52 protein-coding genes, 1 tRNA gene and 1 other RNA gene (1 of these 54 only partly in view) are annotated in these 56,238 nt (G+C 64.7%); 19 read left to right on the top strand and 35 right to left on the bottom strand.

Annotation, left to right across the window (positions count from 1 at the left end):
* From ACFMO3_RS07095 to ACFMO3_RS07085, 3 genes are all read left to right on the top strand, one after another.
* Window positions 1-128, top strand: the final stretch of a protein-coding gene (locus ACFMO3_RS07095) for a two-component system response regulator (protein WP_376789720.1). 292 nt of this gene lie to the left of the window's left edge; only the last 128 of its 420 coding nucleotides appear in the window; the start codon falls outside the window, past its left edge; it ends in the stop codon at window positions 126-128.
* Window positions 129-509: 381 nt separating this feature from the next.
* Window positions 510-1,946, top strand: coding sequence for a glycogen synthase (locus ACFMO3_RS07090; protein ID WP_376789719.1), 1,437 nt, complete (start codon window positions 510-512; stop codon window positions 1,944-1,946).
* A 113-nt stretch (window positions 1,947-2,059) separates the two neighbouring features.
* Window positions 2,060-3,322: a glucose-1-phosphate adenylyltransferase gene (locus tag ACFMO3_RS07085; protein ID WP_376789718.1), complete on the top strand. Its 1,263-nt coding sequence runs from the start codon at window positions 2,060-2,062 to the stop codon at window positions 3,320-3,322.
* A gap of 24 nt (window positions 3,323-3,346) precedes the next feature.
* On the opposite strand, the gene ACFMO3_RS07080 is transcribed toward ACFMO3_RS07085, so the two are convergent.
* Window positions 3,347-3,700 (bottom strand): phage holin family protein, encoded by a 354-nt coding sequence (locus ACFMO3_RS07080; RefSeq protein WP_376789717.1) that lies wholly within the window; start codon window positions 3,698-3,700, stop codon window positions 3,347-3,349.
* 254 nt (window positions 3,701-3,954) lie between these two features.
* Between ACFMO3_RS07080 and ACFMO3_RS07075 the strand changes: the two genes are divergently transcribed.
* Together ACFMO3_RS07075 and ACFMO3_RS07070 are read left to right on the top strand one after the other, a co-directional pair.
* Entirely contained in the window at window positions 3,955-4,815 is an 861-nt protein-coding gene (locus ACFMO3_RS07075) for a hypothetical protein (RefSeq protein WP_376789716.1), read from the top strand.
* 88 nt (window positions 4,816-4,903) lie between these two features.
* Window positions 4,904-5,815, top strand: a complete 912-nt coding sequence (locus ACFMO3_RS07070; RefSeq protein WP_376789715.1) for an ABC transporter ATP-binding protein — start codon at window positions 4,904-4,906, stop codon at window positions 5,813-5,815.
* A gap of 33 nt (window positions 5,816-5,848) precedes the next feature.
* Here ACFMO3_RS07070 and miaA read toward each other — a convergent pair whose 3' ends face one another.
* From miaA to ACFMO3_RS07040, 6 genes are all read right to left on the bottom strand, one after another.
* Window positions 5,849-6,781, bottom strand: a complete 933-nt coding sequence (gene miaA / locus ACFMO3_RS07065) for a tRNA (adenosine(37)-N6)-dimethylallyltransferase MiaA (protein WP_376789714.1) — start codon at window positions 6,779-6,781, stop codon at window positions 5,849-5,851.
* Window positions 6,782-6,792: 11 nt separating this feature from the next.
* Complete coding sequence (locus ACFMO3_RS07060; protein ID WP_376789713.1) at window positions 6,793-7,023, bottom strand: hypothetical protein; 231 nt, start codon at window positions 7,021-7,023, stop codon at window positions 6,793-6,795.
* Between the two features lie 67 nt (window positions 7,024-7,090).
* On the bottom strand, window positions 7,091-8,416 hold the full coding sequence (gene hflX, locus ACFMO3_RS07055; RefSeq protein ID WP_376789712.1) for a GTPase HflX: 1,326 nt from the start codon (window positions 8,414-8,416) through the stop codon (window positions 7,091-7,093).
* A 311-nt stretch (window positions 8,417-8,727) separates the two neighbouring features.
* Window positions 8,728-9,879 (bottom strand): aminotransferase class I/II-fold pyridoxal phosphate-dependent enzyme, encoded by a 1,152-nt coding sequence (locus ACFMO3_RS07050; RefSeq protein ID WP_376789711.1) that lies wholly within the window; start codon window positions 9,877-9,879, stop codon window positions 8,728-8,730.
* A gap of 110 nt (window positions 9,880-9,989) precedes the next feature.
* Window positions 9,990-10,928 carry a 2-dehydropantoate 2-reductase gene (locus tag ACFMO3_RS07045; protein ID WP_376789710.1) on the bottom strand — a complete coding sequence of 313 codons (939 nt, stop codon included), beginning with the start codon at window positions 10,926-10,928 and terminating at the stop codon, window positions 9,990-9,992.
* Between the two features lie 90 nt (window positions 10,929-11,018).
* Complete coding sequence (locus ACFMO3_RS07040) at window positions 11,019-12,371, bottom strand: aminotransferase class III-fold pyridoxal phosphate-dependent enzyme (protein WP_376789709.1); 1,353 nt, start codon at window positions 12,369-12,371, stop codon at window positions 11,019-11,021.
* Between the two features lie 82 nt (window positions 12,372-12,453).
* Here ACFMO3_RS07040 and rsfS point away from each other — a divergent pair, with 82 nt between their 5' ends.
* The 5 genes from rsfS to rocD all read left to right on the top strand — a co-directional run bounded on the left by rsfS (window position 12,454) and on the right by rocD (window position 16,599).
* Window positions 12,454-12,834 (top strand): ribosome silencing factor, encoded by a 381-nt coding sequence (rsfS, locus tag ACFMO3_RS07035; protein ID WP_376789708.1) that lies wholly within the window; start codon window positions 12,454-12,456, stop codon window positions 12,832-12,834.
* A gap of 315 nt (window positions 12,835-13,149) precedes the next feature.
* A complete protein-coding gene (gene pth, locus ACFMO3_RS07030; protein ID WP_376789792.1) occupies window positions 13,150-13,743 on the top strand; it encodes an aminoacyl-tRNA hydrolase in 594 nt (197 codons plus the stop codon).
* Window positions 13,734-13,806 (top strand) — tRNA-Val (locus ACFMO3_RS07025). The genes pth and ACFMO3_RS07025 overlap by 10 nt, the downstream gene beginning before the upstream one ends.
* A 333-nt stretch (window positions 13,807-14,139) precedes the next feature.
* Window positions 14,140-15,345, top strand: a complete 1,206-nt coding sequence (gene thiI / locus ACFMO3_RS07020; protein WP_376789707.1) for a tRNA uracil 4-sulfurtransferase ThiI — start codon at window positions 14,140-14,142, stop codon at window positions 15,343-15,345.
* Between the two features lie 36 nt (window positions 15,346-15,381).
* On the top strand, window positions 15,382-16,599 hold the full coding sequence (gene rocD / locus ACFMO3_RS07015; protein ID WP_376789706.1) for an ornithine--oxo-acid transaminase: 1,218 nt from the start codon (window positions 15,382-15,384) through the stop codon (window positions 16,597-16,599).
* A gap of 51 nt (window positions 16,600-16,650) precedes the next feature.
* On the opposite strand, the gene ACFMO3_RS07010 is transcribed toward rocD, so the two are convergent.
* From ACFMO3_RS07010 to ACFMO3_RS06970, 9 genes are all read right to left on the bottom strand, one after another.
* Window positions 16,651-16,959, bottom strand: a complete 309-nt coding sequence (locus ACFMO3_RS07010) for a hypothetical protein (protein ID WP_376789705.1) — start codon at window positions 16,957-16,959, stop codon at window positions 16,651-16,653.
* Between the two features lie 42 nt (window positions 16,960-17,001).
* On the bottom strand, window positions 17,002-17,400 hold the full coding sequence (locus ACFMO3_RS07005; protein ID WP_376789704.1) for a hypothetical protein: 399 nt from the start codon (window positions 17,398-17,400) through the stop codon (window positions 17,002-17,004).
* A complete protein-coding gene (locus tag ACFMO3_RS07000) occupies window positions 17,397-18,449 on the bottom strand; it encodes a zinc-binding dehydrogenase (protein WP_376789703.1) in 1,053 nt (350 codons plus the stop codon). Before ACFMO3_RS07000 ends, ACFMO3_RS07005 begins: the two co-directional genes overlap by 4 nt.
* A gap of 33 nt (window positions 18,450-18,482) precedes the next feature.
* Entirely contained in the window at window positions 18,483-19,649 is a 1,167-nt protein-coding gene (locus ACFMO3_RS06995; RefSeq protein WP_376789791.1) for an acyl-CoA dehydrogenase, read from the bottom strand.
* Window positions 19,650-19,729: 80 nt separating this feature from the next.
* Window positions 19,730-20,593, bottom strand: coding sequence for a 3-hydroxyacyl-CoA dehydrogenase family protein (locus tag ACFMO3_RS06990; RefSeq protein ID WP_376789702.1), 864 nt, complete (start codon window positions 20,591-20,593; stop codon window positions 19,730-19,732).
* Between the two features lie 33 nt (window positions 20,594-20,626).
* The gene (locus tag ACFMO3_RS06985; RefSeq protein WP_376789701.1) at window positions 20,627-21,832 is read right to left on the bottom strand and encodes an acetyl-CoA C-acetyltransferase; all 1,206 of its coding nucleotides are present in this window, start codon (window positions 21,830-21,832) and stop codon (window positions 20,627-20,629) included.
* 73 nt (window positions 21,833-21,905) lie between these two features.
* The gene (locus tag ACFMO3_RS06980; RefSeq protein WP_376789700.1) at window positions 21,906-22,430 is read right to left on the bottom strand and encodes an HIT domain-containing protein; all 525 of its coding nucleotides are present in this window, start codon (window positions 22,428-22,430) and stop codon (window positions 21,906-21,908) included.
* 129 nt (window positions 22,431-22,559) lie between these two features.
* Complete coding sequence (locus ACFMO3_RS06975; protein WP_376789699.1) at window positions 22,560-23,582, bottom strand: hypothetical protein; 1,023 nt, start codon at window positions 23,580-23,582, stop codon at window positions 22,560-22,562.
* On the bottom strand, window positions 23,582-24,136 hold the full coding sequence (locus tag ACFMO3_RS06970; protein ID WP_376789698.1) for an RNA polymerase sigma factor: 555 nt from the start codon (window positions 24,134-24,136) through the stop codon (window positions 23,582-23,584). The genes ACFMO3_RS06975 and ACFMO3_RS06970 overlap by 1 nt, the downstream gene beginning before the upstream one ends.
* A gap of 203 nt (window positions 24,137-24,339) precedes the next feature.
* Between ACFMO3_RS06970 and ACFMO3_RS06965 the strand changes: the two genes are divergently transcribed.
* Window positions 24,340-24,969 (top strand): hypothetical protein, encoded by a 630-nt coding sequence (locus ACFMO3_RS06965; protein ID WP_376789697.1) that lies wholly within the window; start codon window positions 24,340-24,342, stop codon window positions 24,967-24,969.
* 63 nt (window positions 24,970-25,032) lie between these two features.
* On the opposite strand, the gene mutL is transcribed toward ACFMO3_RS06965, so the two are convergent.
* The 13 genes from mutL to recG form a co-directional block, all read right to left on the bottom strand.
* The gene (mutL, locus tag ACFMO3_RS06960; RefSeq protein ID WP_376789696.1) at window positions 25,033-26,721 is read right to left on the bottom strand and encodes a DNA mismatch repair endonuclease MutL; all 1,689 of its coding nucleotides are present in this window, start codon (window positions 26,719-26,721) and stop codon (window positions 25,033-25,035) included.
* 106 nt (window positions 26,722-26,827) lie between these two features.
* Window positions 26,828-27,703, bottom strand: a complete 876-nt coding sequence (locus tag ACFMO3_RS06955) for a patatin-like phospholipase family protein (RefSeq protein ID WP_376789695.1) — start codon at window positions 27,701-27,703, stop codon at window positions 26,828-26,830.
* A gap of 36 nt (window positions 27,704-27,739) precedes the next feature.
* The gene (locus ACFMO3_RS06950) at window positions 27,740-28,687 is read right to left on the bottom strand and encodes a metal-dependent hydrolase (RefSeq protein WP_376789694.1); all 948 of its coding nucleotides are present in this window, start codon (window positions 28,685-28,687) and stop codon (window positions 27,740-27,742) included.
* Between the two features lie 114 nt (window positions 28,688-28,801).
* A complete protein-coding gene (locus ACFMO3_RS06945; protein ID WP_376789693.1) occupies window positions 28,802-30,043 on the bottom strand; it encodes a glycosyltransferase in 1,242 nt (413 codons plus the stop codon).
* 22 nt (window positions 30,044-30,065) lie between these two features.
* The gene (locus ACFMO3_RS06940; protein ID WP_376789692.1) at window positions 30,066-31,184 is read right to left on the bottom strand and encodes a glycosyltransferase family 4 protein; all 1,119 of its coding nucleotides are present in this window, start codon (window positions 31,182-31,184) and stop codon (window positions 30,066-30,068) included.
* 36 nt (window positions 31,185-31,220) lie between these two features.
* Entirely contained in the window at window positions 31,221-33,074 is a 1,854-nt protein-coding gene (locus ACFMO3_RS06935) for a hypothetical protein (RefSeq protein WP_376789691.1), read from the bottom strand.
* Between the two features lie 7 nt (window positions 33,075-33,081).
* The gene (locus tag ACFMO3_RS06930) at window positions 33,082-33,810 is read right to left on the bottom strand and encodes an alpha/beta hydrolase family protein (protein ID WP_376789690.1); all 729 of its coding nucleotides are present in this window, start codon (window positions 33,808-33,810) and stop codon (window positions 33,082-33,084) included.
* Window positions 33,811-33,921: 111 nt separating this feature from the next.
* Window positions 33,922-35,613, bottom strand: coding sequence for an aldehyde dehydrogenase family protein (locus ACFMO3_RS06925; RefSeq protein WP_376789689.1), 1,692 nt, complete (start codon window positions 35,611-35,613; stop codon window positions 33,922-33,924).
* A 76-nt stretch (window positions 35,614-35,689) separates the two neighbouring features.
* The gene (locus tag ACFMO3_RS06920) at window positions 35,690-36,001 is read right to left on the bottom strand and encodes a hypothetical protein (RefSeq protein ID WP_376789688.1); all 312 of its coding nucleotides are present in this window, start codon (window positions 35,999-36,001) and stop codon (window positions 35,690-35,692) included.
* Between the two features lie 420 nt (window positions 36,002-36,421).
* A complete protein-coding gene (gene rdgB / locus ACFMO3_RS06915) occupies window positions 36,422-37,075 on the bottom strand; it encodes an RdgB/HAM1 family non-canonical purine NTP pyrophosphatase (RefSeq protein ID WP_376789687.1) in 654 nt (217 codons plus the stop codon).
* On the bottom strand, window positions 37,035-37,511 hold the full coding sequence (locus tag ACFMO3_RS06910; protein WP_376789686.1) for an ATPase: 477 nt from the start codon (window positions 37,509-37,511) through the stop codon (window positions 37,035-37,037). The genes rdgB and ACFMO3_RS06910 overlap by 41 nt, the downstream gene beginning before the upstream one ends.
* A 125-nt stretch (window positions 37,512-37,636) precedes the next feature.
* The gene (coaD, locus tag ACFMO3_RS06905; protein WP_322801960.1) at window positions 37,637-38,155 is read right to left on the bottom strand and encodes a pantetheine-phosphate adenylyltransferase; all 519 of its coding nucleotides are present in this window, start codon (window positions 38,153-38,155) and stop codon (window positions 37,637-37,639) included.
* A gap of 98 nt (window positions 38,156-38,253) precedes the next feature.
* Window positions 38,254-40,806: an ATP-dependent DNA helicase RecG gene (recG, locus tag ACFMO3_RS06900; protein WP_376789685.1), complete on the bottom strand. Its 2,553-nt coding sequence runs from the start codon at window positions 40,804-40,806 to the stop codon at window positions 38,254-38,256.
* Between the two features lie 329 nt (window positions 40,807-41,135).
* Between recG and ACFMO3_RS06895 the strand changes: the two genes are divergently transcribed.
* Window positions 41,136-42,353 (top strand): alanyl-tRNA editing protein, encoded by a 1,218-nt coding sequence (locus ACFMO3_RS06895; protein WP_376789684.1) that lies wholly within the window; start codon window positions 41,136-41,138, stop codon window positions 42,351-42,353.
* Between the two features lie 34 nt (window positions 42,354-42,387).
* Here ACFMO3_RS06895 and ACFMO3_RS06890 read toward each other — a convergent pair whose 3' ends face one another.
* The 3 genes from ACFMO3_RS06890 to ffs form a co-directional block, all read right to left on the bottom strand.
* Complete coding sequence (locus ACFMO3_RS06890) at window positions 42,388-43,566, bottom strand: pyridoxal phosphate-dependent aminotransferase (RefSeq protein ID WP_376789683.1); 1,179 nt, start codon at window positions 43,564-43,566, stop codon at window positions 42,388-42,390.
* Between the two features lie 115 nt (window positions 43,567-43,681).
* Entirely contained in the window at window positions 43,682-45,205 is a 1,524-nt protein-coding gene (locus ACFMO3_RS06885; protein ID WP_376789682.1) for a ubiquitin-like domain-containing protein, read from the bottom strand.
* Between the two features lie 21 nt (window positions 45,206-45,226).
* Window positions 45,227-45,495, bottom strand: an RNA gene (ffs, locus tag ACFMO3_RS06880) — signal recognition particle sRNA large type.
* Window positions 45,496-45,878: 383 nt separating this feature from the next.
* On the opposite strand from ffs, the gene rlmB reads away from it, so the two are divergent.
* The 4 genes from rlmB (at window position 45,879) to ACFMO3_RS06860 (ending at window position 51,969) form a co-directional block, all read left to right on the top strand.
* Window positions 45,879-46,640, top strand: a complete 762-nt coding sequence (rlmB, locus tag ACFMO3_RS06875) for a 23S rRNA (guanosine(2251)-2'-O)-methyltransferase RlmB (protein WP_376789681.1) — start codon at window positions 45,879-45,881, stop codon at window positions 46,638-46,640.
* A 339-nt stretch (window positions 46,641-46,979) separates the two neighbouring features.
* Window positions 46,980-48,503: an adenosylmethionine decarboxylase gene (speD, locus tag ACFMO3_RS06870; RefSeq protein ID WP_376789680.1), complete on the top strand. Its 1,524-nt coding sequence runs from the start codon at window positions 46,980-46,982 to the stop codon at window positions 48,501-48,503.
* Between the two features lie 780 nt (window positions 48,504-49,283).
* Window positions 49,284-50,882: a murein biosynthesis integral membrane protein MurJ gene (murJ, locus tag ACFMO3_RS06865; protein ID WP_376789679.1), complete on the top strand. Its 1,599-nt coding sequence runs from the start codon at window positions 49,284-49,286 to the stop codon at window positions 50,880-50,882.
* A 310-nt stretch (window positions 50,883-51,192) separates the two neighbouring features.
* Entirely contained in the window at window positions 51,193-51,969 is a 777-nt protein-coding gene (locus ACFMO3_RS06860) for an SIMPL domain-containing protein (protein ID WP_376789678.1), read from the top strand.
* An 87-nt stretch (window positions 51,970-52,056) separates the two neighbouring features.
* On the opposite strand, the gene ACFMO3_RS06855 is transcribed toward ACFMO3_RS06860, so the two are convergent.
* A complete protein-coding gene (locus ACFMO3_RS06855) occupies window positions 52,057-52,512 on the bottom strand; it encodes a GatB/YqeY domain-containing protein (RefSeq protein WP_376789677.1) in 456 nt (151 codons plus the stop codon).
* Window positions 52,513-52,675: 163 nt separating this feature from the next.
* Here ACFMO3_RS06855 and ACFMO3_RS06850 point away from each other — a divergent pair, with 163 nt between their 5' ends.
* From ACFMO3_RS06850 to cas4, 3 genes are all read left to right on the top strand, one after another.
* Window positions 52,676-53,086, top strand: coding sequence for a DUF3054 domain-containing protein (locus ACFMO3_RS06850; protein ID WP_376789676.1), 411 nt, complete (start codon window positions 52,676-52,678; stop codon window positions 53,084-53,086).
* 98 nt (window positions 53,087-53,184) lie between these two features.
* Entirely contained in the window at window positions 53,185-53,445 is a 261-nt protein-coding gene (locus ACFMO3_RS06845) for a hypothetical protein (RefSeq protein ID WP_376789675.1), read from the top strand.
* 42 nt (window positions 53,446-53,487) lie between these two features.
* On the top strand, window positions 53,488-54,027 hold the full coding sequence (gene cas4, locus ACFMO3_RS06840) for a CRISPR-associated protein Cas4 (RefSeq protein WP_376789674.1): 540 nt from the start codon (window positions 53,488-53,490) through the stop codon (window positions 54,025-54,027).
* A 15-nt stretch (window positions 54,028-54,042) separates the two neighbouring features.
* Here the strand turns inward: cas4 and ACFMO3_RS06835 are convergent, their stop codons facing one another.
* Both ACFMO3_RS06835 and ACFMO3_RS06830 read right to left on the bottom strand, forming a co-directional pair.
* Window positions 54,043-54,819, bottom strand: a complete 777-nt coding sequence (locus tag ACFMO3_RS06835) for an enoyl-CoA hydratase/isomerase family protein (protein WP_376789673.1) — start codon at window positions 54,817-54,819, stop codon at window positions 54,043-54,045.
* Window positions 54,820-54,923: 104 nt separating this feature from the next.
* Entirely contained in the window at window positions 54,924-56,000 is a 1,077-nt protein-coding gene (locus ACFMO3_RS06830; protein ID WP_376789672.1) for an RNA polymerase sigma factor RpoD/SigA, read from the bottom strand.
* Between the last annotated feature and the right edge of the window lie 238 nt (window positions 56,001-56,238).

Raw genomic sequence — 56,238 nt, 5'->3', positions numbered from 1 at the left:
ATGCCTGCTGGCTGGCCCCGGTCCCGCCCCGGGAGATCCCCAAGCGGATGGAGGAACTGCGACAGCGCCGGCAGGCTCCCTCGACGGGCGAGAACAACGGCTCCCACAAGCCCCCGCCGGAGAGCTGAGGGATCGCTCCGTCCAGGGGGGACGGCTCCAGCTCGCTCCTCGAGGCCGGAGGGATCATCGGATCATGGCGTATAAGCACGAGAGGAGACACGGGCGCGGCAGACGCTCGTGCGGTGGGTTCTTTGGATCAGGAGCCCGGAGGCGGTTTGATGGTTCACCCCGGGCTCCTAAATTTTCATGGCCACCGTGCCTGGATCTCACATCCCCGCCCCGGATCCCCACGGAACTCCTCATTTCCGGCGATCCGGATTGGGTTAAGATAGGAAATGCGCAGCTGGCTTCCTGGTGGTGGGGGAGGCACCGTGTTCACAGGTCGCAAGCCACCAGAGGCCCGCTCGCATTCCCTGGAACCCGACGCAATCTGCGCGGAGGTCTTCCCAATGCGGATCCTCTATGCGGTAGCGGAAGCGGCGCCTTTCGTGAAAGTGGGCGGGCTGGCGGATGTGGCCTATGGGCTCCCCCGGGCATTGCGGGCCCTGGGCCACGATGTGCGGGTGATCCTCCCTCGTTATCGCAGGATCAACGGCTCCGCTTATAACCTGCGCCCCCTCCGCCCTCCTCTCCCGGTCCCCGTGGGCTTAACCGGCGAAGTCCGCTTTGTGGAGGTTGAAATCAGCGAGGCCACCGGCGTTCCCACCTATTTGATCTGGGAGGAACATTACTTTGGCCGCGATGAGGTCTACGGCTATCCCGATGACCCTCAGCGGTTCATTTTCTTCTGTCAGGCGGTCCTGGCCCTCATGCGCCACATGAACGAGCGGCCGGAGATCCTCCATGGCAATGACTGGCACACCGGATTCCTCTTCCTTTGGTTGGCCACCACTGGCCGGCGGGACCGTTTCTACCGGCCGATCGCCACGGTCTTCACCATCCACAACATGTCCTATCAGGGGATCACTGGCGACGCCCTGCTGGCCTTCGGAGGGATCCATGAGCATGTGGACCGGCTGGAGGTCGAGCCGCCCGGCCATATCAATTGGCTCGCCCGTGGGATCGCCCACGCCGATGTGGTGAACACGGTGAGCCCCCGCTACGCCCAGGAGATCCTAACCCCAGAGTTCGGCTTCGGCCTCGAGCCGCTGCTCCAGCGCCGGGCCGATCGGCTCTTCGGCGTCCTCAACGGCCTCGATCCCGAAGCCTGGGATCCCCGCTCGGATCCCGCCCTGGCCGCTCGCTTTGACGCTGAGAGCCTGGAACGGCGGGCAGAGAACAAGCGGGCCGCCCAGCAGGCCTTTGGCCTGCCCGTGCAAGAGGAGATCCCGCTCTTCGCCTTCATCGCCCGACTGATCGAGCAAAAAGGGGTAGAGCTGTTGCTGGAGACCGCGGACGCCCTGTTCGCCCGGGGCATCCAGCTCGCCCTTCTGGGGAACGGAATGCCGGAGTATGAGGCGGCCTTTGCCGAATGGCCTTCCCGTTTCCCGGGCCAGGCGGGGGTGCGGATCGCCTTCGATGAAAACCTCTCCCGGTTGCTTTACGGCGGGGCCGATGTGTTCCTCATGCCCTCGAAATTCGAGCCCTGTGGCCTGGGCCAGATGATCGCCATGCGCTATGGCGCCCTCCCTCTGGTCCACGCGGTCGGCGGGCTGGCGGATACCGTGCGGGATGTGAGCCAGGCGGATGGGACAGGTTTCGTGTTCGCCCCATTCGCTGGGGAAGCCTTCCTGGCCGCCGTCGATCGCGCCCTGACCCTCTACCGGGATCCTGCCGCTTGGCGGGCGGTCCAGCGCCGGGCCATGGCCCAGGATTTCTCATGGACCGCCTCTGCCCGGGCTTATGAGGATCTTTACCGGCGGGCACTCGCATGGCATAATCCATAGTGGAGGGCTATGCGGAACAGACTGGCACGCGGGTTGGGTTGCGGAGCGGGTCGTTTCGCCGCCTGTCCCGCAACTTCAGCCTCACAGAACTTTGACGGTGGACAAGCGATTTTATGCGCACAGTCGCGATGATCTTGGCGGGTGGCAAGGGCACTCGCCTGAGCATCCTCACCCAGAAGCGGGCCAAGCCTGCGGTCCCTTTCGCGGGGAAATACCGGATCATCGATTTCACCCTCTCCAACTGCGTCAACTCCGGGATCTACCTCGTCGGCGTATGCACCCAGTTCCGGCCCCGCTCCCTCCATGAGCATATCGGCAGCGGCGCTCCGTGGGATCTCAACGGCTTCCACCGGGGGGTCTGGATCCTCACCCCCTACCTAGGGCGGGCGGACTCCGATTGGTATCAGGGGACAGCGGACGCGATCTACCAGAACCTGGACTTCATCGAGCACCACCGGCCCACCCACGTGCTGATCCTGGCCGGCGACCACGTTTACAAGATGAACTACACCTCTATGATCCATCTGCACACCGAGAAAAACGCCGACCTGACCATCGCCGCCCTTCCGGTGGCTCCTGAGGAGGCCTCACGGTTCGGCATCTTAGAGACCGATGAGGAAGGCCGGGTGATCCGCTTCGAGGAGAAGCCAATCCGCCCCCGGGGGACCTTGGCCTCCATGGGGATCTATGTGTTCCGCCCCGAGGTGTTGCGCGAGGTCCTCATCGAAGACGCGCGGGATCCGAACAGCAGCCACGACTTCGGGAAAGATGTAATCCCCCGCATGATTGAGGCCTATCGGGTCTACGCTTACCGGTTCAGCGGCTACTGGGTCGATGTAGGGACAGTGCAGGCCTATTGGGAGGCCCACATGGATTTGCTGGCCGACAACCCGCCCCTGGATCTCCATGATCGGGAATGGATCATCCACACCCGCAGCGAGGAGAGGCCGCCGGTCAACATCCGCACCGGCGCCCACGTCGCCCACAGCCTGATCTCCGACGGCTGTATCATCGAAGGGACTGTGGAATACAGCGTGCTCTCGCCGGGCGTCCGAGTGAAGCGCGGCGCCGTGGTTCGCTACTCGGTGGTGATGACCGACTCCATCATTGAGCCAGGGGCAGTGGTGGATCGCTGCATCGTGGACAAAAACGTGGTCGTGGGGGCAGAGGCACATCTGGGCTACGGGATGGACTACAGCCCCAACCGGCTGGGGGATCTCTCATCGGGGCTGACCCTGGTGGGCAAGAACGCCATCATCCCCCCCCACGTCCGTGTGGGCCGCAACTGCATCATCGCCAGCGATGTGGCCCCCGAGGATTTCCCCGATCTTCACATCCCCAGCGGCAACACCATCGGAGCCATCGCGCCCATTTGAGAAGGAAGCCGAATGGCCGGACCCCTATCCGTTCTCCCGGACCAGCAGGCTCAACCCGAAGCTGACGATCGAAAGCAGCACCGCGCCGATCAGGGCGGCGAGGAACCCGTGTACCTCCAGAGGGGTGAGCGCAGCCACGAGATACAGGATGACCGCGTTCACAACGAAGGTGAAGAGCCCCAGGGTGAGCAGGTTGAAGGGCAGCGTGATGAATAGGAGGATAGGACGGATCAAGGCGTTGGCCAGCCCGAGTACCAGGCCGGCCAGCAGGAAATCCGTCAGCCCGGAACCGGCCCGGAAGGAAACCCCGGGATAGATCCGGGAGACCACCCATAGGGCAATGGTGTTCAGGATCCAGCGCATTAGGAAGTGCCGCATCCGCCTCTCTCCCGCAGTGAAGTGGGCACGCTCCGTCGTTCTCTAAATTCCCTTTGAATGGAACTCGCTGCGCCGGTGGGCCGCCGGGCGGTTATTCCCAATTATAGGCGAGGACCGGGCCGACGGATCCCTCCATTGTGAGATGGGAAAAGGACATGCGGCCGTCTGGTCGCCCTCGCGCGGACGCGGTAAGATCAGATCAGATGGACAGGGGACGGCAAAGCCCCACCCCACCCGCGAACGAGGAGGATATCATGCACCAGCGCATGAAGATGGCAGGGCTGCTCCTGTTGGGCATGGCGGCCCTGGCGTTCGCTTTCTCCCCTGTCCTGCGGGCAGCCGCCCACGATTTCCTCCAGGGCTTCCGCTTCCGCCGCCTCCTCGTCATCCCGTATACGTTCTCCATGCCCGCCACGACCAGGGAAACCCTCTCAGGGATCCTTGGCGGCGATCTGGCCTTCGAACCCGCGGAGCCTCGGACGGTCCAGCGCCTCGCTGAAGCCGAGGCGCTCCTGGGTTTCCCTGCACGCTCCCCAGCGGGCGTGCGGGAGTTCCTCGCCCTGCAGGTGATGCCAGCGGCCTCCGTTCGCTGGACCGTCGATGTGCACCACCTGCGGGAAGCCCTGCATGGGGCGGGGGCAGATGACGTGATTGTCCCCGAGACGCTTCACGGGACGGTCCTGACGATGACGGTGGGCCCGATTCTGCTGGCCACCTTTGAGGCGGAAGGCATCCCCTATGGCTGGGCCCAAGCCCCATTGCCCGCTTACACGATGAAGCCAGAAGGGGACATCCGGCCGCTGGCGGAGGCTGCCCTGCGGCTGATGGGGATGCCCGCAGAGGAGGCGCGGCGACTGGCCCGGACCGTGGACTGGCAGACGACGCTGCTGCTGCCCGTCCCCATGGCCCCTGGGATGACCATCGAGGTGGAATCCATCTCCATCGACGGGCGAGAGGCGACGCTGTTCACCTTCCCCCAGGCGGCCCATACACCGGACGGGGAGGCCCTGCCGATCCGCTTCCTGCTCTGGCACGACGAGGCCTTCCTTTACCTGATCGGCGGGCCGGGCGCGGAGACCGGCCGGCTGATCGCCTGGGCCCGCTCGATCCGATGAAAGACCGCGGCCACCGATCCCTACCCTGGGGAAGATCTTTGGGCGCAGGTGGGATCACTGCGAGCCATGGCCCCGTCAGGAGATAGGGATGAAGGACCCTTGGATCATTGAGACCGATGGCCTGCGGAAGGTATTCGGGGATCGGGTGGCGGTGGCGGACCTCACGCTGCGGGTCGCGGAGGGGGAAACCTTTGGCTTCCTCGGCCCCAACGGGGCCGGCAAGACCACCGCCCTCAAGATGCTCCTCGGCCTGATCCGCCCTACCGCCGGGACCGGATGGGTGCTGGGGCGACCCCTGGGCGACCGCCATGCCCGTCGGGCCATCGGCTTTCTGCCCGAGGGCTTTGCCTTCCCCGACTGGCTCACCGCGGAGGAGATCTTATGGTTCCATGGCCGCCTCGCCGGCGTGGACCCCCATCGCCTGCGGCGCCGGATCCCGGATTTGTTGGAACATGTCGGCCTGGCCACGGAAGCGCGACGCCCCTTTCGCACATTCTCCAAGGGCATGCGGCAGCGCCTGGGGCTGGCCCAGGCCTTCCTGCACGAGCCCCGCCTGGTCTTCCTGGATGAGCCGACCTCAGGCCTGGACCCCGCCGGGCGGATCCTGGTGCGGGATTTCCTCCAGGAGCAGAAAGCCCGGGGGGTCACCATCTTCCTGAACTCCCACTTGCTGAGCGAAGTGGAACGGGTTTGCGATCGCGTCGCGTTCATTAAGGCCGGGAGGGTGGTGGAGACGATGGATCTGCGGGGGGGAGAGGCCGACACGCTGGTCCTTCAGCTGAGCCAGATCCCCCCGGGCCTGGAGGCGGAGCTGCAAACCTGGGGGGACGTGCTGGCCCGGGTCGATAACCGCCTGACCCTGCGGCTGGCGCCCGGCCGTCGCCCGGCCGACCTGGCCCGTTGGATCGTGGGCCAGGGATGGGACCTGGAGGCAATGATCCCCCAGCGCCCCTCGCTGGAGGAAATGTTCCTTCAAATTGTGGGGATGGAGATGGGGTAAGCCCAGGGAGGGCGCGGCGGCGCAAGCCATGTTCTACCGGAGCTGCTCCTCCAGCCACGCGGCGATGGCTTCCACACCCTCCCGGCTCAGATCGAACCAGCGGATGCGCGGGTCGTTCAGGCGGAACCAATTATACTGGTGGTGCACGAAATCTCGGGTGGCGGATTGGATCTGCCGGATCGCCTCCTCCAGGGAGATCTCGCCGCGCAGATAGGCCCCGATCTGTCGATACCCTAACCCCGTCATCGCCGGGAGATCCCACGGATAGCGCTCCGCCAGCCGGCGCACCTCTTCCACCAGCCCCTGGGCGATCATCCGATCCACCCGTTCATCGATCCGCCGATAGAGCTCCGCCCGGGGACGGGTCAGGCCAATGAGGAGTGTCCGATAGGGGGGCGGGTTCTTCCGCCGCTGGGCGGAAAAGGGCCTCCCCGTCTGATAGCAGACCTCCAGGGCGCGGATCACCCGACGGACGTTGCGCGGATCGATGAAGGAGGCGGCCTCGGGATCCAGGCGCCGCAGCTCCTCATAAAGGGCCTGCGGCCCTTCCCGCCGCGCCCGCTCCTCCAGGGCACGGCGCAGCTCGGGGTCCGGCGCGGCGGGCGGGATCTGCCATCCTTCCACCACTGCCCATACGTAAAGGCCGGTTCCCCCAACTAGGAAGGGCAGCCGTCCCCGACGGTGGATCCCCTCGATGGCCTCATAAGCCATGCGCTGATATTCAGCCAGGGTCAGCGGGCGGTCTGGATCCGTCACATCGATGAGGTGATGGGGGACGCGGGCGCGTTCCTCCAGCGTCGGCTTCGCCGTCCCGATGTCCATCCCCCGGTAGATCTGGCGAGAGTCCGCGGAGACGATTTCCCCCTGGAAGCGCTCCGCGAGCTCCAGAGCCACCTCGCTCTTGCCGACAGCTGTCGGCCCCACGATGGCCACCAGGGGACGATGCGGGGAAGAACGCTCCGCCATTCACTCGCCGCTCAGAGGACTTCCGCGATGAGCCCACCCAGGAGGGCGGTGACCAAGCCCAGATAAAGAAAACAATGGAGCGTCGCCAGGGTGTCGAGGACGGGGAGGCCGGGGGCAAGCCGATGGAGGAGCAGCAAAAGGAAGTCGAGAAAGATCAGGCCCACCCCGATCACAACAGGCAGGCCCTTATAGCGAGCCAGGAATTCCGCCGTGTGCTCAATCCAACGATTCAGCGTCGACATCTCGAGAAGCCCACCGGGTAACCCATCGTGCGACCCGCAAGAGAGAAGAAGCCCTCAGGGCCCGCCCCTACCGGTTCCATGACATCGAGTAGCGGGGCGTTGCCTCCGCCTCCCCAGGTTCTAAGTAAGGCCGGAAGACGGCCAGTAACCGGCCGGGCAGTCGCCCGAAGAGGGTAACCTCGCTGTCCGTATGGGCCTCCCATTCCACCACGCCCTGCTCGTAGAGCAGGGCGATGAGATCCCCACGGCTCAGGGGCAACCGCACCCGCACCGGCGTGAGGCTCTGGTAGAGGATCGCCTCCACCTTCCGCAACAGGTCCTCCAGGCCGATGCCGTAAGCGGCCGAGATGGCCACGAAATCCGGATGCTCCGCCGCCAGCGCCCGCACCGCCTCTGGGTCCGGGAGCCGATCGATCTTGTTGAGAGCGGTGATCATCGGGATGTCCCGCACCCCGATCTCCCGCAAGGTCTGGATCACCACTCGGGCCTGCTGGAGGGCGTTGGGATGGGTGATATCCAGGACGTGGAGGATGAGATCGGCTTCGTTGATCTCCTCTAGGGTGGCCCGGAAGGCCGCCACCAGTGGGTGGGGGAGCTTCTGGATGAACCCCACTGTGTCCGTGAAGAGGGCGATCCCGCCCTCCGGGAGCTTCACCCGGCGGGTGGTGGGATCCAGGGTGGCAAACAGCTGGTCGGCTACCAGGACATCCGCCCCGGACACCGCGTTCAGCAGGGTGGATTTGCCGGCGTTGGTATAACCGACCAAGGCGACCACGGGGGCCTGGGCCCGGCGCCGGCGCTCCCGGTAGCGCTGGCGATGGGCCCGCACCTCCTCCAGTTCCTTCTTGAGATGGGCGATGCGATCCTTGATCCGCCGGCGGTCGATCTCCAGCTGCTTCTCACCGGGCCCTCGCAGGCCCACCCCGCTGATCCCGCCCCGGCCGAAGGAACCCCCTGCTTGCTGGGCAAGGTTCTGCCAGCGGCGGGTCAGTCGGGGGAGGCGATACTCATACTGGGCCAACTCTACCTGGAGGGCTCCCTCGCGGGTGTGGGCGTGCTGGGCAAAGATATCAAGGATCAGGGCTGTGCGGTCCAGCACGCGGACCTCGTCGCCGAAGGCGTTTTCCAGGTTGCGCTGCTGAGAAGGGGAAAGCTCGTCGTCGAAGATGACCATATTGGCGTGCATGGCCCGCACCAGGGCTTTGATCTCCTCGACCTTCCCGGGCCCGATGTAGGTGGCCGGATGGATACGGCGGAGCCGTTGCACCGCGCGGCCGACCACCTCCACCCCCGCGGTGCGGGCCAGCTGCGCGAGCTCATCCAGGGAATCCTCCACCGGCAGCAGCCCCGGCTTGCCGTAGATCTCAGTGCCCACCAGCACCGCTCGATCCACGGGAGCCACTGTTTCCTGCGTTCCGCGCCCGATCGCACACCTCCGTCCCGCGGTTTCCTGGAAATCGAATCTGCGCCCTCCAGCTCCCCATCCGGGAGGCCGAAAGGGGTTCTCTCCCCTTTCCCGACCCTCCCCGGGCTCCCGAGGCGCTTGCAGGAAAGCCAGCGGGCGGCAGAGCGGCCCGCCGACTATCCCCTTCCTTATCGCGATCGCGGGCGGCTTTCCTGATACGCCGTCCAGACGGCCCAGCCGAAGACCAGGGCCTCGAAGATCGCGGCGGCGATCAGATAGGGCACGTGGCTCATCGCGCCTCACCTCAGGGAAGCGTGGAAGGCCTGGATGCGATGCACCGCCTCCTCGAGGCGGGGGACGGGCTGGACGAGGGAGATCCGGATATAGCCTTCGCCAGCCTCGCCGAACATCGCCCCGGGGGCCACCGAGACCCCGGTCTCCTCCAGGAGGCGGGCAGCGTAATCGGCGCTGCGCCATCCCGATGGAAGGCGCGCCCATACATAAATCGTGGCACGGGGCCGCTCCGCCGTCAAGCCGGCGGCGTTCAGGCCGTCCACCACCACGTCCCGCCGCCGGGCGTATTCCGCATTGCGCTCGGCCATCCACTCGTCGTCATGGGTGAGCGCAATGGCTGCCGCCTCCTGAATGGGCCGGAAGTGGCCCGAGTCGATGTTGCTCTTGAGCTGGGCCACCGTGCCCACCACCTCCGCGTTTCCTACCAGCATTCCCACGCGCCAGCCGGCCATATTGTGGGATTTCGAAAGGGAATAGAACTCCACGGCCACCTCTTTCGCCCCCGGGATGCTGAGCACACTGGGAGCCCGGTAGCCATCGAAGGCGACGTCGGCGTACGGGTTGTCGTAGGCCAGGAGCAGATTGTGCCGGCGGGCGAAAGCCACCGCCTCCGTCAGGAACTCGAGGGTAGGACAGGCCGCGGTAGGGTTGTTGGGATAGTTCAGCCAGAGGACCTTCGCCCGGGCCAGGACCTCGGGGGGGATCTCTGAGAAATCCGGGAACCAGCCCCGCTCCTGCCGCAATGGCATGTAGAAGACATCGGCCCCAGCCGCCAGGGCGCCATCCGTGTAAGTGGGATACCCCGGGGAGGGAACCAGAGCGATGTCCCCCAGGCTCAGGTAGGCCAGGCTGAGGTTGAAGATCCCCTCTTTGGAGCCGATGAGGATCAGGACCTCGCGGTCGGGGTCGAGCTCGACCCCGAAGCGGCGGGCGTAGAAGCGGGCTACCGCCTGGCGCAACACCGGGATCCCTCGGTAGCCGGCGTAGCCGTGGGCGCGGGGGTCCCGCGCGCTTCTTTCGAGCGCGTCCAGGATGAAGGACGGGGGAGCCATATCCGGGCTGCCGATGTCCAGGCGGATGATATCACGGCCCTGGGTCTGCAGCTCCGCGATTCGCCGCTCTAAGGCGGCGAAGGGGTAAGGCTTCAGACGTCGCATGCGCTCCGAGGGGGCTGGCGGCATTTTCCCTTCACCTCCAGGATTTCTGGGCATTTTAACTCAGGCCGCACGGATTCCGGTAGCCGCCCGACCCGGCCCACGAGGGGTGACTACGTGACCCCGGCCCTCTGCAACGCCTGCAGGTGGACAGGCTTCAGGGCCGCATAAATGAAGGCGTGGGCCGGCGTGGGAACCCCGCGGCGCTGGCCGAGGCGGACGACCGCTCCGCTCATGGCCTCGATCTCCAGCGGGCGGCCCGCTTCCACATCCCGCTGCATTGAGGCGGTCGCGCCAGGGGCCAGGTTATCGATGAAGGCCATTGTCTGGGGCACCACATCCGGGTCCAGGATCACGCCCTCCGCCCGGGCCACCGCCTCGATCTCGCGCATGGCCTGCTCCAGCAACGCCCGGGTTTCCGGAACCGCCCGCCAGGCCCCCACCGGGAGGCGCACGACGCTCCCCACCCCACCAATGGAAGCGATGAACAGAAACTTGGTCCACAGCACCTTCCGGATCTCCGCCGTCGCTTCCCCTTCAGCGCCGGCCTCCGCGAAGGCGCGGGCGATGGCCTGGGCCCGCGGGGTGAGCCGGCCGTTGAGCTCCCCGACCACGATCCGACGAAAGGCGCTCTCCTGCCGGATCACACCCGGGGCCTCGATCTGGGAGACCACCCAGACGGCCCCAGCCAGCGTCCGTTCTGCCCCCACCACGGCGGCCACCTGATCGGGTGCCTCGATGCCGTTCTGGGTGGTCAGCACCACCCCTTCCGGCCCCAGCAGTCGCGGGAGGGCCGCCACCGTCTCTGGGATGTGGTAGGTCTTCACCGCGTATAGGACCAGATCCGCCGGCGGCGCTTCCTCCAGCCGATCCGTAGCTCGCACCGGGTGGAGATGGAAATCCCCATGGATGCTGTTCACTTGGAGCCCCCGAGTGCGCATGGCCTCCAGATGGGAACCCCGGGCGATGAAGGTGACCGCGTGGCCCGCGCGGGCCAGCAGCGCCCCAAAATAGCCACCCACCCCTCCACTTCCGAACACCGTCACGCGCATGGTCTCGCCCCTCCGAGGTTCACCGGATAACCGCCTGAGGTTGTCCACCCTGCCAGCACATGGCGCCTCCTGGCGGGCTCTGCCGCCTCCTCAATCCACCACCGCATCATCCGTGATCTCCAGCCCCCGATCGATGATCTCGAGGCCCTCCATGAGCTCCTCTTCCGTAATGCACAGCGGAGGATTGGTGAAGAACGTATTCCAGCGGATGAACGTGTAAAGGCCGTTCTCGAGGAAGAACTCCCGCAGGCGGTTCATGATCCCCATCTCCGAAGGCCGAGCGTTAAAGGGGACCAGAGGCTCGCGGGTCTCGCGGTTCCGAACCAGCTCGATCACCCCGAAGAGGCCGATGCTCCGCACATCCCCCACGCTGGGATGGCGCTCCTTCAGGCGGGCCAGCTCCCGCGCCAAGATCTCCCCCATCCGCCGCGCGTTCTCGATCAGGCGATCCTCCTGATAGACCTGGAGGGTGGCAATGGCCGCGGCCAGACAAAGGGGATGCGAGTTATACGTCAGGCCTCCCGGGAAGGGGCGCTCGCGGAAGAACTCCGCGATCCGCTCCGAGATCAGGACGGCGCCCAGGGGGAGATATCCGGAGGTCAGCCCCTTGGCCACCGTCATCAGATCGGGGACCACGTTCCAGTGGTTCACGGCAAACCATTCCCCGGTGCGGCCGAACCCGCTCATCACCTCATCGCAGATGAGCAGGATGCCGTAGCGATCGCAAATCTCCCGCAGGCCCTCCAGATAGCCCTCCGGCGGGATGATGATCCCGTTGGTCCCGGTGACGGTCTCAATGAACACCGCGGCGACCGTATGGGGGCCTTCCAGTTGGATCACATCCTCGATATGGTTCAGGCAGTCCAGCGTGCATCGTTCCTCCCGCATGCACCAGCGGCAGCGGTAACGATAGGGATCGAACACATGGATGACCCCCGGGATGCCCGGCTCCGCCGGCCAGCGTCGGGGATCCCCGGTGAGGGTGATGGCGCCGGCCGTGGCGCCGTGGTAGGACCGGTAGCGGGCGATGATCTTGTGGCGGCCGGTGTAGAGGCGCGCGATCTTGATCGCGTTCTCATTGGCGTCCGCCCCACCCAGCGTGAAGAAGACCTTTTTAAGATCCCCCGGGGCGATCTCCGCCAACATTTGGCCTAGGCGGGCGCGGGGCTCAGTGGCCATGAACGGGTTCACGTAAGGCAGGCGGGCGGCCTGCTCCTGGATCGCCCGGATCACCCGTTCGTCGCCGTGGCCGATATTGACATTCATTAGCTGAGAGTTGAAATCCAGATAGCGACGGCCCCGGGCGTCCCAGAAATAAACCCCCTTCGCCCGGACCACCGGGATAGGATCGACGGCATCCTGGGCCGACCATTCGTAGATCGTATATCGCCGGCAAAGGGCGACGATTTCCTCAGCCCTCATCGGGGAAACGGTTTCGACCATGGCGACCTCCCGGCCAAGCGGTAACCGTTTGGGTTGCGTGATAGAATGATAGTGAAGCCTGCCGATCCCGCCAACCGGCGCCATGCCGGCGAATCTCCAACCAGGAGGTGGATCCCTGAACACCCTGGATCTGGCGCATCGGATCGTAGACGCCATCCTCGACAAAAAGGGGATGGATGTGGTGTTGATGGATATCCGGGCCCGTGCCACGTTCGCCGATTACTTCATCATCTGCACGGGAGCCTCGGAACGACAACTAAAGGCGATTGTGGAGGGCATCGCGGAGGCCACCGCCCAGGGCGACCGGGTCGATCCGGCCCGGGTAGAGGGGGATCCGGCCTCGGGGTGGGTGTTGATGGACTATGGGGACATCATCGTTCATATCTTCGCGCCCCCCCAGCGCCGCTACTACGACCTGGAGTCCCTGTGGCGCGGAGCCCCCATCTTGGTGCGCGCCCAGTGAGAAACAGGCAATCGGGAGGATGGGGAATAGGCCCCTCACCGGACTCTGGGGCCCATGAATGAGGGGTGGGGCCGCCTTCGGCGGCTCCCCCCGCTCGATGGGCAGCGTCCCCGCTCCGGGCCCGCCGGAAATCGACAAGTCCCAATCGAATGGGAAGGATTCCATCCCCTGCAACCTATCCGGTGAAAGGGAGAGGTCTCCGTGACTTTGCACTATGAAGAGACGCTGGAGCGCTTGGATCGCATCCTGAAGGCGCTTCGGCCGGAGCCCGCATCCCGGGAAGACGAGAGAGAAGAGGTCCCAGAGGGATTCCCGGTGTTGATCGTAGGGTTGGGGAACCCGGGTCCCGAGTATGCCCGCAACCGCCATAATGTGGGCTTCCGGGTCGTGGATGTGTTCGCCCAGGCCCATCAAATGGCTTTCCGGCGGATCCTGCACCAAGCTCTCATCGCCGAGGGGCGTCTGGCCGGACAACGGGTGATCCTGGCCAAACCCCAGACATTCATGAACCTGAGCGGGCGCTCCGTGCGCCCCCTGGTTTCGTATTACCGGGTGCCTTTGAACCGGTTGCTGGTCGTGTATGATGATATGGATCTCCCCCTCGGGGCAATCCGGCTGCGGCCCCGGGGCAGCCCGGGCGGCCACAACGGGATGAAATCCATCGTCCAGGCGCTGGGGACCATGGATTTCCCCCGCCTGCGCATCGGCATCGGGCGCCCTCCGGGCCATATGAACCCGGCCGATTATGTCCTGCAGGATTTCCGGCCGGATGAGGAGGAGATCCTGGAGGGAGTGCTCCATCGGGCCGCGCAGGCCATCCGCACGTTTATTGAGGAGGGGCTGGAAGCAGCAATGAATCGCTTCAACGTCCAGCCGGCGATGCGGCCAGTGGAGAAGACGGGCGAGTAGCTCAGGGGTGAGAGCATCCGCCTTACAAGCGGAGGGTCGCAGGTTCGAGTCCTGCCTCGCCCATCTCGCCTATGCAGGAGAAGGGGCGCGGATGGCGCCCCTTCTTTTACGGGGATGCTCGGGAGGGCAGCCCGCCGCGGGGGGAAGTGGGCCTTCGGCCAATGGTCGGCCTGCGCCAGCTAAAAGTCTTTCCCGTCGGCGGAGGCCGAGGCGGGGGCGCGCAGCACCCAGAAAGGCCGATTTCCAATCGGCATGAGAGGCCAGGGGACGGCCTGCGCCGGCCGTTGCGTCGGACTTCGCCCACGTTTCGCGCGAAGCGCCCTATGAGGGCGATTGGAACCCGCGCAATGGATGGGGGCGAGCACCCGAGGACCCGGAATCGCTGAGGAAGGCGCCATGGACAGCCGGTATGCGGTGGTGCATTACGCAGAGATCGGACTGAAAGGTCATAACCGGGGCTTCTTCGAGCGGATGCTGGCCCGGCGGATCAAGGAGCGCCTGCAGGATATCGGGCCCGCTTCGGTGGAGCGTCTGCCCGGACGACTCCTCGTTCGGCTCCCGCGCCCGGTCCCGGAGGCGATCTGGGTCGAGCGCCTGCGCACCGTGTTCGGGATTGCCTATTTCGCCCCGGCGATCCCTGCCGCGAAAGACCTCCACGTCATTACGGAGATCGTCCTTCGCCACCTCCCCTCCGAGCCTGTGCCCTCTTTCTGTGTTCGAGCCTCCCGCGCGGATAAATCGTTCCCCATGACCTCCCAGGAGATCGAGCGACACATCGGCGCGGCGGTCCAGCGCCAGACGGGCTGGCGGGTGGATCTCGAGGAGCCAGCCTGGGTGGCCTACATCGAAATCGCCACCAACACTGCCCTCATTTACTTCGCCCGCCATCGAGGCCCCGGGGGATTGCCGGTGGGGGTGAGCGGGCGGGTGGGCCTGCTGCTCTCCGGCGGCATCGACTCCCCCGTGGCGGGTCACTTCATGCTGAAACGGGGTTGCGAGGTGATCCCCATCCATTTCCACAGCGGGCCCTTCGGGGATTGGGCGGCCTCGGAGGCGAAGGCGATGGCCATCGTCCGTCAGATGCGCCCTTATGGAATGCCATCCTGGCTGTATGTGGTGCCCATCGGAGAGCCTCAGCGGGCCATTGTCCTGGCCGCCCCCGCGCCCTATCGCCTGATCCTTTACCGGCGGCTAATGGTGCGGGTGGCGGAAGCCCTCACCCGACAGGAAGGCGGGCTGGCCCTGGTCACCGGGGATTCCCTGGGACAGGTGGCCTCCCAAACGTTAGAAAGCCTGACGGCGATCGAGGACGCCGCCACCATGCCGATCCTACGGCCCCTCATCGGGCTGGATAAGGTGGAGATCATCGATCGGGCGCGGGCCATCGGAACCTATGAGCTCTCGATCCTGCCTGGGGAAGATTGCTGTCAGTTCTTGATGCCCCCCCGGGTCATCACCCGCCCCTCCCTGGGGACCGTTCGAGAGATCGAAGGCCGGGTGAGGATGGAGGAGCTGGTGCAGCAGGCGCTGAGCCAGGCCATGCGGGTCCCGGTGAGCGATCTGGCGCCCATGCCTTCGGTTCACCGCTGGACCACACCGTAGTGCGCAGCAGGATTTCCACTTCACCAGGAGGCCATCATGTCGACGCCGACCCTGCTTCGATCCGCGGATTACATGGAGATGGAGGACACCTACAGCGCCCCCAATTATCAACCCATCGACGTGGTCATCGCGTGGGCGGAAGGGGTATGGGTATATGACGTGGAAGGGCGCCGCTATCTGGACGGCCTGAGCGGCTATTCGGCCCTGAACCATGGCCACCGGCATCCCCGCATCATCCGAGCCCTGATCGAGCAGGCCGGGCGGGTGACCCTCACCTCCCGGGCCTTCCGCAACGACCAGCTCGGCCCCTTCCTGAAGGAGCTGTGTGAGCTGCTGGGATATGAGAAGGCCTTGCCGATGAACACCGGGGCCGAGGCTGTAGAGACCGCCATCAAGACGGCCCGCAAATGGGGCTACCGGGTAAAGGGCGTCCCGCGAGATCGTGCGGAGATCATCGTGTGCGAGGGGAATTTCCACGGCCGGACCACCACCATCATCAGCTTCTCCACGGTGCCCCAGTATCGGGAAGACTTCGGCCCTTACACCCCCGGCTTCGTGATTATCCCGTATGGGGATGCGGAAGCCCTGGAGCGGGCGATCAACCCGAACACCGTCGCCTTCCTGGTGGAGCCGATCCAGGGCGAGGGGGGCGTGCAAGTGCCGCCGTCCGGATATCTGGCCCGAGCCGCCGAGATCTGCCGCCGGCACAACGTGCTCTTCATCGCCGATGAGATCCAGACCGGCCTGGGGCGAACCGGCAGACTGCTGGCCTCGTGGTGGGAGGACGTGCAGCCCGATGTGGTGATCCTGGGCAAGGCCCTCGGCGGGGGCGTGCTGCCGATCTCCGCGGTGGTCTCCCGACGGGAGATCCTCGGTGTGTTCCGGCCGGGCGATCATGGGAGCACCTTCGGGGGCAACCCGCTGGCCGCCGCGGTGGCCCGGGAGGCGTTACGGGTGATCGTGGAGGAAGGCCTGCCGGAGCGGGCAGCGGCCCTGGGCGAGCAAGCGATGAAGCGCCTGCGGGCCATCCGCAGCCCCTACATCAAAGAAGTGCGCGGCCGGGGTTTGCTCATCGGCATCGAGCTCCATCCTGAGGCCGGCGGGGCGCGGCGTTTCGCTGAGGCCCTGAAGGAACGGGGCATACTGGTGAAAGACACCCACGAACACATCCTCCGCTTTGCCCCGCCCCTGGTCATCTCCCGCGAAGACCTGGACTGGGCGCTGGATCAGATCCAGGAGGTGCTGGAAGGCTGAAGAGACCAACAGGAAGCTTCTCCCGTCGATCCGTCGACGAGGCCAGATCGGTTACTCCCGAGGGGATGGGGCCAGCAGCCCGGCCAGGGCGCCGATTGCGGCAGATCCCAGGGCCGTCACTACATCGGGGATTTGATCTCCCCTTCCCACTGCCGTCAGGATAAGCGCGCCTAGGATCGCCGCCAGGCCAATCGCGCCCAGGGCTCCCACCACCATGCGATAAATCCACAAATCCGACTGGAGCGGCTCGGGCACAGCCAGATTTCGAAGCGCCCCCGCCGGGTCTTCCTGGATCTTACGGGCCAGCTCTGGATCCCGCTCCACCGCTTCGGCCAGCTCCGCGATGGATCGCATTTGCACCTCTTCACCTCCTGTGTAGAACGGTAGGAGCACCGAAAACCTTCACGCTCTGCGGCGGGGCAACGGGATTCCTCCCAGCGCCCCGATAGTGAGAAGGAGCGTGAGCAGACTGATCAGCAAGGCGAAGCCATGGCTTCCAGCGATGAAGGGGCTTCGCATCAGAAAGAGGCGATGGGCCCAGATATGGACCTGATAGAGAAGCATCCCTCCCAGGATCCAGCGAGCGGCCGGTGATCCGCTTCGCCACCAGAGGCCGGCCGCCGCCCCGAAGGCCAGCGCCCAGACCAGCGCAGCCACCCCCAGGTAAATCCAGGGCCCATGGACCCCCTCCTCCGCCCATACCGGAGGGATCATCCCCAGATAGTAGACGGCCCGCATCCCATTGCGCAGGGCGAAATACAACAGCCACAGGGCTCCCAAGAGGCGTCGCCATCGGGTCATTGGATCGCGTCGACCGCAAAGACGATCTTCCCGAAGACCGCCCCGGACTCCAGCAGGCGGTGGCCCTCCCGCGCTCCCTCCTGGGTCAGCGGCAGCACCCGGTCGATCACCGGCCGCAGCCGCCCAGCGAAGATCAACCCCATCACCGTCCGGAAATCATGCTGAGTCCCCATGGTGGAGCCCAGGATGCTGATCTGTCGAGAGAACACATACCGGATGTCGAAATCCTCCGGGTTCGGGCCGGAGGTCGCCCCCACCACCAGCAGGCGCCCGCCCGGCCGCAGGCACCGGATGCTCTTCATCCAGGTGGCCTGCCCCACGTTATCCACCACCACATCCACGCCCCGCTTCTCCGTCCATTGCCAGACCGCACGGGACCAGTCCGGCTCCTGGGAGCGATCGATGACGTGATCCGCCCCCAAGGCGCGGGCCCGCTCCACCTTGGCGGGGCTTGAGGCCACCATTACCACTCGCGCGCCCGCCAGCTTCGCGATCTGAAGAGCCGCCGTGTTCACACCCCCGCCCGCCCCCACGATGAGCACGTCCTCCCCGGGCCGGAGGCCACCCCGGGTGATCAGCATGTGCCATGCGGTGAGGAAGACTAGGGAGGCCGCCGCCGCCTCCTCAAAGGGGAAGCCCTCCGGCAGTTTCAAAACATTGCGGGCCGGCACCACCACGTATTCGGCATAGCCCCCTCGCACGTGCTCGCCCAGGATGCCCCCCCGACGGCAGCGGTTGTCTTCCCCCCGCAGGCAGAACTCGCACTGCCCGCAGCTCAGGGTCGCGTTCACCACCACCCGATCCCCCACCTGGATCCCGGAAACCTCGGGACCAACTTCGGTCACCACCCCAGCCACATCCGAGCCCGGGATGTGCGGCATCTCCAGCCGCAGGGATGGGATCCCCCGCCGCACCCACAGATCCAGGTGGTTCATCGCACAGGCATGGACGCGGACCTGCACCTCGCCCGGCCCCGGGTGAGGAGTGGGCAGGTCCGCCGCCTGCAATACCTCTGGACCTCCGTGCTGGTAGAAAACGATGGCCTTCATGGCAGATCTTCCGTTCCTCGAAGGATATGGGCCTCACACACTGCTTTTGAACCCCAGGATCTGGCGGGCGATCACCAGGCGCTGGATCTCGCTGGTGCCCTCGTAAATCGTGGTGATGCGGGCGTCCCGGAAATAGCGCTCTACGGGCATCTCCCGACTGTAGCCCATGCCACCGTGGATCTGGATCGCTTCATAAGTGATCCACTGGGCGGCCTCGCTGGCGAACAGCTTGGCCATGGCCGCCTCCAAGGTGTAGCGCTCCCCGGTGCGCTTGCCCCGCTCCCGTTTCCAGGCCGCCTGGAGGGTGAGCAGCCGGGCCGCCTCCAGCTTCACCCGCATGTCGGCCAGCTTCCACTGGATGGCCTGGAACTCCCCGATCTTGCGGCCGAAAGCCTCCCGCTGCTTCGCCCAGGCCAGGGCGGCCTCATAAGCTGCCTCCGCAATCCCCACCGCCTGGGCTGCAATCCCCACCCGTCCGGCGTCCAGGGTGGCCATGGCGATCCGGAAGCCCTCGCCCTCCTCCCCCAGCCGGTTCTCCACCGGGCATTCGTAGTTGTCCAAAACGATCTCGCAGGTCGCGCTGGCCCGGATCCCCAGCTTCTCCTCCTTCTTGCCTCGGAGGAAGCCCGGGCGGTTCGTCTCGATGATAAAGGCGCTGATGCCATGATGCTTCTTCTCCGGCTCCGTCATCGCGAAGACGACGATGTAATCCGCCACCGGCCCATTGGTGATCCAGGACTTGCGCCCGTTGAGGATGTAGACATCCCCCTTGCGCACCGCACGGGTGCGCATGCCGGCGGCGTCGGAGCCCGACTGGGGTTCGGTGAGGGCGTAGGCGCCGATGGCCCGGCCGGTGGCCACCGGCGTCACGTACTTGCGCTTTTGCGCCTCGGTCCCAAAGGTCAGGATGGGGAAGCAGAAAAGGGTGTTGTTGACAGACATGATCGCGCTGTGGGCGGCATCGGCTTTGGCGATCTCGATCATGGCCAGGGCCGAGGCGATGGCGTCCAGCCCCTGGCCACCGTATTCCTCAGGGACCTCAAGGCCCATCAGCCCCATGGCCGCCATCTTGCGCACCGTTTCCCAGGGGAATTCCCCCGTCTCGTCATAGTGCGCGGCCACCGGGGCGATCTCCTTCTGGGCGAACTCCCGCACCACTTGCTGGAACATGCGATGCTCTTCGGAGAGCTCGAAGTTCAGCCCCGTCTGGGCAAGAAGCTGCATCTCCATCACGAACCTCCTCGGATCATCGGGTTGCCCCATCCTCGCAGATGGAGCCCTCACGCTGGATACGTGTAAAACCCTCGCCCGCTCTTGCGGCCCAGCCAGCCGGCGGCCACCATGCGGCGGAGCAATGGCGGGGCTGCATAGCGAGGATCCTTGAGTTCCTCGAACATCGCGTCGGCGATGAACAGCAGTGTATCCAATCCCACGAAATCCATCAGGGTGAAGGGGCCCATCGGATGGTTCAGCCCCAGCCGGATCGCCGTGTCGATGTCCTCCATGGTCGCCACGCCTTCCTCCAGGAGCCGGATGGCGTCCAGCAGGTAAGGGATCAGCAGGCGATTGACGATGAACCCCGGACGATCTTTGGAGATCACCACGGTCTTGTTCAGGCGCTCCGCCAGAGCCCGGCCCAAGGCCACTGTTTCCTCCGAGGTCTTCAGCCCCACCACGATCTCCAGCAAGGGCATCACGGGAACCGGGTTGAAGAAATGGAAACCGATCACCTGCTCCGGGCGCCGGGTGACACTCCCCAGCTCCGTGATCGAGAGAGAGGAAGTGTTGCTGGCCAGGACGGCATGGGGAGGGCAGATGCGATCGAGATCGGCGAAGACCTCCTTCTTGGTGTTCATGTCCTCAACCACCGCTTCGATCACCAGGTCGCAGGCCCCGAAGTCCGTCATATCCAGCGTGCCCCGGATGCGGCCCCAGGCTGCCTCCATATCAGGCGCCCTCAACTTCCCCCGCTCCACCGCTTTCGCCATGGAAGCCCGGATGCGGTCCAGGCCTTTCCGGAGGAGCTCCGGGTTCACCTCGCGGACGATCACCTGGAAGCCGGCGCGGGCGCACACCTCCGCGATCCCGGAGCCCATCAGACCACAACCGACCACCCCAATGGTTCGCACATCCTGGATGTTCATGATGGCCTCCTCCGGTGGGTTCCGCGCAAGTCCTCACTCGATCTCCACCGCCATGGCCACGGCCTCGCCACCCCCCAGGCACAGGGTGGCGATGCCGCGGCGCAGGCCGCGATCCCGCAGGGCGTAGATCAGGGTGACCAGGATGCGGGCGCCGCTGGCGCCGACGGGATGGCCCAGGGCGATCGCCCCGCCGTTCACATTCACTCGGCTCCAGTCCCACCGGTATCCCTGCTGCTCCATGGCTTTGGCGTCGGCCAGGACCTGAGCGGCAAAGGCCTCATTGATTTCGATGAGATCCACCTCCTCCCAGCGCCAGCCGACCCGCTCCAGCAAACGGGGGATCGCCTTCGCCGGAGCATAGAACAGCCATTGGGGGTCGACCGCCGCCTGCGTGTAGCCTACAATCCGGGCCAGCGGCGGGATCCCCATGGCCTCCGCCTTCGCCCGGCTCATCACCACCACGGCGGCCGCGCCATCGTTCAAACCCGGGGAATTGCCGGCTGTGACGCGACCGTTGGGCCGGAAAGCCGGCCGGAGCCGGGCCAGGGCCTCCATGGAGGTGTCTCGTCGAGGCCCCTCATCGGTGTCCACCATCCGTGTCCCTCCCTTGCCATCGGGCACTTCCACCGGCACGATCTCCGCCCGGAACCGGCCCGCATCGATGGCCGCAACCGCCTTGCGGTGGCTCTCCAGGGCGAAGGCATCCATCTCCTCTCGGGTGACCTCGAACTGATCGGCGATGAACTCCGCCAGCTCCCCCATCAGCACTTGATGGAACGGGCAGCGCAGCCCATCCGCGATCAGGCCATCCTCTGCCTGGAGATGGCCATACCGCATCCCGGCGCGCAGGCGGATCAGATGGGGGGCATTGCTCATGCTCTCCATCCCGCCGGCCACCACGAGATCGGCATCACCCGCCCGGATGGCCTGCGCCGCCAGCATCACCGCCTTCAACCCCGAGCCGCAGACCTTGTTCACCGTGACCGCACCGACCTCCACTGGGATCCCCGCGAAGACCGCCGCCTGGCGGGCCGGGGCCATGCCGCTGCCGGCCTGGACCACCTCGCCCATGATGACCTCATCGATCTGGCGGGGATCGATGCCCGCCCGGCGGATGGCCTCACGGACCGCAATGGCGCCCAGCTGAGGAGCGGACAGCGGGGATAGCCCGCCGAGCAGTTTCCCGATGGGCGTGCGCGCCGCCCCTACGATCACCGGATCCCGACCGTTCTGCTCCATGGTTGCCCTCACCTCCGTCCTTCGGCATCATGCCCAGCAACGATCGCTCTGTCGGGACAGCCCCCGCTCGTGTTCAGGATGGGGAGGATTCGGGGGATCCGTAGAGGAGAGGGGTCAGCTCTTCGAACAGAGGCCGGAGACGGCGATAGGTATCATCCAGCCATTCGGGAAGCACCCGGGTGTTCCCAATCACCGGCATGAAATTCGTATCTCCGGTCCAGCGGGGGACAATATGGATATGGACGTGGTCTACCACCCCAGCGCCGGCCGGCCGACCGATGTTGACCCCGATGTTGAATCCCTCCGGCCGATACGCCTCGCGCAGGGCCCTCAAAGAGAGGGCGATCAGCTGCATGATCTCCAACATCGTGGGAGGATCCAGATCCTCCAAGCTGGGCACGTGGGCGTAAGGGATGACCATCAGGTGGCCGTTATTGTAAGGATAACGATTCAGGGTGATATATGCCGTGCGTCCACGCAGGAGGATATGTTCCGCCTCATCGGAGTTGTCAACCTTCCGGCAAAAGACACAACCCTGCGCTGCCTCGCCCTCTCCTTTCAGATACGCCATGCGCCACGGGGTCCACAGCCGTTCCATCGCCGCTCCGCTCGGGATAGGTTCGCCCTCATTTTATCGGATTCGTCTGGGATGGACAACGAAACCCGGGGCTTCCGGTCGGGCTTGGGGAGCAGTGCGGAGAACGGCATCCGACCGCTGGAGAAAGCGTCACCGTCGCCCTTTCGAGGAACCCTTCGAACCCTGATCGCCAGAGGAAGGAGCATCGGAATCCCGGGGAGGACGAGGCGTGTTCTGTTTTTCCTGCCCAGGCGGCGTGCGCTCGGCAGAAGGGGTGCCCTTCTTCTGCTGCCCAGGCGGCGTGCGCTCCGGGCGCGGTGTTTCCTTCTTCTCCAGACTCGGTGGCGTATGCAGGGCAGGCGGCGTGGCCTGCTTTTCCAAGCCGGGCGGCGTGCGCTCCCGCAGGATCTCCGCAGTGGGCTCGGACGGGAGCGGCGTCTCGACGACGCCGGAGGGCGTAGGGATCCCTTCCCCAGGATAACCAAGAGGCATGGCCAGATCCGCCCAGCGCTGGCGCGCCCGGGCCAAGCGAGCTCGGACATCCGGGGGAGCGTCCTGCGCCGCTTGCTCCAGAAGGACACCTTGACGCTCATATAGGGCGCGCAGCCGCGTTTCTCCTCCGACCGGACGCCCTGCTCCGGCACGGAGGGCTTTCTCCAGATAACCCAGGCTCTCCTCCGCGAGGTCCGGGAGCCAGCGGCCCCGCGAGGCAGCCACCTCGAACTCTGACCAGCGGCGCTCGGCCAGGTAGAGGGCCTTCCCCGCGGGGGACATCCCTATGGTCACCAGACCTTCCACCGCCCGCTTGACCGGGTAGAGGGGCTCGCCGGGCAAGCTGGCCTCCGCTGCCCCTCCGATACGCAGGAGCCCCAGGAGCAACGCGAGGACGACGGCCATGGCCCATGCCCATCGGAAGGCCCGCCCGGAAGCCTGGGGGTGGGCCGCCCGTCGGGCCGCATAGGATTGTCCTTGTCGGATCATCCGCTGGCGGGCAGCTGTAGGTAGGGAGGCAGCCTGCCCCCGCTGGAGCCAGAGAGCAGCTTCCAGAAGCGGGCGCAAGGGAAGGGCTTCCGGAACCTCCTCCAGGCATGCCTCCAGATCCGTCCCCTGCTCCAGACAGCGCAGGCAACGCTCCAGGATCTCGGCCTCGCGGCTGTTCTCATGGAAAGTCATCACCGCATCTTCTCCAGATAACGGGCTAACGCGGCGAGCGCGCGATGCTGCAGGGCCTTCACCGCCCCCACGGATTTCCCCATCGCCCGCGCCACCTCCTCCAGGCTCATCCCGACCAGGAACCGCAGGACCACCACCTCCCGCTGCTCTTCAGTGAGCACCCGCAAAGCGCGCTCGATCATCTCCGACGTGGCGATCTCATCCTCCGGGATATCCTGGATCAGCTGCGGCCCGGTCTCTGTGTTATCCAAGGCCACCGTCGGACGCCGACGCTGACGCCGCCAATGGTCGATGAGGCGCGCTCGGGCGATCCGGAACAGCCAGGCGCCGAAAGGAAGGCCCCGCTCCTCATACCGCGGCAGGTCCTCGATCATCTTCAGGAAGACATCCGCGGTGAGATCCTCCGCCAGCTCCGCATCGCCGACGCGATATAGAAGATAGCGGTAGATCCCATCGGCGTAATGCTGGTAAAGGGCCGCCACCGCCTCTGGGTCTCCCTTCCGCGCCCGGGCAATCCAGCGTTTCTCCTCGGGATGAGGGGTGAGTAAACCCATCCCTCATCCTCCTATGAAACCGTATCAAAAATGACAAACGTCACACGCATCTTCTCGAAGCGTCCTAACGGTTTATCGGATGCGTCCCATCGTTGAATCGATCCGATCCCTTGCCCACAGGCTGGGGATCCGGCACGACCTGCCCAACCCACGGCCAAAATCCCCGAGCCTGAATCGAATCCCTTGAACAGGAGGTGTACCCCATGCGCCGTATTTTCGCTGCCGTGGTTGGCATTTCGTTGGGAATCGGGCTGGCCCTGGGATGGGTGTGGGCGATCCCACGGGGAGTGGGAGCAGCGTCCCTGGAGGAGGTGCTCCCCCCCACGCCGATCGGGACGTCGACGCCCGCCCTGACTCCCCCGCTCACGCCCACGCTTCCGGCCACCCGGGTTCATCCCGTGGCCCTGGCCCTGGCGCAATGGATCAGCCAAACATTCCCCACGGCAGGGATCACCGTGACGATCTCCGCCGCCGATCTGATGGCGCTTCACGCCCAAGGCTTCGGTTACGGCGAGATCGCCCGGGCGCTGCAGCTGGTCCTGGCCTCTCGAAGGGATCGAGATCCCACCAACGATCTGACCTTGGCACAGGCGCTAATGCTGGGCCGTCAGATCGGATGGGGCCAGGCCTATCGTCTCTACAACCTGCATCCGGGCGGTCGGGGCCTAGGCGCCATCATGCGATCGGCCAAACACGGGCCCTTCGCCCTACCATCCCCTTCCCCAACGCCCCCTTTATCCACCCAGAGCGCTCCCGAGTTCCCGCCGGGTCTTCGCAAACAGAAGGATACGGACAACAAGCCGCCCGGTGGGATCCGCCGAGGGCGAAGGTAAGCCTACCTTGAAGCAAAACACAGGGGCACTGGACGTGGAAAGGGGTCCGGTGCCCCCACCTAGCTACGCCTCCCGGCCGAACTGCCGGGCCAGCTGTCCGATCGGGAATCGCAGGAGCGTCGGCCGTCCGTGAGGGCAAGTCCAGGGCATTGTGCACTGCTCCAGCGCCCGAACCAGATGCTGCATCTGTTCCATGCTCAGGACCTGACCGGCTTTCACGGCCGCGCGCTTACAAATGCTTCGGATCAGCCGGGCCTCCAGAGCCCCCTCCAGGGGACGACGGGACTCCTGAAGATCCAGCAGGAGTTCCTGGAAGACAGAGAGGATGGCTTCGGTGGCAAGGACCGCGGGCACGGCCTGCACGCGGACGCGGCGCGGGCCGAAGGGCTCGATATGAAACCCCAGCCCCTCCAGGAGGCCCCGGTTCTCCTCGAGGAGGCTCATTTCCTCCGGCAACACGTCGATCAGCACCGGCTCCAGCAGGGGCTGGGCCGGGAGGGGTCCTTCCTGTCGCTGGGCCTGAAGGGCTTCGTAGAGCACCCGCTCATGGGCGGCATGCTGATCCAGGAGATAGAGCCCATCTGGCCCTTCAGCGATGATGTAGCTGGCCTGGATCTGCCCGATGACCCGGAGCGGGGGAAGCCCCGAGGAGGCGCTTTCTTCCACCGGGGTTCCCGCGAGATCCCTTGGGCCCATAGAGATCGGCTGCGCGGGAAACGCGGGAGCTCCCTTGAAGGTTTCCACCCTCTGGAAAACAGGCACGGGCGTAGACTCCCGCAGGGTACGATGCACGGCCCGCTGAACGATGCGGAACACCCCATCCGAATCCCGGAAGCGGACCTCAATCTTAGCAGGATGCACATTCACATCCACCTGGTCCGGAGACAGCTCCACCCATAGGAAAGCCCAGGGATAGCGGCCGCCTGGGAGCAGGGTATGATAGGCCTGCAAGACCGCCGCCGGCAGCATGCGATCCTGCACCCAGCGTCCGTTCACGAAGAACACCAGCTCCTGGCGATCCGGCCGATCCACACCGGGCGGGCTGATCCAGCCATACACCCGGATCCCATCGGCCTCCTCCGCCACCTCTAGCAGGGCATCTCCCAGTTCCACCCCGTAGAGCGCCGTCAGGCGATGGCGGGGTTCCCGAACGGCCGGCAGCGAGAAGATCTCTCGACCACTGTGGCGCAAGATGAAGTGAACGTGGGGATACGCCAGGGCGTAGCGCGTAATCCAGAGATCGATCTGCCGCCGCTCCGTCCCTTCCCCTTTCAGGAATTTCAGCCGCGCCGGGGTGTTGAAGAACAGATCCTCCACCACCATCTCTGTCCCTGGAGGGCGGGCGATGGGGCGCTGCTCCAGGATCTTCCCTCCTTCGATACGGAGCTCCGTGCCCAGCGCCTCCTCGGAAGAACGCGTTCGACAGGTCACGCGAGCGACCGCAGCGATCGCCGCGAGGGCCTCTCCACGAAAACCCAGGGTGGTCACCCGGAATAGATCCTCTGGGGAGGAGAGCTTGCTGGTGGCATGCCGCGCGAAAGCCAGGGGGACCTCCGCCATGGGGATCCCGCAACCGTTATCGGCCACCCGGATCCGTCGACGCCCCCCACCTTCGGTTTCCACCTCGATCCAGGAGGCACCGGCGTCCAGGGCGTTCTCTACCAGCTCTTTCACCACCGAGGCCGGGCGCTCGATCACCTCTCCCGCCGCGATCTGCGCCACCAGCCCGGGATCCAGGATCCGAATGGGCATCCGCGCGCCCCCGAAACCGTCCTGACCCACGAAAGAGGCCAGTTGTGTGATTCCTATTTTGCATCCCCTTGAATGGAAGGACAACGCGGCGTAGAAAACGCGAGGCTCACAAACCCAGCGCTTCGAGGATCCGCTGGGCATCCGCTTCCCCCTGAGCGATCAGAGCCTGGGTTCCCGGCTGATCGTAACGGAGAATGCGGGAGAGAGGAAGGGGGACTGTTGGCGCGATCACGTGACAGTGGATCTCCCGATGGCCCGGCTTGAGGGGACGGCCCTGTCGCACGGCCCGGTTGATGGCTTCCAGCTGCCGGTAATCGTTTTCAAACGTCGCCAGGAGCGCCAGATCCAGCACCAGGGCCAGGGCTTGAAGGGGATGGCGGGGAAGGGGCCAGCCGCCCGCTTTCCCGGGCATCGGCGCCAGCAGAACGGCCACGATCTCATCCGCCCCGGCTTCGATCGCGGCGTTCAACGGCGTGTTGGCCATCACCGCCCCATCCCAGAACAGGCTGCCCTCCACCGAGGTCGCCGGGTAAATATAGGGGATGCTGCAGCTGGCCAGCAGGTGTTCGGGCCCAATGCGAACGCGCCTGGCCTTAGGAACCGGCCGGTTCGAGAAGACCACGGGGCATCCCTGGCAGAGATCCGTGGCCAGCACCAGCAACACCCGCGGGTTGTCGGGATCATTCAGGCGGTCGAAGTCCAGATGGCGGAGGAGCGTCGCCCGCAGGGGAGCGGTGGTGAACAGGCTCCGCCAGATTTGCCCGTGAAACCGATGAACGTGAGAGGTTCGCAGGCGCATCCAGAAATCCACCAGCCGCTCGGCGGTCCAGCCTGCCGCGAGGGCCGCTGCGTTCACCGCGCCGATGGACGTGCCCACAAAGATCTCTGGGATCCACCCGGCCCGATAGAGCGCCCGGATCGCCCCTACCTCATAAGCGCCCCGCCCACCGCCTCCCGACAGAACCAGCGCGCGTTTTCCCATTGGTCCACCTCCATGGATGCCATGCTCTGCCTTCTCCTAATCGGGATCCTCTTCATCCCACCCTTCCGGCCCTATCGGATGACGAGCGGCCAACCAGAGGAAGAGCGGCACCGGGAGGGCCAGAAGGGGAAACCACGCAGGCAGAAGCGGAGACGTGGAGAGGCGATCCAGGTTCCACAGGATGAGAATCAGCGAGAGCCACACAACGGCGAAATTCGGCCAGGGGTCCACACTCCGCATCCATCTCAGGCCGGGGGTGCGGCGGCGGGTGAAGGGCCAAAGGAGGTTGCTCCCCATCCATCCCAGTTGATCCTCCAGGATATGCAGCGCATACCCGAGCCCCATAACCCACCCGATCCCTGCGCCCCCCACCAGCCCGGCCGCGATCCCCAGGAGGGCCGCCAGGACCAGTGAGTGGCTCCACGCGCGATGCCAGGGCAGGAACAGGATCCGCACCGCGTTCCCCTCCGGTACAAAGGCCAGCGAGGGGCCGGAGAAGACATCCACCACGATTTCTGGATCGTAATCGTAACGAAGGGGGATATGCAGCGGGAGACGCAGAGGAGAAGCGGAGGATCCCTCCGAGGTGATCCGGCGACCTCCTGTACTCACCATGGGGCCAATGGTGACCTCGACCGCTGACCTCTCGAGATCGAAGCGCAACCGGTAACGCCGCCAGGCGTCCGGCCCCAGGCGTAGGGTGTGCAATATGAGGCGAACCGGGCGTCTCTCTTCCCAGGCCTGCTCCACCGCCTCTTTCACCATCCGCGCGATCTCATCGGGATCAGGGGGATCCGAGTCGGGGTCCACTGCGCGATCCGGCTGCTCCAACCAGCGGGCGAAGCGGAAATCCAGCGTATCCGGCAGTATCGCGGCGATCCCTGCCAGCACCGGACCGATCGCGCCATGCGCTGCATCCCGCACCACTTCTGGAAAGAACGTCGCCAGCGCGACGCCCGAGATAAAGTGTGCGAAGCCTTTCATGGCGATATCCGGAAGTCATCGGCATGCCGGGATTCCAGGAGGGCTTCCGCCCCCATCAACCTTCATATCCCCATTATGATGATAGCCGAAGGGGCAATCCCCGATCCGGATGAATCATTCCCTCCGGGAGGCATGCCGCAGAATCTCCGTCCGGTAGAGGGTCTCCAGAGGAGCGAGGGTTTGTTCCCAATCATAACGAGCCACGGCGAGGCGACGCGCGGCTTCCCCCAGTGCCCTCCGTTGGGATGGATCGCGGGCCAGGGCGATCATGGCCGCGGCGAACGCTTCCCCATCGGCCAGCCACACATGCTCCCCATCGACGACGGCCAGCCCATCACAGCCCATCGGCGTGCTGACGATCGCTTTCCCCATAGCCATCGCCTCAAGGATTTTCAAACGCGTTCCACCTCCCGCCCGCAAGGGCGCCACATAGACGGTCGCCCCGGCCAGATAAGGGCGCACATCGGGGACCTCGCCCACCACATGAACGCCGGGAATCGCCTGGAGCTGGCGCACCGCTCGAGAAGGTCGGCGACCCACCAGGTAAAGCCGGGCCTCCGGAAGGGCGGAGCGCACGGCCGGCCAGATCGCCTGAGCCAGCCAGCGAGCAGCATCGATGTTCGGGCGATAATCCATCGATCCGGTGAAGACGAAAGCCGGCTCCCCGAGGGGGAACGGCGCTACGGCCTCCGGATGGAAGAACGCGGTGTCGACCCCATTCGGCGCCACCACCGGCGGACGGGCGGTTCCCAAGGCCTTCAGATCCCGAGCATCCGGTTCTGAGACCGCGACCACCCAATCCACCCGGCGCACGATGCCGGCTTCGTAACGCCGCAACCGGCGCGCCTGCAGCCCGGAGTAGAGCGCGCCAAGCCAGCGCCGGGGATCCCCCCGATCCGCCTGGAACAACCGTTCCTGCAGACGATACTCTGCGTTCAATTCGTCCAGGACCAGGGCCGGCCGGGCGCCCCGGGGACGGCCCAGGAGGTCCTCCACCGCCCAGGCCATCTCCAGGCCCTCGATATGAATCGCGCAAACCGAACGCTGCGAAAGCAGGCGCTGTAATGTCCCTGCCAGAGCAGGAACCCGGTACCGAAAGGCGAGGTCCGGGCGGGAGGAAAGGAGGAGCTGGCGAAGGCGGGCCCAGAGGGATCGCGGGCGCCATGGGAAGAGGAGCACCTCATGGGCCAGGGATCGCCAGATCGCCGGGGGCTCGCTGGCCTGCTCGGCGAGCGCCAGAACCCCTACCGGCACCAGCCGGGCCAGGCGCCGCAGCACGTGGAAAGCCCGGATGGATCCCCCTTTGTTCGGGGGGTCAGGGAGCTCAGGGATCAGAAAGAGGACGATCGGCGGCATTCCACGCGCCTAAGGAAGGATTTCATCGGCCCAAGACCCGTCGGTAGACCGCCCAGGTTTCCACCGCCGCGCGCTCCCATGAGAAAGCCGCCGCCCGCTCCAGGCCCTTCCGCCGCATCCGCTCGCGGGCCGCGGGATCCTCCAGGAGCGCCTCCATCGTCCCCGCCCAGCGGGATTCGTCCTCAGCGGGGAGAATCATCCCGGCGTCGCCAACCACTTCCGGCAGGGCGCCCCGATCGCTGACGATCACCGGCGTCCCACAAGCCATCGCCTCCACGGCCGGAAGACCGAAGCCCTCGTAGAGGGAGGGGAAAACCAGGAAGATCGCCCCGTTATAAAGGGCCGCCAGCGTCGGATCATCCGGCCCCTCGATCCAGCGCAACCGATCCGCGATATGAAGGCGATGGGGCCACTCCAGGATCTCCTGGTAGAGCCAGCCCCGACGCCCGGCCAGGACCAGCGGCGGGGCCCCTGGACGGCGATCCAGCAACCGGGCGTAGGCCCGCAGCAACATCGGGAGATTCTTCCGCGGCTCCCAGGTCCCTACAAACAGGATGTATCCTGGCTCCAGGCCCAGGCGATCCAGCCTCTCCCGCACGGCCTCTGGAGGAAGAGGCTGGTAGACCGCGCTGGCCGCTTCATAGACCACCGAGACGCGATCGGAGGGCAATCCAAAGTAGGCCAAGAGATCCGCCCGGGTCGTTTGGGAGACGGTAATGATGTGATCCGCCACGCGAACCGCCTGCTCGATCTGCCCGGCATAGTAACGCCGGCTCTCCATAGTCATGAAATCCGGATATTTCAGGAAGTGCAGATCGTGGATAGTGATTACCCTTCGAAAAGAGCCGGTGAAAGGGGGAATGAAATCGGGGCTATGGAGGAGGGCCACGCGCCGGAGGGCGATCTCCAGCGGCCACAGCCGCTGCTCCCAGCGATGATGCGGAGGTGTCCAGACATAAGCGGTCCGCACCTGCGGGCCGACGATGCGGGTGTTGAAATCCTTGCGGCTCTGAAAGATCACTAGGCGGACCTCTGGATCATCGATGACATGGGGAAGGCGAGTGGCCAGCTCCAGGATGTATCGGGCGATGCCCTCCCGCCGATACGCCAGCAACCGGGCATCCAGTCCAATCCGTATCATCGGATGCTCTACCCTCCTCAATCGCGGAGGTTCACCCTAAGAAGAACGGACCTCCTCCTGAGCGCGCATGGCCCGCCGCTCCATCTCAGCGAGGACCATGGCCACCGCCTCAATCGCGGCCCGCTGCTTGCGGTAAAGGTCCGATTCGCTGAGGGCCAGGCGCTGGGCGATCTCCCGGACCTTGCGGCCCTGGATGAAGCGCATCTCCAGCAGATTGTAAAGCAGCCACTCCGGCGCGGTCAGTTTTCGCTCCCCATCCGGCCGCAGCTGCTCGATCGCCTCCATCAGCACCGCCCGCAGCGCGCGGATCGGATTGCCATCATAGGTTTCCATCGCCTGCTGGACGATCTGAAGTTGCAACAGGGGACTCTGGAGCAGCCGCGGCCCGCCCCAGTAATGCGCCAGCGCCTCTTTCACCCAGTGGGTGAATTCCGGATGCTCCACCAGGGCCATGGTGGAAGGCGCCTGCTCCGGCTGGCGCAGGCGGCGGACTTCCTCTGTAACCTGTTCCAGCGCGCTCAACGCCCGCTCCTGGAGGATCCGATCCTCCAAGGCCGCGGCCGCGCGGGCCACCCATCCACGGAGGGTGTCCTGGAGAAACTCCAGCGTCACCTCCCCGGTCGGCTGAGCGACGGCGATGGCGCCCAGGAGGATGGGTTCGCCCCGGCCCCGCAACGGCCAGATCCAGAAGCCATCGGCCACAATGGGGCCATCGGCGGATCCCCCGACGACCGAGAGCGTTTCCTCTATGGAGGCCTGTTCGATCGACCCGAAAGCAGCGACAGGCTCGATCCCATTCGGTGTGATCCGCACCACAAACCCGGTGGGGGAACGGAGGGCTTCGCACATCAGGGCCAGGATCCCCTCCAGGAACTGCCGGAGATCCCGAGCGGTGATCATCGCATCGCTCAGGCGGCGCATGCGGATGAGTTCCGAGACATCCCGCCGAAGGAAGAGCCACTCAAAGAGGGGTCGGATCGCGTCGCTGAGGATCTCATAACTCACGATGGCCCATGCGGCAGCCAGGGGCAGCAGGAGAGGAAGCGGCAGGCCCAGGACATGGCTCAGCCGGCTTAGCCCGAACATCACCAGCACCACGAAGATCGCCAGGACCGGCCCTCGGAGGAGATAAGTGATCCACCGCTGCTTGATCACCCGATCCGGGACCAGCACGTCCAGATAGGCGACCGCATACACCATGCCGAACAGCATGGTCCCGATGATCAGGTTGCTGAGGCCAACCAGCCCCCAGAAGACAATGGGGAACGAGGGGAGCGTGCGCCCCACCAGAAGCAGGTAAGGGAAGACCCCAACGGCGGGAGCGATCATGGTCACCGCCAGATATGTCATCCGCCGCCGGTGGGTGGAGATTAGAGTCCGCCAGCGCGCCCGCCAGACATTGAGGATCCCCCACATCACCCCACCAATGAAGTAAACCAGGAACAGGGGGAAAAGCGGGCCCGCCCACAGGTGGAAGGCGCGGCCATCCGCAGTCCCGTCATGGACCAGCAGATCGGTCCAGAGGGCCAGCAGGAACCAAGCGATCCCAAGGCCGTAAGCGCCACGCACCGCCCATCGGCGCCATGGGGAAAACGAGCCGGTTCGCTCCAGCAGGGCATCGGTCAGATGGGCATAAGCGGCTGGGGCGATGGCGATCCCCAGCCACTGCAGCCGCAGCCAACGCTCCGCGGAATGGGGGTCTCCGATGAAGAAGAGAACCAGATCGCCCAGGTAGACAGCGCTCACGGAAGCCAGCAGCCAGGCCGCTCCCCGTGCGCTCCGGCTTCGGAAGTAGTAGGCCAGCAGATAGATCAGGAGGGAGAACGACGCGATCAGCAGGGCCGCGATGATGACAAAGTTGATTTGAAGCAATAGCTCCAGCGAATCCATCGGCTCCTTATGATCGACAGATGGTCTCCAGCCAGCGCTGGATGCGCTGGATCATCACCCGGCGCCGCCCGGTGTAGCGGTGGTCTCCCCCATCGATGAGGGCGAGATCGGTGTTCAACCCCGCCCGGTGGTGAAGCGTTAGGCTCTGGCGATGATGCACCACCGGATCCGCTGTCCCATGCATAATGAGCAAGGGCCGGGGGGACAGCTGATCCACCACATCTACAGGTTGCGGCCTTTCGGCCTGAGCCCTCAGCTCCTCCCGCAGGATCTCGACCGTCATCCCGTTCATGAAGCGAACCCAGTCGACGAGCATCCCATCCTCCGGGGCCCAGGTCCGCAGGTCGCTGACCGTGGAAAGGGTGATCAGGGCGTAAACCCGGGGTTCCTGAGCAGCGGTCAGCACAGCGGCCCATCCCCCCATGCTATAGCCCAGCAAAACCAAACGATGGGGGTCGACCGTGGGCTGCGCCAGCGCCCACCCGATCGCGGCGCGCAAATCCTCCACCAGGGTGGCGATCCGATACGGGCCTTCACTGCCCCAACAGCCCCGGTAGTGGAAACTCAGCACATTCCACCCTGCATCCCGCAGGGCATCCGCCAGGTCCAGGTTGAGCTCGACGCCGGCGATCCCATGGGCCATCACCAGGGTCGGATGGGGCCCCGGCCCATCCGCCTGATAGAAACGGCCCAGCAACCGATAGCCATCGCTTTCGAAAGTCACGCCGATCAGCATGGGGCCGCCCGCTTGAGGATCGGGTCATCTCCCACCCGCGGATGAGATCGGGAAGGGTGGGATGAGCGACGTCGCCGCCTGCTCCCCCACCCCGCCTATCCCGCCCACGGGTTAATCGATCACGGTCTGGCTCTGCTCCCGCATATACTGAATCAGATAATAGGGCCCGCCGGAACCCCGGCCGGTGGAGCCGCTGGCCTTCCAACCGCCGAAGGGCTGATAGCCCGGCCATGCGCCGGTGGTTGCTCCCGCCGCCCGGTTCACATAAGTCACGCCGGCCTCCATGTGATCGAAGAACCACTCGATCTCCTCCGGATCGTTGCTATAAAAGCCAGCAGTCAGGCCGTAATCCACGGCGTTGGCATAGCGCATGGCCTCCTCCAGGGAGTCCACGGTCACAACGCAGGTGATCGGCAGGAACATCTCCTCCTTAAGAAGAGGATGATCCGGCGGGAGGCCATCGACCACCGTGGGCTCCACAAAGTATCCCTTGGCGAACTCGCCATCCGTCAGGACGTTGCCCCCGAACAGCACCACCCCATCGCGGCGGAGGATCTCCATATATCGCTGGAATTTCTCATAGGCGGTACGGTTGATCACCGGACCCAGGAAGACATCCCGTTTCGTCGGATCGCCAATCCGGATCTTGCTGGTGAGATCCAGGAATTTCTCCAGGAACGCATCCCGCACCGGGCGTTCCACATAGATCCGCGAGGCAGCCGAGCACTTCTGGCCCTGGAGGCCGAAGGCGGAGCGCATGCATCCCAGCGCCGCCCGATCCAGATCCGCATGGCGGCTGATGATCACCGGGTTCTTGCCGCCCATCTCCAGGATGATGGGCCTGGGATACTTCGTGGAGGCCGCCACCTTCCGATAAATGGACATCCCCACCTCATAGCTGCCAGTGAAAGTGATGCCCGCTACATCCGGATGGAGAACCAGGGGGTCGCCGACCTCGCTTCCCCCACCCGTGATGTAATTGAAAACGCCGTCCGGAACCCCCGCATCCCGGAAGATCTCATAAAGTTTATAGCCCACATAGGGGGTGTCCGAAGCTGGCTTGAAGACGACGGTGTTTCCCGCCAGCAGCGCTGCCCCCGAGGGGCCGCCCGCCAGAGCCAGCGGGAAGTTGAAGGGGGAAATCACCGCCCACACCCCATAGGGCTTAAGCACGCTGCGGTTGTGATGCTTGGGGGATTCCTGCTTCATGGGCCGGATATAGCCGTCGTTGGCCTCCATCTGGTCGCAGTAGTAACGGATCAGATCGGCGGTTTCTTCCACATCCCCCAGGGCTTCCAGGCGGTTCTTCCCCACCTCCAGGCTCATCAGGGCGGCGATCTCAAAGGCCCGTTCGCTGATGAGATCGGCCGCCCGGCGCAGGATCTTCACCCGCTCCCTCCAGGGAAGACGGCTCCACGTGGGGAAGGCCGCTTTCGCCGCCGCCACCGCATCGTTCACATCCCCAGGTGTCCCTCGCTGGAAAACCCCGAGGAGCCAGTCCGTGTTGATCGGGGAGCGATCCTCAAAGGTGCGCTCCGCATAGCGAGGCTGACCGCCGATCACCATCGGGAACGTCCCCCCTAGGCTCTCCCAGACCTTCCCGAGGGCGACCTCATAGCGGATATGGAGCTCCTCACTGGGAACGGCGAGGGTGGCGTAGGTGATCTTGAAGGGTTGGGCGGGCGTTTCCGCCGTGGGAGTGGTTTTCCGACGTGGGGTTGCTCGAGCGGGCGCTTTGCGGGCCACCTTCTTCGGGGCCGCTTTTTTCGCCGCTTGTTTCACCGTTTTCTTTTTCGCTGGCATGCCGAACCTCCTCACAGTTCTCGCGAGCGACCGATGGGCTCCCGTATCTCCTGATCGATGCGAACGACCCGTTGCCTCACTGAAAATAGGGAATCCGCAAGCCCCCGGTCAGAGTTTCCCGCTTCAAAGGAAGCGTCCGGCCGTGCAGGGCTTCTTCGGGAACTTTCACCCGCTTCCCTTCCAAGGCGCGCAGTCGTTCTTCCGTCAGCAACGGATCGTCCAGACCCTCCGGGATCTGCACCTCCTGCAGCGTCACCAGACGGCAGAAGAACCGACGCATAACCGGGTCCTCCCCCTCAACCACCGCCTGAAAGCGCGCGGTCACATACAACCCGTGGACCGAACGCCAAGCGAATCGAAGCTCAACGATCGGTTTGGAGGTCTCCATGGGGTCAGAGCCCCTTCTGTCGCTTTATTTCGGACTTACGCCGCTCAGCTCTGCCTGGGAAGGCGGGATACTCCCTCCTCATCTTGGGCCGCCTGCCCAGCTCCTGAAGCCCCTCCGGGGAGAGCCCGCTGGGACGCTCCTACTGAATTATAACCCGGACCGGCGGGGTTTCGGGCGCGGAGGACAGCGAAGCCGTTTGCCCTGCCCCCCCACCCTTGAGCGGTGTGGCGCCCCCCTTCCCTCAATGAACGAGCCATTGGGGCGATGCCCGACGACCCAAAGGGGTTCTCCTTCCGCTGCGCACCACAGGGCGATCCGAACTGGCAGCCCCCAGATCAAGCTGGCGTCTCAGATAACGATCCCTCCTTCCTCAAAGAGGATGAATCCTTGGCCCGGTGAAGGTCTTCGCCTCTGCTCTCTTTACTTTTCGGCCGCCTCCCCGGCCAGCCATTGTTTCAAGATCTCCCGGGCTTTCCGGGCCGCGCGAGCCCGGTGGCTGACCTGGTTCTTCATGGCCGGAGGAAGCTCCGCCATCGTTTTCCCGAGCTCCGGGATGTAGAAAATCGGATCGTAACCGAACCCATAGGTCCCCCGGGGCTCCCAAGCGATGTAGCCCTCCAGGCATCCCTCCACCAACACCGGTGGTTCCCCGGGCCGGGCCATGGCGATCACGCAGCGAAACCGCGCTGTCCGCTGGGGCCAGGGGACGCCCGTCATGAGCTCGAGGACCTTCTGAATGCGAGCCCAGTCATCCGCCTCGGGCCCAGCGAACCGGGCGGAGTGAACGCCAGGCGCACCCCCTAGGGCATCGATCTCCAGCCCCGAGTCATCCACCAGGGTCCACAGCCCGCTGCGTTCCGCATAGAACATCGCCTTCCAACGGGCGTTATCCTCCAGGCGCTCATAGGGTTCCACGGCCGCTTCGACAATCCCAACCTCGCGTAGATCCACCAGTTTCACCGGGAGATCAGAGAGGAGAGCGGTCAGCTCCCGGCGCTTCCCGGGATTGTGGGTCGCAATCAGGAGCAACCGTTCAGGATTCCGGGGATTGAGAGGGGTCATCCGGATGCTCATTCTGGAGCTTCTCGATTCCGTTGCGGACGATCTGAAGCAACTGAGAGAGGGTTTCCTCCAATTCGAGAAGCCGGGTCAGGGCGTAGTCATCCGCATCCGCCTTCAGGCGTTCCGCCTCGCGCTGCGCCCGCTCGATGATCACAGCGGCCCGTTGCTCGGCCGCCTGAACGACCTGGTGCTGAGCGATGAGCTCGCTGGCCTGCTCCTGGGCCAGCCCGACGATGCGCTCGGCCTCCTCCTTCGCCTGGGCGATGATCCGCTCCCGCTCCTGAGCAATCCGTCGGGCCTGCTTGATCTCCTGTGGAATCGCGACCCGCATCTGATCGATCAGGTCCAGAAGCCGCCGCTCTTCGATCACCACCCATCTCAGGAAGGGGAGAGGACGACTGCGGAGAACCAGCTGCTCCAACTGATCGATCAGATGCAGGATATCCATACCCAACCCCTCCGGGCTTTGATCCGGTTGAGAGACGCTTGCGAGAGCCCCCCAACCCCCTCTTTCATCTGCCTTTCCTGGAGCCCGGGTCAGCCCGCGCCCTCACTCCCAGCCGGGCCCAATTGCTACTCTCGAATGGAGATGATGGGCACCATCTCTCCGGCGCGTTCGGCCGCCTTCGCCGCCAGGGCGCGGGCAACGTGGGGCGGGACCATGGCCGAAACATCCCCGCCCAGCAGGGCGATCTCGCGGACGATGCTGGAGCTGATGAAGGCGTAGTCCCGGCTGGTCATCAGACACACCACCTCGATCTCCGGGGCCAACTGCTTGTTGGTCAAAGCCATCTGGAGCTCCAGCTCGAAATCCGAGATCACTCGAAGCCCCCGCACAATCACCCGCGCGCCGATCCGCCGGGCGAAATCAACCGTCAGGCCACTGTAAGCGGTGACCGTAACATTGGGGAGATGCTGCAGGGCCTCCCTCACCAGGGCCAGACGCTCCTCCAAGGAGAAGAGCAGGCTCTTGCTGGGACGATCGTAGACGCCCACCACCAGCTCATCGAAGATCGCCGCCGCCCGGGTGGCGATATCGATGTGCCCATAATGGATCGGGTCGAAAGACGCTGGATACAGTGCTCGGGTCATCACCGGCTCCCGTGGGCGGGCCCGGCATGGTTTCGCACCGGAACCGGCCCAAAGATTTTCTAGGGATCCAGGATCTAACCACAACCCCAGGGATCGTGTTAACTGGGCTCCACCGGACCATGCCAGAAGCGCGAGACCGCTTCCGCCAGGCGACGGTGCTCTGGAGCCTGAAGGTCAGGATCCCGCTCGGCCAGGCGCTCCGCCGCTTCGCGGGCGATCTCCAGCAGGCGCAGATCCGTCAGATCGGCCAGGCGCATCTCGGGGAACCCGCTCTGACGCGTGCCCAGGAAATCCCCAGGTCCGCGCATCTCCAGGTCTTTCTGGGCGAGCTGGAAGCCATCGTAAATCGTCTCGATGGCCCGCAGGCGTTCCACGGCGCTCTCGGAGGGAGATTCCGCTAGCAACAGACAATACGATTGATGGCTGCTCCGCCCGACCCGGCCCCGGAATTGATGGAGCTGAGCCAGCCCGAACCGATCCGCCCCTTCGATCAGGATCACCGTGGCGTTGGGCACATCCATGCCCACCTCCACCACGGGCGTCGCCACGAGGATCTGGATCTCCCCACGGGCGAAGGCATTCATGATCGCCTCTTTCTCCTCGGATTTCATCCGCCCGTGGATCAGGCCCAGCCGGAAGTCGGGGAAGATTTCCCGCTGCAATCGCTCATACTCTTCCACAGCGGCCTTCGCCTCGATTTTATCGGAGCCTTCCACCAGGGGACAAATAATATACGCCTGGCGGCCCTGTTCGACCTGACGGCGGATGAAGGCATAAGCCCGTTCCCGCTCCTCCGGCATCAACCAGCGGGTCAGCACCGGCCGTCGGCCCGGCGGCATTTCGTCCAGGACCGAGAGGTCCAGGTCGCCGTAGAGGGTGAGGGCCAGGGTGCGGGGGATGGGCGTGGCCGTCATCACCAGCACATGGGGGTTGTAACCCTTGCTCCGCAAGGCCGCCCGCTGCATCACCCCAAAGCGTTGCTGCTCATCGATGACCACAAACGCCAGATCCCGGAACGTCACCTCCTCCTGGATCAGGGCGTGGGTTCCCACCACCAGATGACACGTCCCTTCCGCCAGCTCGCTGTAAATCTGAGCCCGCTCCGCTCCGCTCACCCCGGAGGTGAGCCGATGAATGGTGGGGGTGGGAAGCCCGGCGCCCGCCCAGCGCTCCGCCAGGGTGATCAGTGTCCGATAATGCTGTTCCGCCAGAATCTCCGTGGGGGCCATGATCGCGCTCTGAGCGCCCGATAGGAACACCGCGTAGGCGGCCAGAGCGGCCACCACCGTCTTCCCGGAACCCACCTCGCCCTGAAGCAGACGGTTCATCGGCACTCCGGACCGTATGTCGGTCAGGATCTGATCCAAGGCCCGACGCTGGGCGCCGGTGAGGGCGAAGGGCAGGGCTTCCACCGCCCGTTCGAGAGCCGCCTCATCGAATTCCAGCGCCCGTCCAGGGATGCTGCGCCATCGCCGGCGGACTTCCAGGAGGCCGATTTGCAGATAGAACACTTCATCGAAAGCCAGCCTCCGGCGCGCCTTCTCCAGCGGCTCCCAGTCCTCTGGGAAGTGAACCTGCTTCAATGCGGTGGGGAGATCCGGGAAACCATAAGCCTCCCGGATCCAAGCCGGGATCGGATCCTCCACCCGGTCCGCCCAGTAATCCACCACCCGCTTGAGGATCGACCGCATCATGCGCTGGGTCAGGCCTTCTGTGAGTGGATAGATGGGAACGATGCGAGCCGTGTGCAGTAGCTCCCGGTCGGCGGGCTCCCACTCCGGGGAACGGAACACCGGGCGGCCGAGGAATTCATCCACCCGCCCGCTCACCACGATGAACTGACCCGGCTGGATGCGATCCAGTAGATAGGGCTGGTTGAACCAGGTGCACTCGATGACGCCGGAGCCATCGGTGAGCAGCGCCTTGATGACCGTGAGGCCGTTCCCGGTCTGCTTGCTCCCGATATCCATCACCTCGCCGATCACAGTCACCTCTTCCCCAATCCGAAGGCGATGGATGGGCTTCAGAGCTCGGAAATCTACATACCGGCGGGGAAGCAAATAGAGCAGATCCCGGATGGTCTGCACCCCCAGGCGTGCCAGGCGCTGCGCCCGCTCCCGGCCCACCCCATGGATCAGGTGAACCGGCGCGTCCAACCTCAGGGCCTCCACCTTCGCCGCCAGCTTCGGGGGAACCGGAGGAGCTCCCCGCGGACGCGCGCGGGCGGGCGCGGTTCGCTCCATCCGTGAAGGCGGCGTGGGCCTCGCCGGCTCCTCCTGGGGTTTCTCCACCGGGGGAGCCAACAGGGGTTCTGGAGACGGAGGCGCAGCCGGTTCGCCTTTCGCAGCCAGCGCCGGCGGGGAGGCTCGCAGCTCCCGCTCGCGCCGCAGAGCCTCCTGAATCCGGGCCTCGATCCCCTCGATTAAAAGCCGGCGTTCTTCGATGCTCGCCGCCTCATACCGGCGGAGATCCGCATAGATCGCTTCCAGAAGGAGGAGAAGGTCCGGATCGTGTTCCTTCAGGGAAGCGCGAGCCTGGCGATACCAGTGATCCGCGAACCGGCCAATTCCTCCAATCACAATCCGGTTCCGGCAGCCATCCTGGCTTTCATGTTTCAGGATCTTTTGAAGCTGTGTGAAGGGCGAAGCCATCGCGCTTCCTCTTCCCGCGTAGAGTGAAACGGGCTCCCAGCTTTCCATGGAGCTTGCGCAGCCGGGCCCGGATGCCAGAAGGCGGCATATCCCCTTCCCGCGGCGCAAAGGGCCATCAGGGGGAGGATCTCCTCTGAATTCAGGCCGGCCCGGAAAGCCCCCCGAGAAACCCCTCCGCCTGTCCGGGAGGAGCGGGCCATGCGAGCCCTTCACGACCTGCGGGATCCAGTATAATGCAAACCTGGGCTGCGCTTTCGACCCACTCCCGGATAGCCCGGCCAGCGACATGATTCCCACCGGAGCATTCTGATTCCTATGGAGGCCACTGCATGACCGAACGGCTCTACTGGCTGGATCCCTACATGCAACAGTTCACCGCCACGGTGATCGCATGCACAGCGCATAACGGTCAGCCAGCCGTCATCCTGGATCGGACGGCATTTTACCCGACCGGTGGAGGGCAGCCCTGTGATCGGGGGACCCTGAACGGGATCCCGGTGCTGGAGGCGGTGGAGCGGGAGAGCGATGGGGCCATCCTGCACATCCTGGCCTATCCGCTGGAGGCGCGGGAGGTGGAAGGTCGTATCGACTGGGAGCGCCGCTTCGATCATATGCAGCAGCACACCGGCCAGCATATCCTCTCCCAGGCGTTCCTGCGGATCACCGGGGCGCAAACGGTATCCTTCCACATGGGAGAGGAGCGGGTCACCATCGATCTGGACCGGATCGGATTCCCGCCAGCGGCCATCGAAGCGGTGGAAGAGCTGGCGAACCAGGTGGTCATGGAGAATCGAGAGGTGCGGACATGGTTCGCGGAGACAGAGGAGACGAAAGAACTGAGCATGCGCCGTCCTCCGAAAAGGGGAGGCCGAATTCGGATCGTCGAAATCGCCGATTTCGATCGGAACGCATGCGGGGGGACCCATGTGCGGCACACGGGGGAAGTAGGGCCCATCAAGATCGTGAAGCTGGAACGGCAGGGGGATGTAACCCGGGTGAGCTTCCTCTGCGGCTGGCGGGCGCTGCGAGATTACGCGAGGAAACATCATCTCCTGCGGGAATCCGCAGGATCCCTTAGCGTGGGCGAGGCGATGCTGCCGGAAGCCATTCGAACACTGCAGGCGGAACTCAAAGAAACCCGCAAGGCACTGGGAACACTTCAGGAGCTCTATCTGGAGCTCGCTCTCCCCAGCCTGGAGCAGAGGGTTCAGCCGGCCCCTTTCGGAGAGATCCTCGTGCATCTGTGGCCTCAATTGCCTTCCGGCCTCCTCCCCCTTCTGGCCCGACGGCTGAAGGAAGGACATCCCCGCCTGGTCATCCTGGCCTCTGGGGGCGCGGATGGCCTTCTGATCGTCGCCTGCGGCCCGGGAGTTCCCATGGACGCCCGGGAAGTCCTCCAGCGCCTCCTCCGCCGGCTGGGCCGGGAAGGAGGGGGCGGCCGCCCGGATTACGCCCAGGCTCCCCTTCCCCAGGCGGACCTGTCAGCCCTCCATCGGGCGCTGAGCGAAGCCTTCAGAAGCTGGAGCGCTTCGGACGGAATAAGCTAACGGTGAGAGAGATAGGGCCTGCCGGGCCACCGGATCACGGACCCGGTGGCCGAATAGATGCCCTCAACCGACGAAGGCGGGCCACTGCCTCGCGCAGGGTCTCCTCCCGCTTGCAGAAGGCGAACCGCACCTGCGTGCGTCCACGGTCCGGATGGGCGTAGAAGCTGGAGCCGGGCACCACCGCCACCCCGATCTCCCGGACCAGGCGCATGGCGAAGGCGGTGTCATCCTCAGCTCCCAGAGCGCGGAAATCGGTCATCACATAATACGCTCCCTGGGGCCACCACACCTCGAACCCCAGCTCCTCCAGCGCCTCCACCAGCAGATGCCGGCGCCGATCGTAATCCGCCCGCAGCTGCTCATAGTAATCCATCGGGAACCGGAGGGCTACCTCACTGGCTTCCTGGAGCGGAGCGGGGGCGCCGACTGTGAGGAAATCATGGACCTTGCGGATCGCGTCGGTGAGATCCTCGGGGGCAATGCACCACCCAATGCGCCATCCGGTCACCGCATAAGATTTCGACATCCCGCTGATAGTGACCGTTCGCTCCCACATCCCGGGCAGCGTGGCGATCGGGATATGGCGGTGCCCATCGTAAACAATGTGCTCATAGATCTCATCTGTGATGGCATAAGCGCCGTAACGCTGGCACAGCTCCGCGATCCAGCGGAGCTCCTCCTCGGAGAAGACATGACCTGTCGGATTGTGGGGCGTGTTGAGGATGATCGCCCGCGTTCGGTTAGAGAAAGCACGACGCAATTCGTCCGGGTCGAAGGTCCATGACGGCGGCCGCAAGGGCACATAGACCGGCTTCGCCGCGCTGATCCAGGTATCCGGACCGTAGTTCTCATAAAAGGGCTCGAAGATGATGACCTCGTCCCCGGGATTTAAAAGAGCCAGCAGGGTGGCGATCATGCATTCGGTGGCTCCACAGCACACCGTGATATGGCGCTCCGGATCGAGCTCCATTCCGTAAAAACGGCGATATTTCTCTGCGATCGCTGCCCGCAATCGCGGGCTTCCCCAGGTGATCGCATACTGGTTATAGTCCTCCCGGATCGCCTGAACAGCTGCCTCTTTCAGCGCTTCAGGGGCGGGGAAATCGGGGAATCCCTGGGCCAGGTTAATGGCCCCATAGTGCTGCGCCCATCGGGTCATCTCCCGGATGACGGATTCCGTGAAATGCTTCACCCGTTCGGCCACGCGAGCCATCCAGGCCCCTCCCAATGATGGTTCATGGGATCACAATACCCATCCCTTGCTAAAACAACCCAATGCCCAAGGGATCACCGATCTCCCGCCTCATATCCCCGCTTCCCTATGGGAATCAAGGCGAGGGCGGGGCCGGCCAGTCCGGCAGGATGTAAGGGATCGACTCCGGAGGAGGAACCGGAGTCAGAAGATAGACGTCCACCCAGCGATACCAGAGCACCAGATCCTCATCGTTATACCCCAGATCGATACGACGGCCGATGATCCCCCCGCCAGTATCGGCGGCCAGACCCACCCCATAACCGGGCACATACACTTTCCACCCCAGCCGGATCACCCGGGGATCCACTGCCACAATCCCCCGCTGCATGGGCAGCCCGGTCCGGGTGCGACCAAAATACGCCGCAGAAGGATGAACCCCCGCCGTGGAGCGGCTGTAGGAGGTGGCCAGCATGCGGATCCGCCGCCAGTATTCGATCGGCCCGTCCGGCGTCTCCAGCGTGCGTACCACGACCTTCGTCCCATAGACCCATACCCGGGGCTCCGGAGGCCGGATTGTGGTTTCATCGACCACTTCCCGTGCCACCTCCTGCCCGTTCTCATAACGCACCCGGATCCGCCGCTGAAGCACACCGTTCCGGCCAGGGGATCTCTGAACCCAGGTATCCAGCTCCCGATTGGGATCCGGCTCCCATATGGTCTGAAAAGGAATAGAAGTTTCCTCGATCTCGAAGCCTTCCACCACCCGGATGACCCGAACAGTCTCTCCGGCCTGGAGACGGCTTTCTTCCCCTGGAACCACTCGATCCTGGCCATGCAATGAGATGCCCAGCTCCCACAACAACTCCCGGACCGTGCGCGCGGTGGTGGAGATCACCCGGATGTGTCCATCCGCCTCCACCGTGATGGGACGGGCCCGGAACAACGAAATCTGCATGCCGCCATTTAGCGGCGTTTCCGGTCCGGGCAGCAGTCGGTCCGCCGGGTCTAGAAGCATCCCGGCCTCCCGCAGGGCCGCCCCCACCGTGGGCGCAGTCGACCAGATCAAGTGCCGCCTCCCATTCTCCAGACGCACCACCAGTGGAACGGACCGCACGACCCGGATCTCGCGGGGAGGTTCCCTGCCGTCGAGCGCCGGAGAGTCCACCTCCCCTCGCCGGCCATCGACCCACAGGGCATCCCCGGGCCCCAAGGGGATCCCGGCTTCCGCCAGAATGGCACGGGGATCCGAGTGGAGAGTGTAAATATCAATCCAACGGGACGGCTCAACACCCCGTCCCTCGATCCAAATGCGAACGGGTCTGGCCCGTCGGATCGAGATCATCGCCGGAGGCTGGATCGGATGGGTCAGAGGCGGGGAAACCCTATCCTCCGGACGCACCGTCAGGCCCGCCTCCTGGAGCACATCGCCCACCGTTCGTTGATGGGTTCTAATGGAGAGGATCTGACCATCGAGGACAATGGTGACTGTCTGCTGCGAGCGCCAGTAACCCCAGAGGCAAAACGCGCCCAGCCCAAGCCAGGCGATCCATTTGAAGAAGGTCCATCGGTTCATTGCAGCGAGCGCGGAACCTGAAAACCCCAGATTGATGGGATGGGTTCCATCCCGGCTGTCCTTCAGGTTGCCCAGGGAACCCATCGCCTGTTAGTACAAAAGCGGCCGTGCGCCCCTTGTCGAGCCCGCCTCTCCCCACCGGCGATCCCTCGGACGGCTCCGGCCCGGCACCCCTGCGGCGCGCGAACCGGGACGGCTTACCGTTGCTCCCTTCCGGGCCTGGCGGGGTTCACCGAGGTCCGCCGCGCAGGACCGGACCTTCATCACCGGGAGGGATCCTCGGGAGGGGCCGCGCTAACCCTCGAAGGGGATGTCAGCCCCGCGTCTGGCGGATTTCGGGTTCAGGGAACCGCCACCTCCCCGCCTGAGCACGGCCGCCGATTTTAGGGTATCGGATTCCCACCCCTGTGTCAAGCCGACCCAAGGCCACCGCCCGGCCTCCTCATTTTGCCCCCCCAAAGCCCGGGCCGTGGGGGGTTCCCCTCTCCCGTTCAAGAGGCGCGGGAAATCACCCCCCTCCCACGAAAGCGACACCCGAGGAAGCCGCACGATCCCATGGATCGAGCGATCAAGATAAAATGCGGGCAGGAATAGGTCGGACGGAGCTGGAAGGTTTCTATCAGCCTTTCGGCTTCCAGAGGGCTTCACGCCCGGAGATACCTCCCGACTTCCGCTGGGTTGATCGGCTGGCTCGATGGCTCTGGCGATCCTGGGTGGTCATGCACTGGGAACCGGGGAGGGCCAGACGAGGAGGGAGATGAAAAGGGTGGAGGAAATCCAGCGCGAATTGCTCTACGGGCGCCACGCTGTGCATGAGGCCCTGCGGGCCGGGCGGCGGCGCATCTACCGGCTGTTGATTGCCGAAGGCCTCCGGCCCCGACCGATCCTGGAGGAGATCCGCGCCATGGCGGCGGATCGCGGGATCCCTATCCTACAAGTGCCCCGCGCTCGCCTCGACGCCATCGCCGACAGCCATCAAGGGGTAGTGGCAGAGGCCGATCCGTATCCCTATGTGGACTTGGAGCAGGCGTGGGCGGAGAGCGCCAGCCGACCCGCTCCGCCCTTCTGGCTGGCCCTGGATTGCCTTCAGGATCCCCAGAACTTCGGCACCTTGTTGCGAACCGCCGAAGCCGTAGGCGTGCATGGGGTTTTGTTCCCCGAGCATCGTAGCGCCCGGGTAACCCCCGCCGTGGTGAACGCCTCCGCCGGCGCCGTGGAACACCTGCGCGTGGTCCGGGTGACCAACCTGGCGCGGGCGCTGGAGCAATTCAAAGAACGGGGATTGTGGATCGTGGGTCTCCAGCAGGATCCACGGGCTATCCGTTATGACCAAGCCGATCTCAGCGGCCCGATCGCTCTGGTGATCGGCAATGAAGAGTCCGGCATCCGCTCACTGATCCGGCGGGTCTGCGATTTCCTGATCTACCTCCCGATGTGTGGCCGGGTTGCCTCGCTGAACGCCGCCACCGCCGGCGCTGTCGCTCTTTACGAAATCGCCCGACGACGGGGCTTCCAGTAGCCTGCCGCCCGCCGATGTCCTCCCGGGCTCTGCTTGCTTTCTTCCTCCCCTTGTGGATTAAGAAATTCCCTGGTAAAATATGCATTTGCGGTTGGCGTCTTTCGCAAGCTCCCGAAGCAATTCGCCATCCTTCTCTGCGTAAGCGGCCATCTTCGAGCCGCCGGGCTTGCAAACCAAATAGGCAGCCGTTCCGGCTTTTGGCATACGTCGGGTGTCTCCGATGATGCCGGGTGCGGAACCCGTGCTGCCTATTTGCTTTGTAGGGGACGGTGCGTGCGGAGCCGTTTCCCTTCCGGCGCCGGAGGGCGCCGATCACATTCCGGGGAAAGGAGGTGAACGATGGCGGGGGAGATCCTGACCCTGGGGCGCTCGGAGCTGGCCCGGCTCCTGCGTGCGATCCTGCGGGAGGGGGATCCCTGGCAGGCGGCGGGCACCGCCGGGCTCCCCTTTCCACGCGTGGTCGAAGGCATCCAGCAACTGCTGGATGCCGGAGCCCTTGTCTTCGATGGGAAACTCCTGCGATTGACTGAACCAGGCCAGCGCCTGGCCCGCGAGCTGAACGTGACATCGGCTCCCGACATCCAGTGCCCTGCTTGCCAGGGAACCGGGATCGATCTGGGCTTTTTCCAGGAAGTGACCCGTCGTTATGAGGAACTGGCCAGGGGGCGCCCCGAGCCGCTGGCGGCTTACGATCAGGGCTACCAGACGATCGATTCCGTGATGCGGCGAGTCGCCCTGATGGCCGCCCAGGGGGATGTAGAGGGCAAAGATGTGGTGGTGTTGGGAGATGATGACCTGGCCAGTCTCGCCCTGGCCCTGACCGGGTTACCCCGCTCGGTCGTGGTCATTGAGATCGATCAGCGCCTGTGCGCCTTCATCGAGCAGGCCGCCCGCCGCGCCGGCCTGAACATCACCGTCTACTGCCGCAGCTTGACGGACCGACTTCCCCCGGAGCTCCTGGGGCAATTTGACACCTTCCTCACCGATCCGACGGAGACGGAGCACGGCCTTCTGCTGTTCCTGGAGAAGGGGTTCATGTGCCTGAAGAAGGGAGAAGGCCGTGCGGGTTACTTCGGCATCACTCGCATCGAGTCGAACATCAGCAAGTGGCACATCTGGCAGCGGGAGCTCCTGAACCGGCACGCCATCACGTTCACCCACATCCTCCCAGACTTCAGTCTCTATGCCAACTGGGAGGAGCCCGGCGAGCAGCCTATTCCGGATCTCCCGCCCTTCGCCCGCCCTTCGCCGGTGCCCTGGTATCGCTCAACGTTCTTCCGGGTGGAAACCCTTCCCGAATTCCAGCCGCCGGAGGACTATGTCATCGAAGGGGGGCGGGAACTTTACGAGGATGAGGATGCGATCGATAAGGTGTGGCGCAGCCCGGATGTGAACACGGCGATCACCGCTTCGGTGATGACCGCTGCCCCCACCCCTTTCCCAACCCAGCTGACGCTGGGGCGGCATGTGATCGCGGAGTTCTGGAAGTGCCAGAACCGGGAGCCTTTGCGGAACCTCAAGCAGGTTCTGGAACTCGCCGTGCGTCGAGCCGGCGCCACCCTGCTGAACATGAAGATCCACCGCTTCGTCCCGGACGGCTTCTCAGCCCTGGTACTGCTGGCGGAGTCCCACATCTCTCTGCACGCCTGGCCAGAGTATGCTTACGTGGCGGTGGACGTGTTCACCTGCGGAGAGGCGGACCCGGAGGTGATCATCGAGGTGCTCAAGGACTACCTGCAGCCTGCCGAGTCCGCCCAGATCACGCTGGAGCGCGGCCTGGGGCCGCTGATGGTCCTCCCCGCCATGCGCCCGGAAACCGAGACGGCTTCTCTAGGCTCCCCATCGCTTCCCCTAACGATTTAAAGGAGGGCCAGACCCAAGCTCGGGGGCGGGCGGCAAGGCCGCCCGCCCCGCTCCTCCAAAACCCGCCGCGTAAAATCTGCGCCATGTTTTCTGGAATCGCACGACATGCATCCCTCAACCATTGCCCTCCTCCCTCTCCGTCGGATGGGGCAGATGATCCATCGCATGGCTCAATAAGGAGATTTGATCCTCAATATCCAGCGGACGTGCCGGAAGGAGCACGCTGACTGCCGTGCCAGACTCTCCTTCGCTGCGAATAAACAGATCCCCGCCCTACGCCTGAGTTGAGCCAGGCCAGGAGCTCCGGAGAGAGGCTCCCATGGGTGTCCACGATCTCAACCAGCAGAACCGGCTCCTTCACATCCCCCCGGATCTCCATCCCTCCCCCTTCCGGAATGAATGTATCGCGCGATGCCTGTTTCAGATACCCTCGGCTCATGGGCAAAGAAATATCCAAACCTGGGAATGGAACATCGCACCCGCTGGCTCGTGGGACCCACCTGGGGATTTCCGGGGAGGCGGTTTGTCTCCGGCGGCCTCCATCCAAAGGTGGAGGATCCCGATAGCCTGTATCTGGGGAACGACACCGGAAACAGGCGCTCGCTGGAACGCCTCAGGCGACCCGGATGGACAGCCGATGGGGTCATGGGTCAAAATGGCGTTGTTTCTCAGCTGGGCTACGTGGAGATCCTCCCCAATCCTATGGGACAAACCCCCCATGATCCCCTTCAGAGGGGGGCATTGCGTCTACGGAGGACATCCTCGAGGGAAAACCGAGCAATGAACCACCGGGAGCGATTTCAAAAGCTGATTCGTTCGATCGCCGGGGAAGAGATCGAAACCTTCCATCTGGCCCGCGATGCCATGATCATCGCGGCAGGCAACATCGCCAGCCGCCTCATCGGGCTGCTTCGGGAGACCGTCAAGAGCGAGCTGTTCGGATCCACCGGACCATTGAGCGCCTTCGAGGCCGCGGCGGTGGTCCCGATTCAGCTCTACGATCTGTTGGTCGGTGGGATGGTGAGCTCCGCCTTGGTCCCCGTATTCCGGGAATATGCGGATCGGCTCCCAGAGCTCCGGCGGCTGGCCGGCGCGGTCCTCGTCTGGGTCTGGCTGGTGATGGGCCTCGCTGTGCTCTTTGTGGAGCTTGCAGCAGAGCCGGCGGCCTGGTTGCTGGCAGGCGGCTTGGATCCCAAGCTGCTACATCTCACGGCCGCCCTGCTCCGCTGGACAATCCTGGCCGTCTGGTGGATCGCGACCGCGGGGGTGATCAGTGGGCTCCTTCAGACGTTCCAGCGGTTTACCCTCCCCGCTTTCACCGCCGCGGTCTTCAATGCTGCCATGGTCGCCGTAGCGCTTCTGCTGGGAGAGCGGCTGGGGGTTACCGCTCTGGCTCTGGGCATGGTGGCAGGATCGATCTTCCAGGTTCTGTTACAGCTTCCCGCCTTGTATGGCCTGTGGCCTCAGCTGTCGTGGTATCACCCAGCCCTGCTGCGCATCCTTCAGCTCTATTCCCCCGTGGTCTTCGGCCTGGCTGTCAACCAGATCGCCATCCTGCTGAGTTATAATCTGGCTTCCCACACGGGCCCGAACAGCATCGCCTGGATGCGCTACGCGACCACACTGATCCAGTTCCCCCTGGGCTTAATTGTGACGGCTATCTCGGTGGCCATCCTCCCTCGCCTCTCCCGCCTGAGCGTGGAGGCGCGTCAGGGCAGGGAAAGCATGGAGGCTTTTCGCGCCACCCTGGCTGCCGGGTTACGCATGGTAATTGTGATGATTGTTCCTGCCGCCTTCGGCCTGTATGTGCTAGCAGACCCGTTGATCGATCTCCTCTTCCAGCACGGCCGTTTCACCGCGACAGATACCGCGGTGGTCGCCGGGGTGTTGCGCGGATATCTTCCTGGCCTCGTCTTCGCTGCCATCGATCAGCCGCTGGTTTTCGCCTTCTACGCCCGCCAAGATACCCTCACCCCCGCCGTGGTGGGTTTGATCTGCAACGTGGGGATCTACCTGGCGGCCGCTCTGGCCCCTACCCTCTTTCGTCCCCTTCAGGTGACCGATCTGGCGGTGGCCAATTCTGTGCAATGGGCAGCCCACGCCCTGTTGATGAGCGTGTTCTTGGTTCGCCAGATAGGGCCCATGCGCCCCTATGGTCTGGGTCGATGGGTATTGCGCGTCCTGATCGCCTCCACCGTCATGGCCGTGGGGATCATGTTCGTATGGCCTCGAATGTTTTCTTTTATCCCTTCCTCCACCCATCTGGAGGAAGCAGCTCGCCTGCTCCTAACGGGCGGTCTCGGTTTATTGATCTACAGTCTGACCCTGGGGGGGCTCGCCAGGCTCTCCACCCCCCATGGGTCCTGGACCCGCTCGTAGATCTCGGCTATAAGGGCGACCAAACCCACTCAGACGCTTTGCTGCTGATGATGGGGAAATGACCCATGGGGCCCCAGGTCGGGGAAGGGCCGGATAGGAGCCCTCACCGGCCCCTGGAAGGGAGAGAAATACGCCCCAGCGCTCCAGCCTCCCCCACCCCCATCGGCTGGCTTCAACGGGAACCCTTCCCCTATGCCGGACGTCTTATCTGTCGGGATCAGCCCATAAAGGGGCCCCGGATGGATCACAGATCGGCGAGGGGCCCTCTTCTGGGCGGAAACGAAAAAACCCATCTTCCGGGAGGCTGTATATGAAAAGCTTACGCTGGCGATGGCTCTTCCGGCGGGGAGGGATGATCGGGCTGATGCTGATCAGCGCGTGTCGCCCTGCTTCCACACCCTCCGGTACAGGAGCTCTATTAGAACCCGATATCCACGCGGGGGCCTTAACGGTCTCGAACGGAGCTTCCACTGGGCTCACCGTGATTGGGATCGGAACAGTGCGGGCACGGCCGGATCAGGCGGTGGTAACGCTGGGGGTGGAAACCGAGGGTGAGGCGCTCGCCGCCGCCCTAAATGAGAACAACCGCCGCGCCTCGGCTGTGCTGGCCGCGCTGAAAGAACACGGAGTGGCGGAGGCGGATATCCAGACCACTTCCTTCCAGATCCAGATCGAGGAGCCCCGTGATCGTCAAACCGGCCAACGGACGGGCCCCCCAATTTACCATGTGACCCATGTATATACGGTCATCTTTCGGGATCTAGATCGGGTGGGCCAGGGGGTGGATGCGGCCGTCGCCGCAGGGGCTAACCGGGTGAATGCGATCGCCTTCCGGATCGGGGATCCGAACCGCCTGGCGATGGAGGCTCGGCGACTGGCAGCAGAGGACGCCAAGGCCCGGGCGCAGGCCCTGGCCAGCGCCCTGGGAGCCCAACTTGGCCGCATCACCCACATCACCGAAACCGCGAGCCCGTGGCCGGTTCCCATGGCCCGAGCTTCTGCCTCCTTGGAGGCCGCCGCCGCGCCCGTAGCGGCTGGGGAGTTGGAGATCACCGTTCAGATCCAGGTGACCTGGGAGCTGCGATAACTCGGTCCGGGCGGCGCCCGCTGTCGAAGACGACCTGCGCCGCCCGGACCCCTTCCAGAAGCCGGGGGTGAACAAAGGCCATCACCCCTATAAGGATGCTTCCGTCAGGAGGCGGCGCACGATCTCCTGCACCTCCCGGCCATCCGCTCGACCACGGACCCTGGGCATTAAGCGCTTCATCACCTCTCCCAATTGAGCCGACGAAGTAGTGCCGACCTCGGCGATCACCTCGCGCGCCATTGCCTCGATTTCCTCCCGGGTCAGCGGCTGGGGAAGATAAGCCAGCAATGCCTCGAGCTCGGCTCGCTCCGCGGCGAGTCGATCCGGCCGGTTGGCCTTCTCCAGCTCCTCCAGTGTCTCACGACGCCGCTTGACCTCGTTCTGCAGCACCCGCAGGATCTCATCCTCGCTGAGAGGACGGGCAGCTTCCACCTCCGCCATGCGGATGGCCAGCAACGCCATGCGGATGGCTGTCTTTCGGGGTTCATCCCCCGCACGTATCGCCGCCTTCAAGTCCTCTTGGAGCCGTTCCTTTAAACTCATCGACTCCCTCCTTCTCTGGACTCTGAATGCTCCACTCCAGTCTGGCTCATCGCGGATGGCACAGCAAGTCCAATGGTTTTCAGAAGCTGGGCCGAGGCCCCAGGACTCCTGGAAACTCCGGGTATAATGAATGCAAGAGCATCCCTTTCGTTTGGAGCCTTCGATGAACATGCCGCGATGGATCCTATGGGGGGGCGATCTCCTGGTGTTCCTGCTCTTTGCGGCCCTCGGGCGGGCCAGCCACGGCCTGCTCAACGAAGGCCCAGTGCTCTGGGGCGTCGTGCGGGCGGCGGCTCCCTTTTTCCTCGCCTGGGCGATAGTGGCGTGGGCGGCCCGTCTGGATCGCATAGATCCCATGCGCTCGCCGGGGCATGGGGCGCTGCGGACCGGATTGGCCTGGTTGGGAGCAGGGATCCTGGGACTGATCCTCCGGAGCCTGACCCTGGGCCGTCCAGCCCCAATCCCCTTCGCCGCCATCACCCTGCTCGGCAATGGACTCCTACTCGTCCTCTGGCGAGGGCTTCTGCAGCTGTGGATCCTGCGCCGAGAGGGAGCACGGCTTGCCGAAAAGTAGCCTCTCTCCCGGAGGGGAAAACCCCCTTTTGGGATCCGGGGACGCCTCTGGTGCCCCGGGACCCCAAAGCCCTCCGGAAACCCAACTGGAGCGCCTGGATGAGTTCGGCAGAGACGCTGGCTCGGATTCGGGAAGTGAAGCGACGGCGAGAAGCCGAGCTGCTACGCAAGGCCAACGTGGTGGCTGTGGGGATCGGATATCGCCAGCGGGGCGGCCGCTCCACCGATGAGCTTTGCCTCGTGGTCTCCGTCCGCCGCAAGGTCCCGATGGAATCCCTCGCACCGGAGGATCGCATTCCTCCGGAGATCGATGGCGTGCCGGTGGACGTTCAGGAAGTCGGCGCCTTACGGGCATTATAGGGCTGCGATGCTCCCGCGCGCTGCGTGGAACGAGGGCCCGGGATGCTGATGACAGGTGTTTTCCTTCTGTTGCTGGCGCTGGCCATCGGAGGCCTCGGATGGCTTCTCCAGCAACGGGCCGGCCTTCCGCGCGGTGAGGTTCTGGAGGAGGACATGTCCAGTGCCAGAGCCTCCCCTCCGCTCTTCGCCCCTCGCTATGGTCTGATCGGCAGACCGGACTACCTGATCCGGCAGGGGAAAACGATCATTCCCGTGGAAGTGAAAGCCACCTCAGCCCCACAGCATCCCTATCCCTCCCATGTGATGCAGTTGATCGCCTACTGCCTGCTGGTGGAAGAAACTCTGGATGTCCACCCACCATACGGATGGATCCGCTATCGAGATCGATCGTTCCGGGTGGAATACACCTTCGAGCTTCGGGAAGAGCTCCTGAAGATTCTGGCCTCCATGCGGCGGGATCTGGAGCGCGGGGAGGCGCACCGCCAGCATCAATCGCCGGCCCGCTGCCGCGCATGCGGGTTCCGAAGGATCTGCGAGGAGGCCATCGATGGAGGGAGGATAAGAGTCGGCCAGCCTCGATAACCCCTCCGGGGATTTTCAAACCGCCTGGCCCGGATCCGGCTGTCGATTTCGTTGCAGAAAGCGTTCCAGGGCAGCCCAGTGGGCGGGAGCTGCCCAGAGACGAGCGAACCGCTCCCGCTCGAGCCGAAGGGCTTCATGGAAAGGGAGCACATCTCCATCCCGGATCACCGCCTTGATCGCCTGCACGGCCCTGGGATCCCAGCGCAGGATTTCCCGAGCCAGGGCGAGGGCTTCCGCAAGCGCCTGACCAGCGGGGGCCAAGCGCTCAACCAGCCCCAGGCGGAACGCCTCCTCCGCACTGATCTGCCGCGCGGTCAGGAGGAGCTCCAGCGCCCGGCCGGACCCAACCCGCCGCCGCAAACGCTGCCCTCCACCCCATCCGGGAGTGAGAGCCCAGGTGACCTGCACGAAAGCCAGGTCGGCGTCCTCAGCCATCACCCGCAGATCACAAGCCAATGCCACTTCTACGCCGCCGCCCCTCGCGGGCCCATTGATGGCTGCGATACTGATCCATGGGGCCTCTTCCAGCTGGCGCAATGCCTCGCCCATGACCTGCCCCAGCCGATATCCATCCGCCTCAGTACGATAATGTGCCATCTCATATAGATCCGCTCCGGAGAGGAAAGCCCTTCCCGCGCCGGTGAGGATCACCACCCGCAACGCGGGATCCCGGAGCGCCTCCTCCACCGCCTGGGCGAAGGCCTGCATGGTAGCCCAATCCATCGCGTTTCGTCGCGAGGGGCGATCCACAATCCAGATCGCCAGCTCCCCCTCACGCTCCACCCGCAGCATGGGCAGGCTCCCTCCTGACAGGGATGTGGGAGAAAGGTCTTCTAAACAACAAGAGGCCGGCGACATCGAGTGCCGGCCTCTTGATCCTTGATTGACGAGGGTGCTCAAGCAGCCTTCAGGAACTCCCTCATCTGGCGCACCTTGAGCTGCTTGCGCAGATAACGCAGAGCCTCCGCCTCGATCTGGCGGATCCGCTCCCGGCTCAGCCCGAACCGCTGGGCAACCTCCTCCAGGGTGTAGGATCGCCCATCTTCGAATCCATAGCGCAGCCGGAGAACCCGGGCGTGGCGGCTGGGCAACTCATTTAGCATCTCTTCGATCTGCTCCCGCAACAGCTGATCCGCCACCACCTCATCGGGAGCTGGGCTCTCCACATCTCGGATCGCCCCTTCCAGCGTGGTCTCCCCCTCGTCATCCATGGGTTCTTCCAGAGAGAGCAACGGCCGGGCAGCGTTCCAGAGCCACTCCACCTTATCGGTCTCTATCCCCAGCCGCTCTGCAACTTCTTCTGGGGTGGCTGGCCGGCCCGCCTCCTGCTCGATCTGATGGGCAATCCGCTGGGCCTTTCGCAGTTGCTCCTGAGCATGGATCGGCAGACGGATCGTTCGGGCCTGCATGGCCAGCGCCCGGGTGATCGCCTGGCGGATCCACCACGTGGCATAGGTCGAGAAGCGACGGCCCCGCTTGGGATCGAAGCGCTCCACGGCCTTCATCAGGCCCAGGTTCCCCTCCTGGATCAGGTCCAGCAGGGGCACCCCGAGGCCCTGATATTTCTTGGCCACACTGATCACCAGCCGGAAGTTCGAAGTGATCAACTTCTCGCGAGCCTGGCGGCCTTCCTCCACCAACCGCTCCAGACGCTGGCGGACCTCTGGTGAAAGATTTCCATCGCGGGCCAGGCGACGAGCGGCCTCTCGCCCGCGGGCCATCCGCGTGGCTAACTCCTTTTCCTCCTCGGCGGTGAGCAGGGGATGATCGGTGACCTCCCGAAAATAAAGGGAGATTAGATCCCGATCCTCCGCCAGTTCACCCAGGACCGGGAGGGATGTTTCCTCATCCAGTTCATGCTCCAGGTCGAGCTCCTCCAGAGGGGCCTCCTCCTCCCATGGCTCGGCCCAGAACGCTTCGTTTTCCAGCTCCTCCTCCTCGTCCGAGAGGATAGGGCGATTTCGACGCTCCATAGCCACCTCCTTCGGGTCGCCAAGACCCATTGGGAATCCCACACAGTGGGGACGTGGAAATAAACAAAGGGGCGAGCGGTCACTTTACCGTCCGCCCTTCCCACCGGGGTGCAGGAGGAGGATTTGGCGGAACCCACAAAGTACGGCACAGCGCGAAATCACGCCATGCCTCATCCCCACAGTTGCGGGGGCGGGATTCGAACCCGCGACCTCCAGGTTATGAGCCTGGCGAGCTACC

Source organism: Thermoflexus sp. (genome assembly GCF_042408815.1).
Classification (GTDB): Bacteria; Chloroflexota; Anaerolineae; order Thermoflexales; family Thermoflexaceae; genus Thermoflexus.
The sequence above is the reverse complement of the archived record's forward strand: the minus strand, read 5'-3'. Positions and strand labels throughout refer to the sequence as shown.

Excerpts from the sequence above, each read along its gene's own strand:
- ACFMO3_RS07050 (WP_376789711.1), bottom strand. The coding sequence starts at position 9,879 with ATGCGACGTCTGAAGCCTTACCCCTTCGCCGCCTTAGAGCGGCGAATC.
- speD (WP_376789680.1), top strand. The coding sequence starts at position 46,980 with ATGGCGGGGGAGATCCTGACCCTGGGGCGCTCGGAGCTGGCCCGGCTC.
- ACFMO3_RS06935 (WP_376789691.1), bottom strand. The coding sequence starts at position 33,074 with ATGGATTCGCTGGAGCTATTGCTTCAAATCAACTTTGTCATCATCGCG.
- cas4 (WP_376789674.1), top strand. The coding sequence starts at position 53,488 with ATGCTGATGACAGGTGTTTTCCTTCTGTTGCTGGCGCTGGCCATCGGA.
- rocD (WP_376789706.1), top strand. The coding sequence starts at position 15,382 with ATGTCGACGCCGACCCTGCTTCGATCCGCGGATTACATGGAGATGGAG.
- ACFMO3_RS06975 (WP_376789699.1), bottom strand. The coding sequence starts at position 23,582 with ATGACTTTCCATGAGAACAGCCGCGAGGCCGAGATCCTGGAGCGTTGC.
- ACFMO3_RS06895 (WP_376789684.1), top strand. The coding sequence starts at position 41,136 with ATGACCGAACGGCTCTACTGGCTGGATCCCTACATGCAACAGTTCACC.
- ACFMO3_RS06890 (WP_376789683.1), bottom strand. The coding sequence starts at position 43,566 with ATGGCTCGCGTGGCCGAACGGGTGAAGCATTTCACGGAATCCGTCATC.
- ACFMO3_RS07070 (WP_376789715.1), top strand. The coding sequence starts at position 4,904 with ATGAAGGACCCTTGGATCATTGAGACCGATGGCCTGCGGAAGGTATTC.
- coaD (WP_322801960.1), bottom strand. The coding sequence starts at position 38,155 with ATGACCCGAGCACTGTATCCAGCGTCTTTCGACCCGATCCATTATGGG.
- rdgB (WP_376789687.1), bottom strand. The coding sequence starts at position 37,075 with ATGAGCATCCGGATGACCCCTCTCAATCCCCGGAATCCTGAACGGTTG.
- ACFMO3_RS06990 (WP_376789702.1), bottom strand. The coding sequence starts at position 20,593 with ATGAACATCCAGGATGTGCGAACCATTGGGGTGGTCGGTTGTGGTCTG.
- ACFMO3_RS06950 (WP_376789694.1), bottom strand. The coding sequence starts at position 28,687 with ATGAAAGGCTTCGCACACTTTATCTCGGGCGTCGCGCTGGCGACGTTC.
- murJ (WP_376789679.1), top strand. The coding sequence starts at position 49,284 with ATGAACCACCGGGAGCGATTTCAAAAGCTGATTCGTTCGATCGCCGGG.
- ACFMO3_RS06885 (WP_376789682.1), bottom strand. The coding sequence starts at position 45,205 with ATGGGTTCCCTGGGCAACCTGAAGGACAGCCGGGATGGAACCCATCCC.
- ACFMO3_RS06835 (WP_376789673.1), bottom strand. The coding sequence starts at position 54,819 with ATGCTGCGGGTGGAGCGTGAGGGGGAGCTGGCGATCTGGATTGTGGAT.
- ACFMO3_RS07080 (WP_376789717.1), bottom strand. The coding sequence starts at position 3,700 with ATGCGGCACTTCCTAATGCGCTGGATCCTGAACACCATTGCCCTATGG.
- ACFMO3_RS07005 (WP_376789704.1), bottom strand. The coding sequence starts at position 17,400 with ATGACCCGATGGCGACGCCTCTTGGGAGCCCTGTGGCTGTTGTATTTC.
- ACFMO3_RS06860 (WP_376789678.1), top strand. The coding sequence starts at position 51,193 with ATGAAAAGCTTACGCTGGCGATGGCTCTTCCGGCGGGGAGGGATGATC.
- ACFMO3_RS07060 (WP_376789713.1), bottom strand. The coding sequence starts at position 7,023 with ATGTCGACGCTGAATCGTTGGATTGAGCACACGGCGGAATTCCTGGCT.
- ACFMO3_RS06845 (WP_376789675.1), top strand. The coding sequence starts at position 53,185 with ATGAGTTCGGCAGAGACGCTGGCTCGGATTCGGGAAGTGAAGCGACGG.
- ACFMO3_RS06980 (WP_376789700.1), bottom strand. The coding sequence starts at position 22,430 with ATGGAACGGCTGTGGACCCCGTGGCGCATGGCGTATCTGAAAGGAGAG.
- ACFMO3_RS06970 (WP_376789698.1), bottom strand. The coding sequence starts at position 24,136 with ATGGGTTTACTCACCCCTCATCCCGAGGAGAAACGCTGGATTGCCCGG.
- ACFMO3_RS06920 (WP_376789688.1), bottom strand. The coding sequence starts at position 36,001 with ATGGAGACCTCCAAACCGATCGTTGAGCTTCGATTCGCTTGGCGTTCG.
- ACFMO3_RS07075 (WP_376789716.1), top strand. The coding sequence starts at position 3,955 with ATGCACCAGCGCATGAAGATGGCAGGGCTGCTCCTGTTGGGCATGGCG.
- miaA (WP_376789714.1), bottom strand. The coding sequence starts at position 6,781 with ATGGCGGAGCGTTCTTCCCCGCATCGTCCCCTGGTGGCCATCGTGGGG.
- ACFMO3_RS06855 (WP_376789677.1), bottom strand. The coding sequence starts at position 52,512 with ATGAGTTTAAAGGAACGGCTCCAAGAGGACTTGAAGGCGGCGATACGT.
- ACFMO3_RS06850 (WP_376789676.1), top strand. The coding sequence starts at position 52,676 with ATGAACATGCCGCGATGGATCCTATGGGGGGGCGATCTCCTGGTGTTC.
- rlmB (WP_376789681.1), top strand. The coding sequence starts at position 45,879 with ATGAAAAGGGTGGAGGAAATCCAGCGCGAATTGCTCTACGGGCGCCAC.
- ACFMO3_RS06930 (WP_376789690.1), bottom strand. The coding sequence starts at position 33,810 with ATGCTGATCGGCGTGACTTTCGAAAGCGATGGCTATCGGTTGCTGGGC.
- ACFMO3_RS07040 (WP_376789709.1), bottom strand. The coding sequence starts at position 12,371 with ATGGTCGAAACCGTTTCCCCGATGAGGGCTGAGGAAATCGTCGCCCTT.
- rsfS (WP_376789708.1), top strand. The coding sequence starts at position 12,454 with ATGCCGGCGAATCTCCAACCAGGAGGTGGATCCCTGAACACCCTGGAT.
- ACFMO3_RS07085 (WP_376789718.1), top strand. The coding sequence starts at position 2,060 with ATGCGCACAGTCGCGATGATCTTGGCGGGTGGCAAGGGCACTCGCCTG.
- mutL (WP_376789696.1), bottom strand. The coding sequence starts at position 26,721 with ATGCCCATTCGGATCCTGGATCCCGGGCTGGTGGCGCAGATCGCGGCG.
- ACFMO3_RS06940 (WP_376789692.1), bottom strand. The coding sequence starts at position 31,184 with ATGATACGGATTGGACTGGATGCCCGGTTGCTGGCGTATCGGCGGGAG.
- ACFMO3_RS06985 (WP_376789701.1), bottom strand. The coding sequence starts at position 21,832 with ATGGAGCAGAACGGTCGGGATCCGGTGATCGTAGGGGCGGCGCGCACG.
- ACFMO3_RS06925 (WP_376789689.1), bottom strand. The coding sequence starts at position 35,613 with ATGCCAGCGAAAAAGAAAACGGTGAAACAAGCGGCGAAAAAAGCGGCC.
- ACFMO3_RS06830 (WP_376789672.1), bottom strand. The coding sequence starts at position 56,000 with ATGGAGCGTCGAAATCGCCCTATCCTCTCGGACGAGGAGGAGGAGCTG.
- ACFMO3_RS07045 (WP_376789710.1), bottom strand. The coding sequence starts at position 10,928 with ATGCGCGTGACGGTGTTCGGAAGTGGAGGGGTGGGTGGCTATTTTGGG.
- ACFMO3_RS06965 (WP_376789697.1), top strand. The coding sequence starts at position 24,340 with ATGCGCCGTATTTTCGCTGCCGTGGTTGGCATTTCGTTGGGAATCGGG.
- ACFMO3_RS06945 (WP_376789693.1), bottom strand. The coding sequence starts at position 30,043 with ATGCCGCCGATCGTCCTCTTTCTGATCCCTGAGCTCCCTGACCCCCCG.
- recG (WP_376789685.1), bottom strand. The coding sequence starts at position 40,806 with ATGGCTTCGCCCTTCACACAGCTTCAAAAGATCCTGAAACATGAAAGC.
- ACFMO3_RS07090 (WP_376789719.1), top strand. The coding sequence starts at position 510 with ATGCGGATCCTCTATGCGGTAGCGGAAGCGGCGCCTTTCGTGAAAGTG.
- ACFMO3_RS06955 (WP_376789695.1), bottom strand. The coding sequence starts at position 27,703 with ATGGGAAAACGCGCGCTGGTTCTGTCGGGAGGCGGTGGGCGGGGCGCT.
- ACFMO3_RS06910 (WP_376789686.1), bottom strand. The coding sequence starts at position 37,511 with ATGGATATCCTGCATCTGATCGATCAGTTGGAGCAGCTGGTTCTCCGC.
- thiI (WP_376789707.1), top strand. The coding sequence starts at position 14,140 with ATGGACAGCCGGTATGCGGTGGTGCATTACGCAGAGATCGGACTGAAA.
- ACFMO3_RS07000 (WP_376789703.1), bottom strand. The coding sequence starts at position 18,449 with ATGAAGGCCATCGTTTTCTACCAGCACGGAGGTCCAGAGGTATTGCAG.